The organism is Cupriavidus sp. GW821-FHT02F09, assembly GCF_059421605.1.
The window spans coordinates 56,051-111,095 of record NZ_JBWKVH010000013.1 but is presented as its reverse complement, the minus strand read 5'-3'; the positions used below and the strand labels follow the sequence as shown (position 1 = coordinate 111,095).

At 67.6% G+C, this 55,045-nt stretch carries 56 protein-coding genes (2 of these 56 cut by a window edge); 30 read left to right on the top strand and 26 right to left on the bottom strand.

What is annotated here, in order from left to right; genetic code table 11:
- Positions 1-317, top strand: partial view of a GlxA family transcriptional regulator gene (locus AC07XB_RS17025; protein WP_492828670.1) — the 3' portion only. Its footprint begins 724 nt before the window's first position; the window shows 317 of its 1,041 coding nt (coding positions 725-1,041); its start codon lies beyond the left edge, outside the window; it ends in the stop codon at positions 315-317.
- Here the strand turns inward: AC07XB_RS17025 and htpX are convergent.
- The 4 genes from htpX to AC07XB_RS17005 form a co-directional block, all read right to left on the bottom strand.
- Positions 307-1,185 carry a protease HtpX gene (gene htpX, locus AC07XB_RS17020; protein ID WP_492828672.1) on the bottom strand — a complete coding sequence of 293 codons (879 nt, stop codon included), beginning with the start codon at positions 1,183-1,185 and terminating at the stop codon, positions 307-309. The genes AC07XB_RS17025 and htpX overlap by 11 nt on opposite strands.
- 163 nt (positions 1,186-1,348) lie before the next feature.
- Complete coding sequence (locus tag AC07XB_RS17015) at positions 1,349-1,765, bottom strand: hypothetical protein (protein WP_492828674.1); 417 nt, start codon at positions 1,763-1,765, stop codon at positions 1,349-1,351.
- Between the two features lie 92 nt (positions 1,766-1,857).
- Positions 1,858-3,576, bottom strand: coding sequence for an FAD-dependent oxidoreductase (locus AC07XB_RS17010; protein ID WP_492828676.1), 1,719 nt, complete (start codon positions 3,574-3,576; stop codon positions 1,858-1,860).
- A gap of 27 nt (positions 3,577-3,603) precedes the next feature.
- On the bottom strand, positions 3,604-5,115 hold the full coding sequence (locus AC07XB_RS17005) for a polyamine aminopropyltransferase (RefSeq protein WP_492373500.1): 1,512 nt from the start codon (positions 5,113-5,115) through the stop codon (positions 3,604-3,606).
- Between the two features lie 262 nt (positions 5,116-5,377).
- Here AC07XB_RS17005 and AC07XB_RS17000 point away from each other — a divergent pair, with 262 nt between their 5' ends.
- The 8 genes from AC07XB_RS17000 (at position 5,378) to AC07XB_RS16965 (ending at position 11,269) form a co-directional block, all read left to right on the top strand.
- Positions 5,378-5,764 carry a DUF350 domain-containing protein gene (locus AC07XB_RS17000; RefSeq protein WP_043350632.1) on the top strand — a complete coding sequence of 129 codons (387 nt, stop codon included), beginning with the start codon at positions 5,378-5,380 and terminating at the stop codon, positions 5,762-5,764.
- Between the two features lie 44 nt (positions 5,765-5,808).
- Complete coding sequence (locus AC07XB_RS16995; protein WP_492828678.1) at positions 5,809-6,843, top strand: SPFH domain-containing protein; 1,035 nt, start codon at positions 5,809-5,811, stop codon at positions 6,841-6,843.
- Between the two features lie 23 nt (positions 6,844-6,866).
- Positions 6,867-8,387 carry a DUF4178 domain-containing protein gene (locus AC07XB_RS16990; protein WP_492811458.1) on the top strand — a complete coding sequence of 507 codons (1,521 nt, stop codon included), beginning with the start codon at positions 6,867-6,869 and terminating at the stop codon, positions 8,385-8,387.
- 6 nt (positions 8,388-8,393) lie between these two features.
- Positions 8,394-8,561, top strand: coding sequence for a hypothetical protein (locus AC07XB_RS16985; protein ID WP_158001334.1), 168 nt, complete (start codon positions 8,394-8,396; stop codon positions 8,559-8,561).
- 10 nt (positions 8,562-8,571) lie between these two features.
- On the top strand, positions 8,572-8,949 hold the full coding sequence (gene speD, locus AC07XB_RS16980; protein ID WP_492373497.1) for an adenosylmethionine decarboxylase: 378 nt from the start codon (positions 8,572-8,574) through the stop codon (positions 8,947-8,949).
- Between the two features lie 100 nt (positions 8,950-9,049).
- Positions 9,050-9,490 (top strand): Cd(II)/Pb(II)-responsive transcriptional regulator, encoded by a 441-nt coding sequence (locus AC07XB_RS16975; RefSeq protein ID WP_492373496.1) that lies wholly within the window; start codon positions 9,050-9,052, stop codon positions 9,488-9,490.
- Between the two features lie 533 nt (positions 9,491-10,023).
- A complete protein-coding gene (rnk, locus tag AC07XB_RS16970) occupies positions 10,024-10,443 on the top strand; it encodes a nucleoside diphosphate kinase regulator (RefSeq protein ID WP_492373495.1) in 420 nt (139 codons plus the stop codon).
- 436 nt (positions 10,444-10,879) lie between these two features.
- Entirely contained in the window at positions 10,880-11,269 is a 390-nt protein-coding gene (locus tag AC07XB_RS16965; protein WP_492828680.1) for a hypothetical protein, read from the top strand.
- A 230-nt stretch (positions 11,270-11,499) separates the two neighbouring features.
- Here AC07XB_RS16965 and AC07XB_RS16960 read toward each other — a convergent pair whose 3' ends face one another.
- From AC07XB_RS16960 to gcl, 8 genes are all read right to left on the bottom strand, one after another.
- The gene (locus AC07XB_RS16960; RefSeq protein ID WP_492373493.1) at positions 11,500-14,598 is read right to left on the bottom strand and encodes a multidrug efflux RND transporter permease subunit; all 3,099 of its coding nucleotides are present in this window, start codon (positions 14,596-14,598) and stop codon (positions 11,500-11,502) included.
- 154 nt (positions 14,599-14,752) lie between these two features.
- Entirely contained in the window at positions 14,753-15,481 is a 729-nt protein-coding gene (locus AC07XB_RS16955; protein ID WP_492373492.1) for a TetR/AcrR family transcriptional regulator, read from the bottom strand.
- Positions 15,482-15,611: 130 nt separating this feature from the next.
- Positions 15,612-16,505 (bottom strand): KPN_02809 family neutral zinc metallopeptidase, encoded by an 894-nt coding sequence (ypfJ, locus tag AC07XB_RS16950; protein ID WP_174425813.1) that lies wholly within the window; start codon positions 16,503-16,505, stop codon positions 15,612-15,614.
- A gap of 101 nt (positions 16,506-16,606) precedes the next feature.
- A complete protein-coding gene (pyk, locus tag AC07XB_RS16945; protein WP_416049927.1) occupies positions 16,607-18,085 on the bottom strand; it encodes a pyruvate kinase in 1,479 nt (492 codons plus the stop codon).
- Between the two features lie 65 nt (positions 18,086-18,150).
- Positions 18,151-19,464, bottom strand: coding sequence for a glycerate kinase type-2 family protein (locus AC07XB_RS16940; protein ID WP_492373491.1), 1,314 nt, complete (start codon positions 19,462-19,464; stop codon positions 18,151-18,153).
- 88 nt (positions 19,465-19,552) lie between these two features.
- Complete coding sequence (gene glxR / locus AC07XB_RS16935; protein WP_492828683.1) at positions 19,553-20,629, bottom strand: 2-hydroxy-3-oxopropionate reductase; 1,077 nt, start codon at positions 20,627-20,629, stop codon at positions 19,553-19,555.
- A complete protein-coding gene (gene hyi / locus AC07XB_RS16930) occupies positions 20,532-21,314 on the bottom strand; it encodes a hydroxypyruvate isomerase (RefSeq protein WP_492828685.1) in 783 nt (260 codons plus the stop codon). The genes glxR and hyi overlap by 98 nt, the downstream gene beginning before the upstream one ends.
- Before the next feature lie 130 nt (positions 21,315-21,444).
- A complete protein-coding gene (gene gcl / locus AC07XB_RS16925; RefSeq protein ID WP_043350593.1) occupies positions 21,445-23,220 on the bottom strand; it encodes a glyoxylate carboligase in 1,776 nt (591 codons plus the stop codon).
- 364 nt (positions 23,221-23,584) lie between these two features.
- Here gcl and AC07XB_RS16920 point away from each other — a divergent pair, with 364 nt between their 5' ends.
- Positions 23,585-24,532, top strand: a complete 948-nt coding sequence (locus tag AC07XB_RS16920) for a hypothetical protein (RefSeq protein WP_492828687.1) — start codon at positions 23,585-23,587, stop codon at positions 24,530-24,532.
- Here AC07XB_RS16920 and AC07XB_RS16915 read toward each other — a convergent pair.
- Positions 24,517-25,728, bottom strand: a complete 1,212-nt coding sequence (locus AC07XB_RS16915) for a M20 aminoacylase family protein (protein ID WP_492811470.1) — start codon at positions 25,726-25,728, stop codon at positions 24,517-24,519. The genes AC07XB_RS16920 and AC07XB_RS16915 overlap by 16 nt on opposite strands.
- Positions 25,729-25,783: 55 nt before the next feature.
- Positions 25,784-27,097 carry an MFS transporter gene (locus AC07XB_RS16910; protein WP_492373486.1) on the bottom strand — a complete coding sequence of 438 codons (1,314 nt, stop codon included), beginning with the start codon at positions 27,095-27,097 and terminating at the stop codon, positions 25,784-25,786.
- A gap of 349 nt (positions 27,098-27,446) precedes the next feature.
- Between AC07XB_RS16910 and AC07XB_RS16905 the strand changes: the two genes are divergently transcribed.
- The 3 genes from AC07XB_RS16905 to AC07XB_RS16895 all read left to right on the top strand — a co-directional run bounded on the left by AC07XB_RS16905 (position 27,447) and on the right by AC07XB_RS16895 (position 29,877).
- Positions 27,447-28,385: a LysR family transcriptional regulator gene (locus AC07XB_RS16905; protein WP_416049920.1), complete on the top strand. Its 939-nt coding sequence runs from the start codon at positions 27,447-27,449 to the stop codon at positions 28,383-28,385.
- Positions 28,386-28,579: 194 nt separating this feature from the next.
- Positions 28,580-29,497, top strand: a complete 918-nt coding sequence (locus tag AC07XB_RS16900) for a LysR family transcriptional regulator (protein ID WP_416049919.1) — start codon at positions 28,580-28,582, stop codon at positions 29,495-29,497.
- Positions 29,494-29,877, top strand: a complete 384-nt coding sequence (locus tag AC07XB_RS16895) for a DUF2784 domain-containing protein (RefSeq protein ID WP_492374134.1) — start codon at positions 29,494-29,496, stop codon at positions 29,875-29,877. Before AC07XB_RS16900 ends, AC07XB_RS16895 begins: the two co-directional genes overlap by 4 nt.
- A gap of 83 nt (positions 29,878-29,960) precedes the next feature.
- Here AC07XB_RS16895 and AC07XB_RS16890 read toward each other — a convergent pair whose 3' ends face one another.
- From AC07XB_RS16890 to AC07XB_RS16860, 7 genes are all read right to left on the bottom strand, one after another.
- Positions 29,961-30,779 carry a crotonase/enoyl-CoA hydratase family protein gene (locus AC07XB_RS16890; protein ID WP_492828689.1) on the bottom strand — a complete coding sequence of 273 codons (819 nt, stop codon included), beginning with the start codon at positions 30,777-30,779 and terminating at the stop codon, positions 29,961-29,963.
- Complete coding sequence (locus tag AC07XB_RS16885) at positions 30,776-32,455, bottom strand: long-chain-fatty-acid--CoA ligase (protein ID WP_492828691.1); 1,680 nt, start codon at positions 32,453-32,455, stop codon at positions 30,776-30,778. Before AC07XB_RS16885 ends, AC07XB_RS16890 begins: the two co-directional genes overlap by 4 nt.
- A gap of 52 nt (positions 32,456-32,507) precedes the next feature.
- Positions 32,508-33,284, bottom strand: a complete 777-nt coding sequence (locus AC07XB_RS16880) for an enoyl-CoA hydratase-related protein (RefSeq protein ID WP_492828693.1) — start codon at positions 33,282-33,284, stop codon at positions 32,508-32,510.
- An 88-nt stretch (positions 33,285-33,372) separates the two neighbouring features.
- Positions 33,373-34,194, bottom strand: coding sequence for an SDR family oxidoreductase (locus AC07XB_RS16875; protein WP_416049915.1), 822 nt, complete (start codon positions 34,192-34,194; stop codon positions 33,373-33,375).
- A gap of 70 nt (positions 34,195-34,264) precedes the next feature.
- On the bottom strand, positions 34,265-34,393 hold the full coding sequence (locus tag AC07XB_RS16870) for a hypothetical protein (protein WP_492828695.1): 129 nt from the start codon (positions 34,391-34,393) through the stop codon (positions 34,265-34,267).
- A 294-nt stretch (positions 34,394-34,687) separates the two neighbouring features.
- Positions 34,688-35,377 carry a GntR family transcriptional regulator gene (locus AC07XB_RS16865; RefSeq protein WP_043350559.1) on the bottom strand — a complete coding sequence of 230 codons (690 nt, stop codon included), beginning with the start codon at positions 35,375-35,377 and terminating at the stop codon, positions 34,688-34,690.
- 45 nt (positions 35,378-35,422) lie between these two features.
- Positions 35,423-36,835, bottom strand: coding sequence for a C4-dicarboxylate transporter DctA (locus AC07XB_RS16860; RefSeq protein ID WP_492811481.1), 1,413 nt, complete (start codon positions 36,833-36,835; stop codon positions 35,423-35,425).
- A gap of 425 nt (positions 36,836-37,260) precedes the next feature.
- Between AC07XB_RS16860 and AC07XB_RS16855 the strand changes: the two genes are divergently transcribed.
- Together AC07XB_RS16855 and AC07XB_RS16850 are read left to right on the top strand one after the other, a co-directional pair.
- Positions 37,261-38,526 carry an allantoate amidohydrolase gene (locus tag AC07XB_RS16855; protein WP_492828697.1) on the top strand — a complete coding sequence of 422 codons (1,266 nt, stop codon included), beginning with the start codon at positions 37,261-37,263 and terminating at the stop codon, positions 38,524-38,526.
- Positions 38,527-38,569: 43 nt separating this feature from the next.
- Positions 38,570-39,838: a M20/M25/M40 family metallo-hydrolase gene (locus AC07XB_RS16850; RefSeq protein ID WP_492828699.1), complete on the top strand. Its 1,269-nt coding sequence runs from the start codon at positions 38,570-38,572 to the stop codon at positions 39,836-39,838.
- Between the two features lie 194 nt (positions 39,839-40,032).
- Here the strand turns inward: AC07XB_RS16850 and AC07XB_RS16845 are convergent, their stop codons facing one another.
- Positions 40,033-40,623: a GNAT family N-acetyltransferase gene (locus AC07XB_RS16845; protein ID WP_492828738.1), complete on the bottom strand. Its 591-nt coding sequence runs from the start codon at positions 40,621-40,623 to the stop codon at positions 40,033-40,035.
- A 248-nt stretch (positions 40,624-40,871) separates the two neighbouring features.
- On the opposite strand from AC07XB_RS16845, the gene AC07XB_RS16840 reads away from it, so the two are divergent.
- Together AC07XB_RS16840 and arsC are read left to right on the top strand one after the other, a co-directional pair.
- Positions 40,872-41,777: a LysR family transcriptional regulator gene (locus AC07XB_RS16840; protein ID WP_492811487.1), complete on the top strand. Its 906-nt coding sequence runs from the start codon at positions 40,872-40,874 to the stop codon at positions 41,775-41,777.
- Positions 41,778-41,880: 103 nt separating this feature from the next.
- Complete coding sequence (gene arsC, locus AC07XB_RS16835; RefSeq protein ID WP_492374141.1) at positions 41,881-42,240, top strand: arsenate reductase (glutaredoxin); 360 nt, start codon at positions 41,881-41,883, stop codon at positions 42,238-42,240.
- Between the two features lie 97 nt (positions 42,241-42,337).
- On the opposite strand, the gene AC07XB_RS16830 is transcribed toward arsC, so the two are convergent.
- The 3 genes from AC07XB_RS16830 to AC07XB_RS16820 form a co-directional block, all read right to left on the bottom strand.
- On the bottom strand, positions 42,338-42,565 hold the full coding sequence (locus AC07XB_RS16830; RefSeq protein ID WP_492374142.1) for a hypothetical protein: 228 nt from the start codon (positions 42,563-42,565) through the stop codon (positions 42,338-42,340).
- A gap of 172 nt (positions 42,566-42,737) precedes the next feature.
- The gene (locus tag AC07XB_RS16825; protein WP_492374143.1) at positions 42,738-43,385 is read right to left on the bottom strand and encodes a 3'-5' exonuclease family protein; all 648 of its coding nucleotides are present in this window, start codon (positions 43,383-43,385) and stop codon (positions 42,738-42,740) included.
- Between the two features lie 74 nt (positions 43,386-43,459).
- Positions 43,460-44,110 carry an MBL fold metallo-hydrolase gene (locus tag AC07XB_RS16820; RefSeq protein ID WP_477133553.1) on the bottom strand — a complete coding sequence of 217 codons (651 nt, stop codon included), beginning with the start codon at positions 44,108-44,110 and terminating at the stop codon, positions 43,460-43,462.
- A gap of 335 nt (positions 44,111-44,445) precedes the next feature.
- Here AC07XB_RS16820 and AC07XB_RS16815 point away from each other — a divergent pair, with 335 nt between their 5' ends.
- Positions 44,446-45,270, top strand: coding sequence for a septal ring lytic transglycosylase RlpA family protein (locus tag AC07XB_RS16815; RefSeq protein WP_492811491.1), 825 nt, complete (start codon positions 44,446-44,448; stop codon positions 45,268-45,270).
- Positions 45,271-45,342: 72 nt separating this feature from the next.
- On the opposite strand, the gene rsmI is transcribed toward AC07XB_RS16815, so the two are convergent.
- On the bottom strand, positions 45,343-46,266 hold the full coding sequence (rsmI, locus tag AC07XB_RS16810) for a 16S rRNA (cytidine(1402)-2'-O)-methyltransferase (RefSeq protein WP_492374146.1): 924 nt from the start codon (positions 46,264-46,266) through the stop codon (positions 45,343-45,345).
- Between the two features lie 39 nt (positions 46,267-46,305).
- Between rsmI and AC07XB_RS16805 the strand changes: the two genes are divergently transcribed.
- From AC07XB_RS16805 to AC07XB_RS16750, 12 genes are all read left to right on the top strand, one after another.
- Positions 46,306-46,674, top strand: coding sequence for a YraN family protein (locus AC07XB_RS16805; protein ID WP_492374177.1), 369 nt, complete (start codon positions 46,306-46,308; stop codon positions 46,672-46,674).
- 99 nt (positions 46,675-46,773) lie between these two features.
- A complete protein-coding gene (locus AC07XB_RS16800) occupies positions 46,774-47,361 on the top strand; it encodes a phosphoheptose isomerase (RefSeq protein ID WP_043350515.1) in 588 nt (195 codons plus the stop codon).
- A gap of 90 nt (positions 47,362-47,451) precedes the next feature.
- A complete protein-coding gene (locus AC07XB_RS16795) occupies positions 47,452-48,291 on the top strand; it encodes a BON domain-containing protein (RefSeq protein WP_492374147.1) in 840 nt (279 codons plus the stop codon).
- Positions 48,292-48,487: 196 nt separating this feature from the next.
- Positions 48,488-48,832, top strand: coding sequence for a c-type cytochrome (locus AC07XB_RS16790; protein WP_492374148.1), 345 nt, complete (start codon positions 48,488-48,490; stop codon positions 48,830-48,832).
- A 28-nt stretch (positions 48,833-48,860) separates the two neighbouring features.
- On the top strand, positions 48,861-50,123 hold the full coding sequence (locus AC07XB_RS16785) for an FCSD flavin-binding domain-containing protein (protein ID WP_492374149.1): 1,263 nt from the start codon (positions 48,861-48,863) through the stop codon (positions 50,121-50,123).
- Between the two features lie 182 nt (positions 50,124-50,305).
- Entirely contained in the window at positions 50,306-50,713 is a 408-nt protein-coding gene (locus AC07XB_RS16780) for an ArsR/SmtB family transcription factor (protein ID WP_043350505.1), read from the top strand.
- Between the two features lie 135 nt (positions 50,714-50,848).
- Positions 50,849-52,213 carry a sulfite dehydrogenase gene (soxC, locus tag AC07XB_RS16775; protein WP_492374150.1) on the top strand — a complete coding sequence of 455 codons (1,365 nt, stop codon included), beginning with the start codon at positions 50,849-50,851 and terminating at the stop codon, positions 52,211-52,213.
- Complete coding sequence (locus AC07XB_RS16770; RefSeq protein ID WP_492811499.1) at positions 52,197-53,255, top strand: c-type cytochrome; 1,059 nt, start codon at positions 52,197-52,199, stop codon at positions 53,253-53,255. Before soxC ends, AC07XB_RS16770 begins: the two co-directional genes overlap by 17 nt.
- 120 nt (positions 53,256-53,375) lie before the next feature.
- A complete protein-coding gene (locus tag AC07XB_RS16765; RefSeq protein WP_150991213.1) occupies positions 53,376-53,705 on the top strand; it encodes a c-type cytochrome in 330 nt (109 codons plus the stop codon).
- A 170-nt stretch (positions 53,706-53,875) separates the two neighbouring features.
- Positions 53,876-54,331, top strand: coding sequence for a thiosulfate oxidation carrier protein SoxY (gene soxY, locus AC07XB_RS16760; RefSeq protein ID WP_492828702.1), 456 nt, complete (start codon positions 53,876-53,878; stop codon positions 54,329-54,331).
- A gap of 63 nt (positions 54,332-54,394) precedes the next feature.
- Positions 54,395-54,706 carry a thiosulfate oxidation carrier complex protein SoxZ gene (soxZ, locus tag AC07XB_RS16755; protein WP_150991211.1) on the top strand — a complete coding sequence of 104 codons (312 nt, stop codon included), beginning with the start codon at positions 54,395-54,397 and terminating at the stop codon, positions 54,704-54,706.
- 130 nt (positions 54,707-54,836) lie between these two features.
- Positions 54,837-55,045: the beginning of a DsrE family protein gene (locus AC07XB_RS16750; protein ID WP_492828704.1), read on the top strand. It continues 247 nt past the right edge of the window; the window shows 209 of its 456 coding nt (coding positions 1-209); its start codon is at positions 54,837-54,839; its stop codon lies beyond the right edge, outside the window.

Below are 55,045 nucleotides of genomic sequence, written 5' to 3'. Positions count from 1 at the left end.
AGCACCTGGCGCGCGACCTGTCGGTGCAGGTGCTGGCCGAGCGCGTGGCGATGAGCCCGCGCAACTTCGCGCGCGTGTTCGCGCGGCAGGTCGGCGAGACGCCGGCGCGCTACGTGGAACGGCTACGTGTGGAAGCGGTGCGCAGGATGCTGGAGGAAGATGGGCGACGCCTCGATGGCATCGCCCGTGCGACTGGATTTGCCAACGCCGACGTGATGCGGCAGGCGTTCCAGCGGCATGTGCAGAGCACGCCGGAACGCTATCGGGCAGCGTTCCGGGCGAGGCCAGAGGAGCCCGGCAAGGGCCTCAGGCCTTAGCTTGCAACGCGGCAATGCGCTGCTCGATCGGCGGGTGGCTGGAGAACAGCGACAGCCACGACTTGCCACCGGCAATGCCCATCGCCTGCATGTTCTGCGGCAGGCCTTCGGAGTCCAGGCCGCCCAGCCGGCGCAGCGCCGCCACCATCGGCGTGGGGCTGCCCATGAGCTTGGCCGCGCCGGCATCGGCACGGTATTCGCGATGGCGCGAGAAGGTGGCCACGATGATGCTGGCCAGGATGCCGAACACGATCTCGCAAACCACTACCGTGATCATGTAGCCGATGCCGGGGCCGCTCGATTCCTCATCGTTCTTGCGCAGCATCGAATCCACGAAGTAGCCCACCACGCGCGCCAGGAAGATCACGAAGGTGTTGACCACCCCCTGGATCAGCGTGAGCGTGACCATGTCGCCATTTGCGATGTGGGCGACTTCGTGCGCGAGCACGGCCTCCACTTCGTCGTGCGACATGGTTTGCAGCAAGCCGGTGGAAACGGCCACCAGCGAGCTTTTCTTGGTGGCGCCGGTGGCAAACGCATTGGCTTCGCCTTCATAGATGGCGACTTCAGGCATCGGCAGGCCGGCGCGCTCGGCCAGCTTCTGCACGGTCTGCACCAGCCAGACTTCGGTGCCGTTGCTGGGCTGGGTGATGACTTGCGCGCCGGTCGACCACTTGGCGATGGTCTTGGACATCAGCAGCGAGATGAAGGAACCACCGAAGCCCATCAGCGCGGCGAATGCCAGCAGCATGCCGAGGTTGAGGCCGTTGCCGGTGAGGAAGCGGTTCACGCCCAGCAAGCTGGCGGTGAAACTGAGGACAAGCATGACGGCGAGGTTGGTCGCCAGGAAGAGCAGGACGCGTTTCATTTTTTGTGTGAGGAAGTGATCAATGCCATGGTGAAAACAGGGGCGCGCATCGCAAGCACGCGCAGCGCCAAGGCCAGGCGCGCCGCGTGCAGGAGACTAACGACAGGAAAACCGGGAACCTGACTACGAACGCAAGCAAGGCCAGCGCACGCGCGGGGGAGACTCAGGCGCTGGGAGGGCGCTGCTGAAGGGGGAGGTCGGGGTCGGGCATGACGCCCGCGCGGTGCACGGGCGCTGCGCTGCGGGCAAGCCCTGCGGTAAAGCGCGGGGGCGAGGCCGGCAACAGGGATTCGGCGAGGTCGGCGCCGGGCTGCGACGGATCCTTGGCGTCGCCGGCACTGCCAACGTCAACGTCAGCGGGGCCCGGGGCTCCGCTGGCATCGATGGCGGCAGCATGGGCCGCATCGTCTGCCGTGGCGACAGCGGCGTCTTGTGCCAAGGTGCTGCACGAATCCGCCTGCACCGTGTTGCCCACTGCGCACGTGCGCGCGCCTGCCCAGCTTTGGAAGGGCATGACGGCAAGCATCAGGAGCAGCAGCAGGAAGCGGATTGCGCGCACAAAAATTGGGGTTGGGATCACGTGTCAGGGGGTTCGACACGAAATCGAGCAAAGAATTCTACAGGATGCGGCGCCGCGGCATGTTATGGCGAAAGCATCACTTAGAGCGACGCTCAGCCCAGGATATTCCGTGCGGCGCGCGTACCCCACCAAGCCGCCTCCTCGAACACAGACACGCCGGACAGGTCCGCATGGGCAAACAGGATGCGGCCATCGGCCGCGCGCAGGGCCGCGGCCCCGGCATTGCCCAGAAAGCCCGTGCGCGGCGAGGCCATGGCGTGCCCGCGCACCGTGATTTCCACCGCATCCGCGTGGCGCCAGAAGGCGCGCCCGTAGACCGTGCGCAGATCGGTGGTGGCATAGTCCATCAGCTCGGCGGCGCTGGCCTCGGCCAGCCAGCGGCGGGTGTCGGCGAGCGAGCGCGGCGCCGCGCCGGGGCTGGCCGCAAAGTCCAGCGGACAGTACGCGGTAAAGACCGTGGCTGCCGGCTTTGCCTGCCGGATCAGTTGATGGGTACTCACCACATAGCCCAGCCCGCGTCCGCCATGCACCACGTTGTCCCACGCCAGCGGCACGCCCGGCGCTTCCGGCGGGAAGCCCTGCAGGCGGAAGCTGGACACCATCCAGGACGCGGTGGGCGGCAGGTGGCGCGCCGGGTCGAAGCCGAATTCGCGCAGCGGCGCCACGCGGGCGGCCACATGCAGGGGCATGGCGCAGATCACGCGGCGCGCGCGGATGCGGTAGAGGCGCGGTGGCCGGGCGCCAACGCCATCCGGCCACCAGGCGCACAGCACCGACACCCCACGGCCCTGCTCCTGCACTTGCAGCGCCATGCCGGGACGGCGCCAGGGCTGGTCGCCAGGTTTGACGCCGCGGTGCGCATCGGTGCGCGCCGAGAGCCGCGTCACCAGCGCGTGCAATCCATCCGGCCAGGTCAGCACGGCGCCGTCGGCCGCATCGCTTGCATGGCCCGCGCGGCTGGCGAAGTAGTACAGGCCGGCCCAGGCCGAGATCAGCTCGTGCCCCGCGCCGTAGTCGTCGCGGCAGCAGTAGTCCACATAGGTGTGCAGGGTGGGCGCGGTAAAGCCTTCGGCCAGCATCCACTGCCGCATGCTTTGCTGGTCAAGCCGGGTCCAGGCCGGGTCTTGCGAGGCCAGCGCCAGCGGGATGGCAAAGGCCTTGCGGCCGTCGCTGCCGCGCGCGCTCTTGAGCTGCTCGACGCGCGCGAGAAAGCGCGCGTGCTGCGCCGCTTCCTCGTCCGGCGCAGCGTCGCCAGGCAGCAGGCCGTCGTGCCACTTGCCATCGAAGAACAGGCGCTCGTCCGGCGCATGCACCAGCGCACGCTCGTCGAACTCGGGCCGCGCGGCGAACGGGTCGCGCTGGATTACGCCGGTGTCGGCCAGCATCTCGCGGATATGCGTGGATTCGGGCGAGGGCAGCGGCAGATAGTGCGCGCCGCGCGGGAAGGCCAGGTCGCCGCCGAAACTCCCGGCTGCCGCGTTGCCGCCGAACTCCGGGCCATCCACCAGCAGGAAATCCTTCAGGCCGCCGCGCGCCAGCTGCCACGCGGCGCTGAGCCCGGCCACGCCACCGCCGAGAATGGCAACGTCGGTCACGATCTCATCCTGCGCGGAAACGGTCGACGGCCAGCTGGCGGCATCGCGCAGCGCGTGGCCCTCGGCCATGCCGGGGCGCAGCACCACGGGCACGGGCTCGCGCAGGCCGACGCCGGCCAGGAAGCGGCTGGCATCGTCGCCCAGGCGATCGCAGCCGGATAGCAAGCCCAGGCCGCTCGCGCCAGCGCCGGCGATCAGGAAGCGGCGGCGGTCCATGCCAGCTCCGATTGCGGGGGATGCAGATCAGCGAATGACATTGCGCCAGTCCTGCTCAAAGTCATGCACCAGCGACTGCTCGTTGAGCCGGTTGGCACGCGCCTCGCGCGGCGCCATGTCGGCGGGGAAGCGGAACATCAGCGCAGTGCTGTCAGCGTCGAGGAATTTGAGCGGCACGGTGTAGCGTGTGGGCGGCGTGTAGTCGCCGCGCTTGCCCGCAACGATGAAGCCCCACTCGCCGAATGACGGCACATAGGCGTGGTAGGGCCAGGTATGCAGGCCCGCCTCGCGCAGCGTGGCGTCGATATCCCAGAACGAGCGCGGCGCAAAGTACGGCGAGGTGGACTGCACCACGGCATAGCCCTTCTGCGCGAGGTGGTGCGACATCAGCTTGTACATCGGCACCGAGTACAGCTTGCCCAGGCCGAAGTTGGACGGGTCGGGCAGGTCGACGATGATGGCGTCGAACATCTCGTTGTGCTGCTCCATCCATTGCGCGGCATCCGCATTGACCACCTGCACGCGCGCGTCCTTGAGCGAGCCCTGGTTCAGCGCCACCAGCGGCTCGCTGCGCGAGAACAGCGTGGTCATGGCGGGGTCGAGGTCGACCAGCGTCACGTGCTCGATGTTCTTGTGCTTGAGGATCTCGCGCACGGCCAGCCCGTCGCCGCCGCCGATCACCAGCACGCGGCGCGCCCACGGCAGCGCCTGCAGCACGGGATGCACCAGCGCCTCGTGGTAGCGGTGCTCGTCGCGCGAGGAGAACTGCAGGTTGCCGTTGATATAGAGGCGCATGTCGTCCTTCCAGCGCGTGATCACCAGGCGCTGGTACGGCGTGCTTTCGCTATGGATGATCTCGTCGCCGAACATGCCGCGCTCGGCCCAGTGGGTCAGCCGCCCCGAGGCCAGAAAGCCACCCGCCAGCAGCACCAGCACCAGCGAGGCGCGCAGCATGCGCGACATCACCGGCTTGAGCTCGTCGCGGAAGATATGGATGGTGACAAGCGCCACGCCCGCATTGAGCATGCCAAACAGAAAGCCGGTGCGCGACAGCCCCAGGCGCGGCGCCAGCACCAGCGGGAACACCAGCGAGACAGCCAGCGCGCCAAGGTAGTCGAACGTCAGCACGCGGCTGACCAGCTCGCCAAAGGCGGTGCGGCGCGTGTTGAGCACCCGCATGACCAGCGGGATCTCCATGCCCACCAGCACGCCAAGCACGAACACCATGGCGTAGAGCGCGGTGCGAAAGGGCGCGGACAGCCAGGCGAACACCACGAACAGGAGCGCCGCGGAGATGCCGCCGAGCAGGCCGATCAGGATCTCGATATCGATGAAGCGCGCCAGCACGTCTTCGTCCTTCACATAGCGCGACAGCCAGGAACCCACGCCCATGGCGAACAGGTAGCAGCCGATGATGGAAGAAAACTGGAGAATGGAGTCGCCCAGCAGGTAGCTGGACAGGGCGCCGGCGATCAGCTCGTAGCCGAGCCCGCAGGACGCCACGATCAACACCGAAAGAACAAGGGTACGGTCGCGCATCGGGGCTAGGGAATCGGGGGTCGGAGAGGAAGCCGGGAAGGAAGCCGGGAGGGCAGGCGTGACGCTCAGGCGAGCCGCCGCGCGATGCGCGCACGCCTGGCAAACCGCAAAAAGTTGTAATGAACCGAAATGGACAACGGATATACTTGGGCGCGAACTGCCAACGATGCTGATATCGCCAATATGGCTTCACGATTCACGGCTCGCTTACTGTTGCGGCAGCCCGGAACACCGTCGTAGAACCAGCCGGAGAACAATCAAGATGCAAGCCATCTACGCCTATGTGCTGCACCTGCTGGCCGGCCTTGCCCTGCTGGCGGTGTTCGTCGGAGTCTACACCAGGATCACGCCGTTTCGCGAGTTCGCGCTGATCCGCCAGGGCAACCTCGCGGCGGCGCTTTCGCTGTCGGGGGCGATGATCGGTTTTTGCTTTACGCTGTCGTCCAGCATCCAGCACAACGACACCTTCCTGATGTTCCTGGTGTGGTCGGTGGGGGCGATGCTGGTACAGGCGCTGGCCTACGCGGGCCTGGCGCGCGCGCTGCCCGACATGGATGCAGCGATCGAATCGAACAACATCGGCATGGGCGGCCTGATGGGCGCTATTTCAGTGACGGTCGGCTTGATCAATGCCGCCTGCCTGTCCTGACTTCCTGAACATGCTGGAACAACGCTGAGAACCTGGGGATTGCCATGAGCATCGGATCGTTCATCAAGAAGCAGTTTATCGACATCCTCCAGTGGACGGAGGACACGGACGGCGTACTGGCCTGGCGCTATCCGATGGAGGATATGGAAATCCAGTACGGTGGCAGCCTGACCGTGCGCGAGTCGCAGATGGCGGTGTTCGTCAACGAAGGCAAGATCGCCGACGTGTTCGGGCCCGGCATGCACAAGCTCACCACGCAAACGCTGCCGGTGCTGACCTACCTGAAGAACTGGGACAAGCTGTTCGAGTCGCCCTTCAAGTCGGATGTGTACTTCTTCAGCACGCGCCTGCAGATCGGCCGCAAGTGGGGCACCGCCCAGCCGATTACCATCCGCGACGCCGATTTCGGCATGGTGCGGCTGCGCGCCTTCGGCCTGTACTCGTACAAGATGGCCGACGCCGCCAGGTTCTATACCGAGATCAGCGGCACGCGCGCCGAGTACACCCGCGACGAGGTGGAAGAGCAACTGCGCAACCTGCTGATCGCCACCATGACCGCCACGCTGGGCAGCGCCTCGGTGCCCTTCCTGGACATGGCCGCCAACCAGGCGCTGATGTCGCAGACCATCCGCGACAAGCTGGCGCCGGAGTTCGAGCGCTATGGCGTGGCGCTGGATAACTTCGCGGTGACCAATGTGTCGCTGCCGGAAGAACTGCAAAAGGCCATTGACACCCGTATCTCCATGGGCATGATGGGCGATATGGCGAAGTTCACGCAGTATCAGGTCGCCACCTCGATCCCGCTGGCCGCGCAGAACGAGGGCGGCGTGGCCGGCCTTGGCGCCAGCCTGGCGGCCGGCGCGGTGATGGGCCAGGCGATGGCGGGCGGGCTTGGCGCCGCCGCCGGCGTCCAGCCTGCCGCACCCGCTGCGGCAGCGGCGCCGGCCGCAGTGGCCGCACCTGCCGACGATCCCGCCGCACGCCTGCAAAAGCTCAAGGACCTGCTCGACAAGAGCCTGATCTCCCAGGCGGAGTTCGACACCGCCAAGGCCGAGATCCTCAAGAAACTGATCGGCTGAGCGCGCGCCCTTATCCCTTAAGCATGCAAGAAATCAACTGCCCAAGCTGCGGCGCGCCGGCGGCCTTCCGCTCGTCTGCCGCGGTGATGGTGGTGTGCGAGTTTTGCCACAGCACGCTGCTCAAGGACGCCGACACGGTCAAGGACGTCGGCAAGATGTCCACCGTGCTGGAGGACTACACGCCGCTGCAGATCCACACCTCGGGCCAGTGGGACGGGCAGGGCTTCACCCTGGTCGGCCGCATCCAGCTGCGCTACGACTCCGGCCTGTGGAACGAGTGGTACCTGCTGTTCGACGACGGCAGCGACGGCTGGCTGGCGGATGCCTCCGGCCAGTACATGCTGACGCGGCGCGTCACGGCCGAGCAATCCGCCGCCCAGCTCAACGGCGTGGCGCTGCCGCGCTATGACCAGCTCACGCCCGGCACGCCCCTGTACTTCGACAAGCATCGCTACCTGGCCAGCGACGTGCGCAGCGCGCGCTGCACCGGTGGGCAGGGGGAGCTGCCGTTCGCGGTAGGCGCCGGCTGGACCGCGCAGGTTGCGGACTTCCGCGACGAAGGCCGTTTCCTCACGCTCGACTACGCCGATGGCGATCCGCCCGCCATCTATACCGGCCAGGCGGTCACGCTCGACCAGCTCAAATGCCAGCTGCTGCGCGAAGCCGACCAGATCGCCGGCACCGCCGACCGCTACCGCGGCAAGGCCGTGCCGCTGGCCTGCCCGGGCTGCGGCGGCCCGATCGCCTACCGCGCGGGTGTGGCCAGCTTCGTGGTCTGCCCGAGCTGCCACAGCGAAATCGACTGCTCCACCTCCACGGCGCTCGTGCTGGAAAAGCAGCGTGAGCTCGACGCGCTCAAGACCAGCCTGGCGCCGGGCGACATCGGCAACATCGACGGCAAGCCGTACACGGTGCTGGGCCTGATGCAGTGCACCGACAACGACGAGGAAGAAGCCTCCACCTGGGTCGAGTATCTGCTGTTCAACGAGCAGCGTGGCCTGATGTGGCTGGTGGAGCAGGACAGCGGCTGGGACCGGGTCGAGGTACTGGATACCTGGCCGCGCATGGTCTCCGGCACGGCCGCAAGCTACCAGGGCCAGACGTTCCAGCAGGGCTACGACTACGAGAGCGAGGTGCTGTACGCAGCCGGCACCTTCAACTGGCGCGTCAAGGTGGGCGACACCACGCGCCTGACCGAATTCGGCAAGCCGGCGCGCCGGCTCACGCGCGAGACCTCCGGCACGGAGATCGTCTGGACTTTGTCCACCACCGTGGCGCGCGCGCAGCTGGCGCAGTGGTTCAAGTCCAGCCCGGGGCTGGCCGAGGCCGCCCGCGCGCCGCAGGCAGCGCGCGCATCGGCTGCGGGCAATAGCGCCGACCTCGCCTTTTGCCGCAAGAGCGCCAAGGTCTACGCCATCCTCCTCGCCATCCTCAATGTCCCGGTGGCGCTCGTCACCGATCGGGGCTGGTTCACTATCGTCATCGGTTTCCTGCTGCTTTGGGTGCCGATCTGGCTGGTCCAGCGCTGGGCCGGAAAGGATTGAGTCAGCGTGCGCCTGCTTTATCTTGTCTACGGCATCATCGTGCTGTTCGGCACGACCTTCTTCAACATCGGCGAATCCACCGGTTCCGGCTCGTCCGGATACGCGAGCTCGCGTGGCTGGAGCGGCGGTTCCTCCGGCTCCAGCGGCTGGTCCTCCGGCGGCGGCCACAAATGAGCCCGCGGCCATGAACGCGCCAGCCCTGCCTTGCCCGGCCGTGCTCGGCCACCACCTGCTTGCCGACATGCAAGGCGTGGCGAGCGATCTGCTGGCCGATGCCGCACTGGTCGAGCGCGTGCTTTACCAGGCGGCGCAGGCCGCCGGCGCCACCGTGGTGGATGCGCGCTTCCGGCACTTCGGGCCGGGGCTGGGCGTGACCGGGGTGCTGCTGCTCAAGGAGTCGCACATCAGCATCCATACCTGGCCCGAGTACGGCTTTGCCGCCGTGGATGTGTTCATGTGCGGCGCCGCCCGGCCAGAGCTGGCGGTGGAGGTGGTGCGCGCGGCCTTCGTGCCGCGCACGCTTACGCTGCGCGATCAGGCGCGGGGCCCGGCGCCTGGCTGAGCGCGAAGCTGGCAAGGCTTGCCGCGATGGTCTACACTGCTGGGTAACCCCGTAATTACTACAGGGTATTTGTTGCGGTCGGGAGTGACCTGGAGTCGGCATGCGTATCGGTGAGCTTGCAAAGCACAGCAGTTGCGACGTGGAGACCATCCGCTATTACGAGCGCGAAGGCCTGCTCGACGCGCCCCAGCGCGAGGACAACGGCTATCGCCGCTACGGCGACGGCCATTTGCTGCAGCTGAACTTCGTGCGGCACTGCCGCTCCCTCGGCATGAGCCTGTCCGATGTGCGCAGGCTGCGCGACTTCGAGCGCGATCCGGCCCTGGCCTGCGACGATATCAACAGCCTGCTGGATCGCCAGATCGAGCAGATCCACGCCCAGCGCGTGGCGCTGGAGGCGCTGGAAGGGCAGTTGCGGGCACTTCGCCATACTTGCGACCAGCCCCATCCGGTCAGCGAATGCGGCATCCTGCAGAACCTGCAGCAAGCTGCCGCCGGCGCCGCCTGCGAGTGCCATCCGCATCCGGAGCGCCACGCGTAAGGGTTGCGCCCCGGTGCCTGAAAGGTGCCGGCTATGCTACGATCCCTTTACCTGCCGCGCACCAAGCTGGTGAAAAAGCGGCGGGCCGAGCCCGCGACGAAGCCTTTGAGTGAGCCATTGCTCTCGTCAGTTTCGCCGCATGGCGCGCTTTCCGGATTTTCCATTCCAATTGCTGCCGCACCCAATGACGCCTTGCTGCCTGTCGCCGATTGCTGTCGAGCTTGCCCCTGTCGGGCAGGCTGGCGCGACCGTGCGCGCAGTCCAGGCGCCGCGCGCACAAGCCAAACAGGCGATTGCCTGCCGCCGGATCAGCGCACCGCTTGATCCTGCCCGGTTCCCAGCCTGACGTTCCCCCCAACGCAGGCAGACGCTGAACCGGGCCGAGTCACTCCCTGTTCGCGGTTTTCCCGCCGGTACTGACCGCCGGTAACGGCCCACCTTGTTTCATGACCTGGCAACGCCAGGAGCCGATCCCCGACGGATCGCTCCAGCCTGTTCCGGGTCGCCGCATCGCCACTTAGCGAGGATTCATCATGACGGCATCGTCCAAACAACAACCGACCCTTTACCTGACCGAGCTCGACGTGACCCGTCTGGAGCGCATCGCGGGCCGCGCCGGCGCCGCGCCGCTGGCTGAAATGCTCGACAGCATCCTCGAGCGCGCGGCCATCGTGCCGGCCGAGGCGATTCCCAAGGATGTGGTCACCATGAACTCCAGCCTGCTGTGCGCGCTGGAGGGCGAGGCCACACCGCGCCGCTGGACGCTGGTCTACCCGGACACCGCCGATTTCGATGAAGGCCGCCTGTCGGTACTGTCGCCGATCGGCCGTGTGCTGCTGGGCGCGCGCGCCGGGCAGACCGTGAGCTACCGCCTGCCGGACGGACGTGAGCAAAGCGTCACCGTGGTGGAGCTGTCTTTCCAGCCTGAGGCCAACGGCCAGTACACCGTATAAGGCCTGGTCAAAAACTTATCCGGCACTTTTTGGGTACTTTCAGGCCGATTCAAGGCTGATTCCGGGCGCCGGTCGTGGCGCCCTGGCGCGCGCGCATCGGCGCCGCCCATCCCGCAAAACGCTAGCCCGCCAGCAAGCTGTTCGCCCGCAGACCGGCCTGAGGCCTGGGCTGGCGGGCCATCAGGCATCGCTTCGGCCACCCGCCGCGCCCCCTCGCAAGCCCTCCCGTCACGCCATTGGGCGGCCAATCCGCGCCGTTCGTCCGACTTTCCAGCGTTTCACGACTCGCAACGCACCATTCGTCGCAGTGGTATTTCTCCTTGCCCGCCAAGCCACTAATCTTCAGTCCGTGCCTGCAGCGCAACATAGATTTGCCGGGGCAGCTAGTACAGCAAATTAAAAGCAAGAACGACACAATCAGTTGAAGGAGTCCCAAATGAATGCCAAACGCATCCTTGGCGGCGTTCTCGCCGTGCTGATGGTGGCCTCGTCGGCCGCGGCACTGGCAGCGCCCGCCAACAGCAAGGTCGGCAAGTTCGACGTGTACGCCGACGCGTTGCGCACCGGCAAGTTTGATACGTTCACCGATGGCGCCAAGGCCGGCAAGTTCGACACGTTCACCGATGGCGCCAAGGCTGGCAAGTTCGACACGTTCACCGACGGCGCCAAGGCTGGCAAGTTCGACACGTTCACCGACGGCGCCAAGGCTGGCAAGTTCGACACGTTCACCGATGGTGCCCGCGGCGCTTTCCGCGGCGAGATCGCAGCCAGCTCGCTGGACAACTCGCGCGGCGGCGACGGTTCGCTGTACGGCTACCGGGTCTGAAACCGACCCCCGTGGTACCTGGAGGCCACTTTGGTGGCCGCCAAGTACTACTTTTGCTCCCCGTTTTATCTCCCACCTGCCCGGCTGACCTCCTCCTCCTTTTCTCTCCCGCCGGGTGGGTGATTTTTACCCGCCGCTCCCCGCACTAGCTGCCTTTCGTATTTCCTCCGGCAGCCTTGCAAGACCCCCACCCCGACTATCCCGAACGCCGCAGGCCGGCACGCGCCTTGTCATTCCCGTTCGCGCCCGGCACGCCTGCGCCCGATCAAGACATAGAGCAACGGCACCGCCAGCGAGCCGATCACGGTGGCGCCCAGCATGCCGCCCAGCACCCCGGTGCCGACCGCGCGCTGCGCGGCCGCACCCGGGCCGGTGCTGATCGCCAGCGGCACCACGCCCAGGATAAAGGCCAGCGAGGTCATCACCACCGGGCGCAACCGCTGGCGGGCGGCCTGGCCGGCGGCTTCCAGCAGGTCCATGCCGCCGCGGCGCAACTGCTCGGCGTATTCCACCACCAGGATGGCGTTCTTGGCCGCCAGCCCCATGATCACCACGCCGCCCACCTTGAAGTAGACGTCGTTCGGCATGCCGCGCAGCCAGATCGCCACCAGCGCGCCAACGAGGCCCGCCGGCACGATCAGCAGCACTGCCAGCGGCAAGGTCCAGTTTTCATAGAGCGCCACCAGGCACAAGAAGATGAACAACATCGACAAGGCGAACAGCCACGGCGCCTGCGTGCCGCTTTGCTGCTGCTCGAAGGCGCGTCCGGTCCAGCGCACGTCGTAGGCGCCGCCCAGCTCGCGCACCCTGGCCGTGAGGCGTTCCATGGCTGTGCCGGTGCTGTTGCCCGGCGCCACTTCGGCGTTGATGCGCACCGAGGTGAGCCCGTTGAACCGCTCCAGCGTCGCTTCGCCCTTGCCCCAGGCCAGTTCGGCGAAGGCACCCAGCGACACCATGCCACCGCTGGCATTGCGCACATGCACGCGGGACAGCTTGGCCGGGTCCATGCGGTAAGGCGCATCCGCTTGCAGGATCACCCGGCGGATACGGCCTTCGCGCGCGACTTCGTCGATATAGCGCGAGCCCAGGGTGGCCGACAGCGCATGGTGGATGGCCTGCGGCTCCACGCCAAAGCTGCGCGCGCGCTCGTAGTCGATGTGCAGGTCCAGCGCCGGCGCCGGCTGGCCAGTGGTGGCGCGCACCTCGCCCAGCGACGGCTCATCCTTGACGGCGGCAAGCAGCTTGTCGCGCGCGGCAAACAGCGCTTCGCGCCCGGAGCCGGCCTGCGCCACCAGCCGCATGTCGAGCCCGCCGGTGCTGCCCAGCTCGGGCAGGGCCGCGCCGTTATACGCGTACAGCTGCGCCTGTCCCCGCCCAGGCCACGCTTCCAGCCCGGCCTGGAGCCTGGCCAGCACTGCGTCCGCGCGTTCGTCGGCGCCGCGCTCCGACCAATCCCGCAGCGCCAGGTACATGCTGGCGCGCTGCTCGCCGTTGCCGGAATTGCTCCAGCCCAGCACGGCGAAGGTCGAGCGCACGGGATACTTGCCGGCTTTCAGCCACGCCTCCAGCGCCGCCACGGTGGCGCGCGTCTGCTCCTGCGTGGCACCCGCGGGCAGTTCCATATCGATCACCAGCTCGCCGGTGTCCTCCTCGGGCAGGAAGCCGGCGGGGATCTGCCACATCAGCACGCCACCGGCCACCGCCAGCGCCAGGTAGATGCCCAGCCAGCGCAGGCGGCGCCGCTGCAGCGCCAGTACCCAGCCGGCATAGCGCGCGGTGAGCGCCGTGAAGCCGCGCTCGAACCAGGCCAGCGGGCCGCGCTGCGGGTGCGGGGCATGGCGCAGCAGGCTGGCGCACATGGCCGGCGCCAGCGAAAGCGCGAAGAACAGCGAGAAGGCAATGGAGATCGCCAGCGTGATGGCGAAGTGCCGATAGATCACGCCCACCGCACTGCCCAGGAACGCCATCGGCACGAACACCGCGCACAGCACCAGCGTGACACCTACCAGCGCGCCGGACACTTCGCGCATCGAGCGGGCCGCCGCCTCCATGGCGTCCACACCATCTTCGCGCATGATCCGCTCGACGTTCTCCACCACCACGATGGCGTCGTCGACCAGGATGCCGATCGCCAGCACCACGCCAAACAGCGTGATCACGTTGAGAGACAGGCCAAACGCGTACAGGCAGGCCACAGTGCCAAGCAGCGAGACCGGCACCACGATCACCGGGATCAGCGTGGCGCGCAGGTTGCCGAGGAACAGGTAGAGGATCAGGAAGACCAGCGCCGTGGCTTCGCCCAGCGTGGTCAGCACGCGCCAGATCGAGCGTTCGACGAACTGCGCGCTGTCGGATGAGATCTCGTAACGCATGCCCGCGGGGAAGCCGCGCGCGGCTTCGTCAAGCGCGGCGCGCACCGCGCGCGAGGTGGCCAGTACGTTAGCGCCGTCTGCCAGCTTGAGGCCGATCGAGGCTGCCACCTGGCCGTCGTGGCGCGAGCTGTAGCGGTAGTCGCTGGCGCCCAGCTCCACCCGCGCCACGTCGCGCAGCCGTACCAGCGAGGCGTCGCCGCCGGCGCGCACCACGATCTGGCCGAAGGCCTCCGGCTCGGCGAGCGGCCGGGGCGGGCGCACCAGCGCCTGGTAGGGCTGGCCCGGCACCGCCGGCGCACCGCCGAGCTGGCCCGGGGTGACGTCGCCGTTGCGCGCCTTGATGGCCTGCTCGACGTCCGCGGCTGTCAGGCCGTAGGCGTTGAGCTTGTCGGGGTCGAACCAGATGCGCAGTGCGTACTCGGCACCATAGGGTTCCGCCTTGCCGATGCCGGGCAGGCGGCGCAGCATCGGCAGCACCGAAGCGGCGGCAAAATCGCCGAGCGCGGTTTCGTCGAGCTGGCTGTTCTGCGACACCAGCGAGACATACATGAAGGGGCTGCTGCCGGCTTGGTCCACGAAGATGCCGCCGCGGCGCACCGCCTCCGGCAACAGCGGCTCGGCTTGCATGACGCGGTTGCGCACGTTGACCTGCGCCAGCTGCGCATCGGTGCCCTGGCGGAAGCCCAGCGTGATGGTAGCGGCGCCGCCCTCGCTGCTGGCATCCAGGTAGAGCAGCCCGGGAATGCCGTGCATCTGCTGCTCCAGCACTGCGGTCACCGCATCTTCCACGGTACGCGCCGACGCGCCGGCATAGTCCGCGTAGACGATCACGGTGGGCGGCGCCACCGCCGGATACTGGGCGATGGGAATGCGGGTGAGGGCGATCAGGCCCGCCACCATGGTGAGAATGGCAATAACCCACGCGAACGCGGGCCGGCGAAGAAAAAAGGACGCCATGGCACATTGGATTGTTTTGCGCCGGCGCGGCAGCTAGCCGCCGCGCTGGCGCGGTGGAACGGATCCGGCGCGCGGGCACCGCGAGATGCGAGCGGTGAAACGCGCCGGGCAGCGTGGCACAAACGCTGTGAGGGAAGTGTGTCTGGCCGTCGCTCTAGCGGGACGGTCGGGAGAAGCCGCGCAGCAGCGCCGTGAGCAGCACCTGCTGCCGATGCACCAGCGGCTGCCAGTCCTCGCGGGGCAGGTGCTCGAACGTGATATCGAGCGCGGCCAGCCCGTGCACGGCAGTCCACAGCGCGTTGGTGACATCGCCGGGGTCGTACATGGAATCGATCAGCGCGGTGGCTTGCTGGTCATGCACGCAGGCCATCAGCACCGCGTTCACCGGGTCTTCCGGGAAACGCTCGCCCCAGCGCAGGTCGATCGCGCGCTCGGCGTCGGCCGGCAGGCCCATCATCATCATCAGGTGATAGCTGTGGCGGTTGGCCAGGGCCCACGCCACATAGGCATCGAGCACGGCCGGCAACGCCAGGGCAGGCGTACCCGCGGCGGCGCGCGCGGCGGCCAGTGCCGCCGCGAGGCGTACCCAGTCCTGCGCGCACAGCTCGAACAGCAGTGCGGTCTTGTCGTCGAAATGCCGGTAGATGGCGGCCGCGCTATAGCCGCAGCGCTCGCCGATGCGGCGCAACGTGACGCCGCTGAAGCCCGCCTCGGCAAACAACGCGCGGGCAGCATTGAAAAAGGCTTCGCGCACACTTTCGCGCCGCAGCTCGGCACCGCTGACCCGCGCAACGGGCGCGCCGGCGCGTGCGGCAACCGGCGTGGCGGGTGCACTCACGGGCGGGGCCGACAGGCTGGATTGCGTTGGGCGGGTGGCGGACATGGCCGCGATTATAAACACCGCTCACTTTGTGAACAACGTTTACATGGCGAATTCAGCACAAATAAGTGCCCCACCAGCGAGGGGGCGCTGCCCGGAGCGCCGGCGCAGCGCGGTCATCCAGCGGCGTGGCTCAGAGTTGCTTGGCCGCGAAGGTGTCGCACTTGCGGATGTCGCCGCTGGTCAGGCCCTGGCGCAGCCAGCGCGTGCGCTGCTCGCTGGTGCCGTGGGTGAACGCCTCTGGCACGACATAGCCCTGGGCCTGCTTTTGCAGGCGGTCGTCGCCGATGGCGGCGGCGGCCTTGAGGCCTTCCTCGATATCGCCGGGCTCCAGCAACTGCTGGTTCATGCGCTCTGCGGTAGCGGCCCATACGCCGGCCAGGCAATCGGCCTGCAGTTCCACGCGCACCGACAACTGGTTGGCCTGCGCCTCGCCCATGCGGCGGCGCGCGGCGTCGACCTTGCCCGACACGCCGAGCAGGTTCTGCACATGATGGCCAATCTCGTGGGCAATCACGTAGGCCTGGGCAAAATCGCCGCCAGCCCCGAAGCGCTGGCGCAATTCATCGTAAAAGGCCAGGTCGATATAGACCTTCTGGTCGCCCGGGCAATAGAACGGCCCCATGGCCGACTGGCCCGTGCCGCAGGCGGTAGGCGTGGCGCCCGAGAAGATCACCAGCGTGGGCGGCGCATAGCGGCGGTTGAGATCGGTCTCGAAGATATGCGACCAGGTGCGCTCGGTGTTACCGAGCACCTTGCGCACGAAGACCGTCATCTGGTCCTTGGCGGGGGGATGGCTGGGCACATGCTGCTGTTGCGGCGCTTGCTGCTGCGAGCCCTGCAGCACCGAGGCGCCCTGCATGATCACGGAAGGGTCGATGCCAAAGAAATAAGACGCCGCCAGCGCCACCAGGATGGTGCCGATGCCGAGCGTCTTGGGCCCCGCGCCAAAGCCGCCGAAACCGCCGGAGCCTTCACCCCGGCGGTCTTCTACATTCTGGCTTTCGGCTTCGTCGTCGAGACGCATGGTGGCTCCGCATTACTGGTTGATCGCCGCGGCAAAAAGGTGGCCGCAGCGTGTCGATCAGTATAGCAACGGCAATGCCGCCAACGCATGCGTGTGGTGTATCAGGCGGTAACCGCCGGTGCCGTGCTGGCAGTGGCTTGCCCCTGCGCCTTGCCCGGCTCCGCGCCGCCGATTTCGGCCACGCGCAGCAGGTTGGTGGTGCCGCCCTGGCCAAACGGCATGCCTGCCGCGATGGTGATCTGGTCGCCGGGTTCGGCATAGCCTTCCGCCAGCGCCGCGCGGGTTGCCGCATTCACCATCTCGTCCACGCTTTGCACGTCCGGGCTGACGGTGGAATGCACGCCCCACGCAATCGCCAGCCGCCGTGCGATTTCCAGGTTCGGCGTGATGCTGACGATGGGCGCGCACGGCCGCTCGCGTGCGGCGCGCAGCGCGGTGGAGCCCGACGAGGTGTAGGTGACGGTAGCCACCGCGCCGATGATCTGCGTGACCTCGCGCAGCGCCGCGCAGATCGCATCCTGGCGGGTGGACAGCGGCGCCTCATGCCCCGCGTCCAGCAGGTTGCGGTACAGCGGATCGCGCTCCACCTCGGTGATGATGCGGTTCATGATGGCCACCGCCGGCACCGGGTGGCGGCCGTTGGCCGACTCGGCCGACAGCATCACCGCATCGGCGCCGTCATAGATGGCGCTGGCCACATCGGACGCCTCGGCGCGCGTGGGCACCGGCGAATCGATCATCGATTCCAGCATCTGCGTGGCGATCACGATGGGTTTGCCGTGCTGGCGGCAGATGCGCAAGATGCGCTTCTGCACACCCGGCACACGCTCCGGCGGCAGTTCCACGCCCAGGTCTCCGCGCGCCACCATCACCGCATCGGACACGCGCACGATTTCCTCGAGCTGCTGCAGCGCGGCGGGCTTTTCGATCTTGGACAGCACGCCGGCACGGGTGCCGATGATCTCGCGCGCTTCCACGATGTCGGCCGGGCGCTGCACGAACGACAGCGCGATCCAGTCGGCGCCCAGCGCCAGCGCGAAGTCGAGGTCCTTGCGGTCCTTCTCGGTCAGGGCGGGGATCGGGATCACGGCGTCGGGCACGTTCACGCCCTTGCGGTCGGACAGCGTGCCGTGGTTGACCACGCGCGTGGCGATGCTGCCGCTGGCCACCGCCTCGATCTTCAACTGCACCTTGCCGTCGTCGATCAGCAGCGACTGACCCGGCGCGGCCACCCGGAACAGTTCCGGATGTGGCAGGTGCACGCGGGTGGCGTCGCCCGGGCTGGGGTCGCTGTCGAGCACGAAGGCGTCGCCGGCCTTGACCGCCACCTTGCCCGCGGCGAAGGTGCCGATGCGCAGCTTGGGGCCTTGCAGGTCGGCCAGCACGGCGATGGGGCGGCCGGTCTCGGCCTCGACCTGGCGCACGGCGTCGTAGCGGCGCTTGTGGTCGTCGTGCGAGCCGTGGCTGAAGTTCAGGCGGAAGACATCCGCTCCGGCTTCGAACAACTGACGGATCACCTCGATGTCGGTGCTGGCCGGTCCGAGCGTGGCAACGATCTTGGCTTTGCGCTGGCGTCTCATTTTGTCTCCTCTTCCAATCTCGGGCGGCGCGCCGCGATGGGCGCGCCGTTGTTCAAATTCAGGGCTTACACAATCAGGATGGCGCGGAAATCGTTCACATTGGTACGGGTCGGGCCGGTAACGATCAGGTCGTCCAGGCCGGCGAAGAAGCCGTAGCCGTCGTTGTTGCCGAGGTGCGCGCGCGCGGACAGTCCGCGTGCCTCGGCACGGGTCAGCGTATCGGGGGCGAGCAACGCACCGGCGTTGTCTTCGGAACCATCGATGCCGTCGGTGTCGCAGGCAATGGCATGCACGCCCGGCAGGCTGTCCAGTGCGACCGCGAGCGCCAGCAGGAATTCGGCATTGCGCCCGCCGCGGCCGCTGCCGCGCACCGTCACCGTGGTCTCGCCGCCGGACAGGATCACGCAAGGCTTCCTGAACGGCTGGCCATGCCGCGCAACCTGCCGCGCGATGGCGGCATGCACCAGCGCCACATCGCGCGATTCGCCTTCGATGCTGTCGGACAGGATGTGGGCTTCAACGCCCAGCTCGCGCGCGCGCGCCGCCGCGGCTTCCAGCGATTGCTGCGCGGTGGCCAGCGTGACGCTGCGATGGCCGTCGAAGCGCGCATCGCCGGGCTTGGGCGTTTCGCCCGCGCCGCTCTCCAGGTGCGCGCGCACATTGGCGGGCACGTCGATGCCGTACTTGGCGATCACCGCCAGCGCATCGGCGCAGCTGGTGGCGTCGGGCAGGGTCGGGCCGCTGGCGATCAGCGTGGGATCGTCACCGGGAATATCGGAAATCAACAGGGTCTCGACGCGTGCGGGCGCACAGTGCAATGCCAGCCGGCCGCCCTTGAGCGCCGACAGGTGCTTGCGCACGCAGTTCATCTCGCCGATGTTGGCGCCGCTCTTTAGCAGCGCGCGGTTCACGGCTTGCTTGTCGGCAAGCGTGATGCCGTCGGCCGGCGCGGCCAGCAGCGCGGAGCCGCCGCCGGAGATCAGGCACAGCACCAGGTCGTCGGCGGTCAGGCCCTTGACCAGCGCCACCATGCGCTGCGCGGCGCGCTGGCCGGCTTCGTCGGGCACCGGGTGCGCGGCCTCCACCACCTCGATACGCTGGCACGGCGCGCCATGTCCGTAGCGCGTCACAACCAGTCCGGAAATCTCGCCTTGCCAGTGCGCCTCGACGGCTTGCGCCATGGCGGCGGCGGCCTTGCCGGCACCGATCACCACCGTGCGGCCCTTGGGCGGCGTGGGCAGTTGCGGCGGCAGGCAATGGCTGGCGCTGACGGCGGCAACCGCGGTATCGAACAGGTCGCGCAGCAGGGCGCGCGGATCGGTGAGTCCGGCAGGGCGCTGGGGCGCCAGCAAGGTAGGGTAGGAATCGGTGGCGAGCATGACGGGATCCGGAAGTGCTGCGTTCCCGGCCGCGAGCGGCCGGGAGTGATGCTGGCCTGCCGAGGCAGGCCGTGATGGCGCTGCTGGCTTACTTGGCGCCGCCCTTGGCGATCTCATGGTTGGACATGATCTCGATGGCGCGGCACAGTGCCGAGTGGTCCTGTTTGCCCAGACCGTTGGCGGCGCAGGTGTTGAACAGCTCTTGCGCGGTGGCGGTGTTGGGCAGTGCCACGCCCAGCGCCTTCGCGCCTTGCAGCGCGAGGTTCAGGTCCTTCTGGTGCAGCTCGATGCGGAAGCCCGGATCGAAGGTGCGCTTGACCATGCGCTCACCATGCACTTCCAGGATGCGCGAAGCCGCGAAGCCGCCCATCAGCGCCTGGCGCACGCGCGCCGGATCGGCGCCCGCCTTGGAGGCGAACAGCAGCGCTTCGGACACGGCCTGGATGTTCAGCGCCACGATGATCTGGTTGGCCACCTTGGTGGTCTGGCCGTCGCCGTTGCCGCCGACCAGCGTCACGTTCTTGCCCAACAGGTCGAACAGCGGCTTGACCTCGTCGAACGATTCTTGCGGACCACCGACCATGATGGTCAACGATGCGGCCTTCGCGCCCACTTCGCCGCCGGACACCGGTGCATCCAGGTAGGCAGCGCCGAGCTTGTTGACGCGCGCGGCGAAATCCTTGGTGGCGATCGGCGAGATCGAGCTCATGTCGACCACGATCTTGCCGTGCGCGGCTTCCTTGCCGGCGCCCTTGAGTGCGGCGGCCACGCCCTTCTCGGCGAACAGCACGGCTTCCACGTGCGGGGTGTCCGGCACCATGATCACGATGATGTCCGCGCGCTTGGCCACTTCCTCGGCGCTGGTGCAGACCGTGACGCCGGCATCGACCAGCGCTTGCGGTGCGGGGTTCACGTCATGCACGAACAGCGTGTGGCCGGCCGCGCGCAGGTGGCCCGCCATCGGTGCGCCCATGATGCCCAGGCCGATAAAGCCGATGTTGCGTTGGTTTGCCATGTGATGTCTCCTTGATGGGATCGTTGAATGTTTGTGGATTTGCTTGTTCCGCTTACTGCACGCCGTGTTCCGCGCGCCAGCCCAGGCCTTCCACCGTGGTCGTGCGCGGCTTGTACTCGCAGCCGACCCAGCCGCCGTAGCCGATCTCATCGAGCCACTTGAACAGGAAGTGGTAGTTCAGCTCGCCGGTGCCCGGCTCATTGCGCCCCGGGTTGTCGGCCAGCTGCACGTGCTTGATCTTCGGCAGGTTGGCTTTGAGCGTGGCGGCGATTTCGCCTTCCATGCGCTGCATGTGATAGATGTCGTACTGCACGTAGAGGTTGGGCGCGTTGACCTGTGCGATCAGGTCCAGCGCCTGCTGCATGCGCGACAGGAAGAAGCCGGGGATGTCGAAGGTGTTGATCGGCTCGACCAGCAGGTCGATCTGCTCGGCGCCGAGCGCCTGCGACGCGAAGCGCAGGTTTTCCACCAGCGTTTCCTGGGCCTGCTCGCGCTTGACGTTCTGCGGCTGGATGCCGACCAGGCAATTCAGCTGGCGCACGCCCAACACCTTGGCGTACTTGATCGCCTCGCCCACGCCGTCCTGGAACTCGCTCACGCGGTCCGGGTGGCAGGCAATGCCGCGCTCGCCCGCTTCCCACTTGCCCGCGGGCAGGTTGTGCAGCACCAGGTCGAGCTGGAAGCGGTTGAGCCGGTCGGCGATCTGGTCGGCGTGAAAGGCGTAGGGGAAGAGGAACTCCACGCCGCGGAAGCCCGCGCGCGCGGCGGCTTCAAAGCGGTCGAGGAAAGCCACTTCGTTGAACAGCATGGTCAGGTTGGCGGCAAGTTTTGGCATGGATGTCTCCGGATGACTTGTCTTGTGATTCCGCTCGCGCGGAGGCGGTGATTGGGGGGCGCATCAAGGGTACAGCGGGGATGCAGCGCTGCGCGCGGGCTCGTGGCCCGCGCTTGTCAGCCTGCTGTGCTTACGCCGTTTCCACTTCTTCCTTGAGGATGGCTTCCTCGATGTCTTCGATCGGCTCGAACTCGTTGATGTTGTCGATCTCGGTGCCCATCGCGATATTGGTCACGCGCTCCAGGATCACTTCCACCACCACGGGCACCGAGAACTCGGCCATCAGGTCGCGCGCTTCGGCAAAGGCCGGCGCGATGTCTTCCGGCTTGAACACGCGGATCGCCTTGCAGCCCAGGCCTTCCACCACCTTCACGTGGTCCACGCCGTAGCCGTTGAGCTCAGGCGAGTTCACGTTGTCGAAGGCCAGCTGCACGCAGTAGTCCATCTCGAAATTGCGCTGCGCCTGGCGGATCAGGCCGAGGTAGGAGTTGTTCACCACCAGGTGGATGTACGGCACCTTGAACTGCGCGGCCACGGCCAGTTCTTCGATCATGAACTGGAAGTCGTAGTCGCCCGAGATGGCCACCACATCCGATTCCGGCGAGGCCACCTTCACGCCGATCGCGGCGGGGATGGTCCAGCCTAGCGGGCCGGCCTGGCCGCAGTTGATCCAGTGGCGCGGCTCGTTGACCGACAGGAACTGCGCGGCGGCGATCTGCGACAGGCCGATGGTGGACACGTAACGCACATCGCGCGGGAAGTACTGGTTCATCTCGCGGTACACGCGTTGCGGCTTGACCGGCACGTTGTCGAAATCGCTCTTGCGCTGCATGGTGCGGCGGCGCTTTTGCACGTCCGCCACCCAGCTCTTGCGGCACGGCAGGCGGCCGGCCATCTTCATCTCGCGCGCCACTTCCACGAACTGCTCCAGCGCGGCCTTGGCATCGGAGACGATGCCCAGGTCCGGGCCAAACACGCGGCCGATCTGGGTAGGCTCGATATCCACGTGCACGAACTTGCGGCCCTTGGTGTAGACCTCGACGCTGCCGGTGTGGCGGTTGGCCCAGCGATTGCCGATGCCGAGCACGAAGTCCGATGCCAGCATCGTGGCGTTGCCGTAGCGGTGCGACGTCTGCAGGCCAACCATGCCGGCTTGCAGCGGGTGGTCGTCGGCCAGCACGCCCCAGCCCATCAGCGTGGGGACCACCGGCACGTTGACCAGCTCGGCGAATTCCACCAGGAGCTCGGCCGCGTCGGCGTTGATCACGCCGCCACCGCACACGATCAGCGGGCGCTCAGCCGCGTTGAGCATGGCGATGGCCTTCTCGATCTGCGCTCGTGAGGCAACCGGCTTGTACGGGGCGAGCGGCTGATAGGTTTCCGGATCGAACTCGATCTCGGCAACCTGCACGTCGAACGGCAGGTCGATCAGCACCGGGCCCGGGCGGCCCGAGCGCATCAGGTGGAAAGCTTGCTGGAACACTTGCGGCACCAGCGCCGGCTCGCGCACGGTCACCGCCCACTTGGTCACCGGCTTGGCGATCGACTCGATGTCGACGGCCTGGAAGTCTTCCTTGTACAAACGGGCGCGCGGCGCCTGGCCGGTGATGCAGAGAATGGGGATGGAGTCAGCCCAGGCCGAGTACAGGCCGGTGATCATGTCGGTGCCGGCCGGGCCCGAGGTGCCGATGCACACGCCGATATTGCCGGCTTCGGCGCGGGTGTAGCCTTCGGCCATGTGCGAGGCGCCTTCCACGTGGCGGGCCAGGAAATGGTCGATGGTGCCGGCCCGGCGCATGGCCGAGTAGAACGGGTTGATGGCGGCGCCGGGCACGCCGAACGCGGTGGTGATACCTTCTTTTTCCAGCACGGCGATGGCCGCGTCAACTGCTCTCATCTTCGGCATGTCTGTCTCCAATCGTTGATGCGATGTTTTGTGAATGGCTATGAATGGCTGCGAATCACTGTTGGAGTCCATGCTATTCCCGCAAGCGGGTTGGGATAAAGGGAAGGGAGATCAGTTGATTCGATACCCGTGATATCGAATGAGGGCGCCCGAGGCAGAAAACACGATCGCCCGACGCGGTCTGGCGCGTGTCATGGAACTACGTTGTGTGACGGCAACGATACGTAGGAAATTGCGGGAAAAGCCCGCCCGACGGTCCCGGTGCGCACCCTGCGGCCCGCTAAATGGCGACAATGTGCGGGTATCGCGCCAGTACCTGTGCCAAGGCACGGCGCAGGAACCACCTATTGCCAACCCAACCGCCATGCATACCAGGCTCCCTCCCACCCGCGAGCTGCTTGACGCGCTCAAGCGCAAGCCGCCCGCCGCATCCGATACCGCCGGTTCGCCCGCGGCCGCCATGAACCTGATGCGGCTGCAAAGGGGCCTGCTGGTGCTGTTCTGGGCTTGTTCGGTGGCTGCGCTGCTAGTGACCGGCGCTGTGCTGTACACCAAGTACCAAATCAGGCAGACGCCGGCGCCATGGCTGGCGCGGCTGGTCTATAGCTTGCTGGGCGGCAGCGTGGCGGGGCTGGCAGCGCTGCTGCTCACGCACCTGCCGGCGCTGGCGCGCAAGTTGCGCGATCCGCTCGGGGCATTGGCCGACCAGGTCGACCGGCACGATGAGACGGAAAGCGCGCTGCTGCGCTCGCTGGCGCGCGTCCCCGCCCAGGCGCTGCGCGCCAGGGCACGGCGGGTGGAGATGCAGTTACGGATGTGGGAGGGCATGGCGAGGACGATCGGTTTGCTGATCGCGGTCAGCCCGGCCGCGCTGGTGCTGGTCACGGGCCTGTTCGAGTTGCCGCGCAAAGGCGGCAGCCTGCTGCCGCTGCTGTCGCTCTACGGCCTTGTCTTCGTGTCGGGCGCGGCGCTGGCGGTCTTCCTGCAATTGCAGGTCAGCCGGCCGTTGCGCCGGCTTGCCTACGTGCTCGGCGAAGCGGCGCAGATCAGCGCGCAGCTGGAAAAGGCGCCAACGCCGCCCGCGGCGGCATCGGCAGTGGTCGCCGCCGTACCCGTTGCAGCGCCCATTGCAGCGCCCGCATCCGCGGTCCCATCTCCGGCGCCGGTACCGCCCGAAGTCCTCCATGCAAGCGCGCCCGGGGATGCAGCCGCGACCTCGCCAGAAGAGGATGCCGCGGCGCAAGTGGACCACGCGGACCACGCAGCAGCGGGTCCGCCCACGCTGCCTGCGCTGCCTCAACCCGCCAGGTAGGTCTGGGCCAGCCGGACCCAGCAAGCCGCGCCCAGCGGCAGCACCTGGTCGTTGAAGTCGTAGCCCGGGTTGTGCACCATGCAGCCGCCAAACTCGCCTTCGCCGTTGCCGAGGATCAGGTAGCAGCCCGGCACCTCGTTGAGCATCCACGCAAAGTCCTCGCTGCCGTTCAGGCCCTTGGGGGCTTGCGTCACGACTTTGTCGGTGCCGACCAGATCGGCGCAAACCTGCTGCGCCAGCGTTGTTTCGGCCTGCGTGTTGACCATCGGCGGCGTTAGCTGGCGATAGTCGATGTGCGCCTCCACGCCGTGCGCCTGCGCGGTCAGGCTGACGATCTCGCGGATGCGCTGCTCCACCAGCGCGCGCGTCTCCGGGCGCGCCGCGCGCACGTTCAGGCCCAGCGTGACTGATTCCGGAATCACGTTGTGCGTGGCGCCGCCACGGATAAAGCCCACCGACAGCACGGCCGTATCGTCCGGCGCCACATTGCGCGCCACCACCGTCTGCAGCGCGGTGACGATGGCCGCGGATGCTGCGATCGGATCGCGCGCGCGGTGCGGCATGGCGCCATGCCCGCCCACGCCCTTGATGGTCACGTCGGCCACGTCGGACGACAAGCTCACCGGGCCGGGCAGCACGCGGAAGGTGCCGGCGGGCACGCCCGGCATATTGTGCAAGGCGAACACGGCATCGCACGGGAAACGCGTGAACAGGCCATCCTCGATCATCGCGCGCGCGCCGCAAAGGTTTTCCTCGTCGGGCTGGAAGATCAGGTTGAGGGTGCCATCGAAATCGCGGCTATCTGCCAGCGCCTTGGCGGCGGCCAGCAGGATGGCGGTGTGGCCGTCGTGGCCGCACGCGTGCATCTTGCCCGGGATCTTGCTGGCATACGGCAGGCCCGTGGCCTCGACGACCGGCAACGCATCCATGTCGGCGCGAATGCCCAGGCGGCGCTTGCCGTTACCCAGCTTCAACTGCCCCACCACGCCGCTCTTGCCGATGCCCGTGTGCACCTCGTAGCCCCAGCTCTCCAGCAAGGTGGCCACCAGCTTGCTGGTGGCGCCAACCTCGAAGCCGAGCTCAGGCTGGGCGTGGATCTGGCGGCGGATGCCGATAAAGGTCTCGGCATCGATCTGGATCGCCGGCAGCAGATGCGGCAGCAACTGGAAGGGCGTCAGGGTCGGTTCGCGGGTCATGTGTTTATCCTTTGCTGCAAGTCGGCCAGCCTGGCCGGGTAGAGGAGGAGAGCGCTCAATGCGCTTGGGCGTTTTCGCGGATCGTCAGCACCGCGAGGATGGTCACCGTGCCGCAGGCCATCATGTAGAAGGCGGGCGCCATCGGGTTGCCGGTCTTGGCCAGCATCCAGGTGACGATGAACTGGCAGGAACCGCCGAACACCGTCACGCCAACCGCGTAGATCACCGACAGGCCGCTGGCGCGCACATGGGCCGGCAGGAGTTCCATCATCATCAGCAGCATCGGCGTGGAGCCCAGGTAGACGCTGGCGGTCAGCAACGCGGACAGCGACAGCACCAGCGGCACGCTCGGGTAATGGGTCATCAGCCAGAACGCGGGATAGAGGCACACCAGCGTGAAGGCCATCGAGCCCAGCACCAGCGGCTTGCGGTGCGGCAAGCGGTCGGCCAGCGTGCCGGCCACCAGCGACATCACCAGGCACACCACACCCGTCACGCAGCCCGACAGCAGCGACAGCGATGGCGGCAGATGCAGTTCGCGGATCATGTAGGTGGGCATGAAGTACACCACCAGGTAGGTGGCGACCGTGCCGCCGATGATGGTCAGGATGCCCTTGACCACAGTGCCGCCATGCTCGCGGAACAGCGTGCCGAGCGGGCTGGGCGCGTGCGCCTCGGCCGTGTGCGTCTCGTCCAGGTGAGCGCGGATATACAGGCCCACAGGTGCAATCAGCAGGCCCAGCACGAAGGGCACGCGCCAGCCCCAGCTTTCCAGCGAAGCCTGCGGCAGCACGCCATAAAGAATGGCGGCCGTGAGCGCGCCCAGCGTCGCCGCGATGCCCTGGCTGCCGAGTTGCCAGCTGACGCGAAAGCCGCGGCCCTTGACGCCGCCGGACTCCATCAGCATGGCGGTGGAAGCGCCAATCTCGCCGCCCAGCGAAAAGCCCTGCAGCAGGCGTCCGGCCACGATCATCACCGGCCCGAACAAGCCAGCGACCGCGTAGGTCGGGGCAAAGGCCAGGCACATCGTGCCAATCACCATCAGGCCGATGGTCAGCGTCATTGCCGCCTTGCGGCCATGGCGGTCCGCGTAGTTGCCGATCACAAAGCCGCCCAGCGGCCGCATCACGAAGCCGATGCCGAAGGTCGCCACCGCCAGCAGCAGCGAGCCGTATGCGCTGTCGGACGGAAAGAACAGCTTGCCGATCAGCAACGCGAAGAAGCTGTAGACGGTGAAGTCGTACATCTCGAGCGCATTGCCGATCGAGCAGGCGGCGATCAGGCGGGACTGGCTCTGGCGCGGCGGGCTCGCGGGCTTGGCCTGAGAAGGGGCCAGCGAGGGCGCCGCGGGCAGGGTGGCATCGTTCATGTCGGATCTCCACGAACTGGTTGAGGGGGTGAGGGGGTGGGGGCCGTGGAGGCCGGCGCTTGCCGGGCATCCATCGCGGGAAAGTGGGGACTCCCTGGCGATGAAGTATTGAGGCAAACACGGCAAGCCAAAAATCATATATTTTCATCCTGATAACCAAATGGCATCGCCGTCATAACCACCGTCGCGCCGCTATCGGTACAAGTACCGAGAAGCCTTGTGCCATGGGCATTCGCGGCGCAGCACCGGGTGCGCGCAGTAGTGCCGCCAACGGCGCTTGGGCACGGCTCCGGGGCGGCGCGCACCGTTGCGGGGCGCCTGGAAGAACATAAAAAGAGGAAAAGCCAAGATGAAGCTGCAGCAACTACGCATCCTGCTGGCGGTGGCCCAGCACGGCAGCATCCACGAAGCCTCGCGCAGCCTCCATGTGTCGCAGCCGGCGCTGTCCAAAGCCATCGCCGAACTGGAACGCGAACTCGGCGTCACCCTGATGTCGCGCTCCGTGCGCGGCGTCAGCCTGACCGCCTATGGCGTGGCGCTGGTCAAGCGCGCCAGCCTGGTGGAGCAGGAACTGCGGCATGCGCTGGAAGACATCGAAGCCATCCGCGGCCACGCCGACGCGCAGCTCAACATCGGCTTCACCGCGGTGGCCTCCAGCGGCCCGCTGCCCGACGCCATGGCCGCGTTCCGCAAGCGCTTTCCCAATGTCGCCCTGCGCGGCTTCGAGCTGCGCCCGCAACAGATCCTCGAAGGCCTGCGCGAAGGCCGGCTCGACCTCGGCCTGATCTCCACCAACAGCGGCCCCGGCACCGGCACCTTCCAGTGGGAACCGCTGTTTTCCACCGGAATGTCGCTGGCCGTGCGCGCCGGCCATCCGCTGCGGCGGGTACGCCGGCTGAGGCCGCTGCTCGACGCCGACTGGCTCGTCCTCGACCCGCTCGACGACCCCGGCAGCCCGCTCGCCAGCGTGATGCGGCTGCACCGGCTCGACATGCCCAAGCGCGTGGTGCAGAGCGCCTCCAACCTGCTCGGCCTGCAGTTGGCCACGCGCACCGACCTGATCAGCATGTGGTCCGACTTCGTCTTCGACGGCACCGGCCCGCTGCGGCTCGATCCTTCGTCATTGATCCGACTGCCGATCAGCGACGAACTACCCGAGTTCCGCGTGTTCCTCGTCTACCGCTCGGAAGACCTGATGACCCACGCCTGCGCCGAGTTCAGCAAGGAGGTACGGCATTGCGCGCAAACGATGCCGCGAGGGCGGCCCGCGGTGCGTGCGGGCAGGTGAGTGCAGTGATGCATTGTCGGAGCGCTTGATCGGGCACGAATGGCCCGATGGCGGACGCCAGGTCCGGGCCTCCCGCCTGATATCTCATTCCTCATTCCTCATTCCTCATGCCCCCACCCAAATCGCCTCCATAGCCCCCAGCACATGCCCGCCGCCTTCAAATGCGCCACAATGACGCCCAGGAGACACACAGCATGGACAAGCTAAAACAGATCGAAGCCTTTATCGCTGTCGTCGAACACGGCAGCATGGCTGCGGCCGCGCTGACGCAGGGGGTGACGCCGGTGATGATCGGGCGCCGCATCAATGCGCTGGAGGCGCGCATCGGCGTGAAGCTGCTGCACCGCTCAACGCGGCGCATCGTGGTGACGGAGCAAGGCGCGGCGTTCATGGAGCAGTGCAAGAAGGCCCTGGCGGACCTGGACCGGGCCGAGATGCTGATCGCCGAAGGCAAGCACAAGGCGACCGGCCACCTGATCGTGTCGGCCCCGGCGGCGTTCGGGCGCAAGCATGTGGCGCCGCATGCGCCGGCGTTCCTGGCGGCGAACCCCGAGGTGCAGATTTCCTTCAACCTGACCGACCGCGTGGTGGACCTCGTGCGCGAGGGCTATGACGTGGGCATCCGCATTGGCGGGGCCATCGATCCAAACTTTGTCGCGATCAAGCTGGCGACCAACAAGCGCGTGGTCTGCGGCACGCCGGCTTACTTCGCACGCTACGGCGTGCCGCAGACACTGGACGACCTGGCGCAGCACAACTGCCTGGCGTTCAACCTGCAGGGAGGCCAGCAGCGCGGCTGGTATTTCCAGCAAGACGGCAAGACGGTGACGGTGCGCGTCAATGGCAACCTGGATTGCAACGACGGCGAGTTGCTGCATCGCTGGACGGGCGAGAGCCTGGGGCTGGGCTGGCGCTCCACCTGGGAAATCCTGCCGCAGCTGGAGAGCGGGGAGCTGATCACGGTGCTGGATGAGTATGCGCTGCCCGATTACGACATCCTTGCGGTGTACCCGCAGCAGCGTCCGGTGCCGGCAAAGATCCGCTTTTTTATCGAGCACCTGAAGGCAGCGTTCGCGGTGCCGGGCTACTGGACCGGGCGGCAAGGACGATGATGGCGGCGTGGCTCGCGGACGCGGTCGTCCTTTTTCACCTCGCCTTTATCGTCTTCGTCATGCTGGGCGGTTTGCTGGTGTTGCGCTGGCCGCGCATGGCCTGGCTGCATCTGCCGGCAGCGGCCTGGGGCGTGGTGGTGGAGTGGAGCGGATGGATCTGCCCGCTCACGCCGCTGGAAAATGCGCTGCGCCAGCGCGCGGGGCAGCAAGCCTATGGCGGGGATTTTGTGCAGCACTACGTGCTGGCGCTGATCTATCCCGATGGCCTCACGCGCGAGATCCAGATGGTGCTTGGCGCCGTGGTACTGGCGCTCAACCTGGCGGTCTACGTGGCGCTCTATTGCCGGATGCGGCGCCAGCGAACGCGTCGGCACGCCTGAGCGCGCAAGACGCAAAACGCAAAACGCAAGGCGCAAGGCGCAGATCGCAGATCGCCAGGCACCTCAGCCCGCACCACGCAACACTACGACGCCGGCTTGAACGCTGCTGCCCGCTTTTCCATATTGGCGATCACTGCTTCGCGCTGGTTGGCGCCGCCGATCAGCCGGTCCTGCTCGACCGATTCGGCCAGCAGAATGGCGGCACCGTCGCCGTCTTCGCTCACCTGCATCAAGCGCTTGGCGGCGCGGATTGCGTCCGGGCTGCGGTTGGCGATGTCGCGCGCGGTGGCTAGCGCGGCGGCGCGCGGGTCGTCCACCACGGCGGTGGCCAGGCCCAGCGCGCAGGCTTCTTCGCCAGTGACGATGCGGCCGCTGTAGATCAGCTCGCGCAGGCGGTCGGGGCGCACCAGGCCGCGCATCAGCAGCATGCCGGCCATGTCGGGCACCAGCCCCCACTTGATCTCCATCACCGACATGCGCGTGTCCGCGGTGACATAGCGCAGGTCCGCGCCGAGCGCGACCTGCAAGCCGCCGCCGAACGCCACGCCGTGCACAGCGGCGATCACCGGCACCGGCAGTTCGCGCCACACCATGCAGGCGAACTGCGGGCGATTGGCGATGCCGTGGCTGCGCGCCGCGAGGCGGCCCGCGGCGATGGCGTCGCCCTGGCCATTGCCCAGCCCGGCCATGCTCTGCATATCGAGCCCGGCGCAAAATGCGCGGCCTGCACCCGACAGCACAACGGCGCGCAAGTCCGGTTCGCGCGCGAGACGCTGGCCGGTCTCGATCAGCGCGTCGAACATGGCGGGGTCGAGCGCGTTCATCTTGTCGGGCCGGTTGAGCCTGACCTCGGCCACGCCATCTTCGATGGTCAGGATGATGCGTTCGCTGCTGGTGCTCATCTTGCATTGCTCCTTGCTGGAATCGGGTCCTGCGCCGTGGGCAGGACATAGTCTTTGAATTGCTCGCGCAGCTTCACCTTGAGCAGCTTGCCCGTGGCGGTGTGGGGCAGCGAGTCGACAAAGGCGACGTCGTCGGGCACCCACCATTTGGCGACGCGCGCGGCGAGAAACGCGAGCAGTTCGGCGGCGCTCACGTCCTTGCCCGCGCGGCGCACCACCACCAGCAGCGGGCGCTCTTGCCACTTGGGATGTGGCACGCCCACGACGGCGGCTTCGGCCACGGCGGGATGGCCCATGGTGGCATTCTCCAGGTCGATGGAAGAAATCCACTCGCCGCCGGACTTGATCACGTCCTTGGCGCGATCCACCAGCTGCACATAGCCGTCGGCATCGATATTGGCGACGTCGCCGGTGTCGAACCAGCCGTCGGCGTCGAGCGCGTCGTGCTCTGCCTTGAAGTACGCCGAGGCGATCCACGGCCCGCGCACCTTGAGCCGGCCAAAGGCCTGGCCATCGTGCGGCAGCGCGTTGCCCTGGTCGTCCTCGATGCGCAGGTCCACGCCCCACAGCGCGCGGCCTTGCTTGAGCTTGATCTTCAATTGCTCCTGCGTGCCCAGCGCTTGATGCTTGGGCAAGAGCGTGCTGATCACGCCGATCGGGCTGGTCTCCGTCATGCCCCAGCCCTGGACGAAGCGCGCGCCGAACTGCTGCTCGAAGCGCTCGATCATCGCCGCCGGCGCGGCGGAGCCGCCTACGCCGGCCAGCTTCAGCCCGAGCGAGCGCGGATCGATCTCTGGATGCGCATCCAGGTACTGGAACAGCATCAGCCACACCGTGGGCACCGCGGTGGAAAAGGTCACGCGTTCGTCGCGCAGCATGCGGTAGACGTTTTCGCCGTCCAGGTGCTGGGCGGGCAGCACCATCTTGGCGCCCGTCATGGCGCATGCGTAGGGCATGCCCCAGGCGTTGGCGTGGAACAGCGGCACGACCAGCAGGATCGCGCTGTCCGCGCTCACGCCAAAGGTGTCGAACGCACAAGCCTTGAGGCTGTGCAGCACGGTGGAGCGATGCGAATACAGCACGCCTTTAGGGTTGCCGGTGGTGCCCGATGTGTAGCAAAGCGACGACGCGGTGCGCTCGTCGAACTGCGGCCATGCATAGTCCTCGCTGCCGGCCTCGACCAGGTCTTCGTAGCACAGCAGGCTGGGCAGCTTGCCGGCGAGGCCAAGCGCGTCGGTGCCGGCGCGGTCGGTCATTGCCACGTAGTGCGTGACGCTGGACAGGCGCGGCGCGAGTTGCGCCACCAGCGGCGCGAAGCACGGATCGAAGAAGAGCACGCGGTCTTCCGCGTGATTGATGATGTAGTCGATCTGCTCGGGGAACAGGCGGGGATTGACGGTATGCAGCACCACACCCGCGCCCGACACGCCGAAGTACAGCTCCAGGTGGCGGTGCGTGTTCCACGCCAGCGTGCCGACGCGGTCGCCTTGCTGAATGCCAAGCCCGGCGAGCGCGCTGGCCACCCGCTTTGCGCGGAGGTGCACCTGCGCGTAATTGGAGCGCACCGTGCCGCCATCGATCGTGCGCGACACGATCTCCTGCAGCGGGTGGTACTGCGCGGCGTACTCGATCAGTGAGGAAATCAGCAACGGACGGTCTTGCATGAGGCCTAGCATGGTGCGCGTCTCCTGGTTTCGAATTGGTGGTGCGATGCGTAGCCAGCGGTGGTCAGCGGCCCTTGAATGCGGGCTTGCGCTTTTCCAGGAATGCCGCCACGCCTTCCTTGAAGTCCTCGCTCTTCGAGGCGCGCGACTGCAGCGTGGCTTCTCGTTCGAGCTGTGCCGGCAGGTCGCTCTCCAGGCTGGCGTTGAGTGCTTCCTTGATCAGGCCGTAGGCAAAGGTGGGCATCTGCGCCAGGTGGGCGGCCAGCTTGGCGGTCTCGGCCGGCAGGGCTTCGTCTTCATGCACCTTCCACACCAGGCCGATGCGATGGGCTTCTTCGGCGTCGATTTTCTCGGCCAGGATGGCCAGCGCGCGGGCGCGCATCTCGCCCGCGTAGCGCGGCAGGAAGTAGGTGCTTCCCGCATCGGGCACCAGGCCGATTTTCGAGAACGCCTGCAGGAACGACGCGGAGCGGCCAGCCAGCACCACGTCGCCGGCCAGCGCCAGGCTCATGCCGGCGCCGGCCGCTACGCCGTTGACCGAGGTGATGACGGGCTTGGGCATATTGCGCAGCGCCAGGACGATCGGGTGGTAGCGCTCGCGCAGCAGCGTGCCCGAATCCTGCAGCCCGGGCTCACGCCCGGCCAGGTCGGCGCCCGCGCAAAAGCCGCGGCCATTGGCGGTCAGCACCACCGCGCGCACGGCCTCGTCCTGCGCGGCGCGCTCGACGGCGGCGCGCAGCTCGAGCATCAGCGCGCTGTTGAGCGCATTGAGCACGTCGGGGCGGTTCAGGGTGATGGTGGCCACGCCCTCGGCGGCGTGATAGAGCACGGGTGATGTCATGGCTGTCTCCTTGTCGTAGGTGTTCTGATGCGCAAATGCACAAATGCACAAATGCACGAAGGCTTGAGTGTGTGTAGCGCCGCGCGGCTCAGGCCGCCTTGCCGGGCGCCTTGGGCGGATGCAGTGCGTCGGCCGACGCGTCGCCCAGCTTGCTGCCCCCATCGCAGTCGACGATGGTGCCGGTGATATAGCGGGCGTTGTCGGTGGACAGGAACAGCGCCGTATTGGCGATATCGTCCTTGTCGCCGTAGTCGCGCAGCGCCAGGCGCGCCTTGAAGCGCGCCTCCATTTCCGGCGTGGGCGCGAGCCGCGCCATGCCCTCGGTGCCGGCGATGGGGCCGGGCGAGATGGCGTTGACGCGCACGCCGGCCGGGCCCCATTCCATGGCCAGGCATTTCACCAGCATGTTGATGCCGGCCTTGGCGGCGCATACGTGGGCCTGGAACATCATGGCGTTGACCGCCTGCGGCGCGGTGATGGCGATCAGCGAGGCGCCCGGCGCATTGAGAAAGGCAAAGCAGGCGCGCAAGACATTGAAGGTGCCGATCAGGTCGATATCCACCACGGTCTTGAAGCCGTTGGCGGACATGCCTAGCGCCGGTGCGACAAAATTGCCGGCCGCGCCCGAGATCACGATATCGATCGGGCCAAGCTCGTCGCGCGTGCGCGCAAGCGCCGCCTCCACCGCGCCATAGTCGCGCACATCGGCTGCCATGCCGATGGCGCTGCCGCCGGCGTCGTTGATGCTAGCCGCCGCCGCGGCGATGCGCTCGGGGTCGCGGCTGACCAGCGCCAGCCTGGCGCCCGCCTTGGCAAAATGCCGGGCGATGCCCAGGTTGATGCCGGACGAGGCGCCGGCGATAAACACGACCTTGCCGGCCAGGACGTCATCTTTGAACGCGTTGGACATGGATTTCCCTCACCAGGATGGGTTGGATGATGAAAGCGGATGGCCCGGCACGGTGGGTCGGGCGGGAAGATCAGCCGCGCCCGCGGCGCGGGCGCACGGATGGCGGGGCCGCCAGGGGTGGCAAATAGGGGAGCAGGATGGCGCGGGCTGGTGCTGGCGATGCCTCGAACATCGCCACTGGACGGCTGGAACGGGTCATGTCTGTCTCCTGGCTTTTATCTTTTGCCATTGATCTTTTAAGCGGCCTCTGACTTGGGCCTCCGACATCCTACTCCGAAGCCGTGATTCGATCACGCGCGGATCTGGCAATGACGGCACGCGCGGCGCGCAAAAGAAAAAGCCCGCACCCAAGCCGGCGTGCGGGCTGCCGTCCGCGATGGACGGGCCAGGGTGTCATGAAGCGCGCCCCCGCAGCTTCATGACGAGGTCGATGATGGTGCAAAGGCGCGTGGCGCGCATTGACCTGGGTCAAGCGCGCAGCAGCATGCCGGGATCAGGCCAGCAGCGCCGTCACCAGGTCCTTGCTGCGGGCGGCGGGCACCTGCTCGAAATGCAGCGCCGCCTCGACGTGGTTCAGGTGCTCCACCATCAGGGTCACCGCGCGCTCGGTGTCGCCGGCGCGGGCGGCCTCGATGAAGTCGCGATGCTCGTCCGAGGAGCAGGCGGCGTCGCGGCGGGACTGGTAGAGCATGGTGATCACCGCGCTGCGCAACGACAACTCCTGCAGCATGCCCGTCAGCACACCATTGCCCACCACGTCCGCCAGCATGATGTGGAAATCGCTGAGCAGGCGGGTGCGCACATGCGCATCGCTGCCGCCCAGCGCTTTCTTCTCGGCGACGAGGTGCCGGTCGATGCGCTTGTAGTCGGCGGCGGTGGCGCGCGCCACGAATTCACGCGCCAGGGCTGCCTCCAGGATGCGGCGCACCGCGAACACTTCGCGTGCCTCCTCGGCACTGGGCTTGGCCACGAAGGCGCCCTTGTCCGGCACGATCTGGATGAGCTTGTCCTTGGACAGCATCAGCAGCGCGGCGCGCACCTTGGTGCGGCTGACGCGGTAGACGCTCGCCAGGGCCTCTTCGCGCAGCTTGGTGCCGGGCGGCAGGCGGTGCGAGACGATCGCCGCGACGATGTCTTCGGCGATCGCTTCGGCGGTCATGGCAGGGTCGATATGCTCAGGCATGGTTGCGCACTTGCGCAGCGTCTCGGTAGGAGGAATCCCGAGATTCTAGCGCCCCGCGGCCGTGCCGGGCAGCGGGGATGCCCCGGGGGTAGCCAGGGCGGCCTCGTGCGGCGCCGGGCCAAAGCCCGCTTCAAGGTCGCTGGCGTCGATCCTGCCGTTGAGCACGTCGTGGGCGCGTGCCCGGTCGATATCCTTTTCCCAGGCGGCGACCACGACCGTGGCTACGCAGTTGCCGATCAGGTTGCCGACCGCGCGGGCAATGCCGATGAACCAGTCCACCGACAGCACCAGCACCAGCCCGATGGCGGGAATGGCCGGGTGTGCCGACAGCGTGGCCGCCAGGATCACGATGGCCGAGCCGGGGATGCCGTGCGCGCCCTTGGAGGTGACCAGCGCCACCGCCAGGATGCCGAGCAGGTCGCCCAGCGCCAGCGGCGTATTGGTGGCCTGGGCGATAAACACCGCGGCCAGCGTCAGGTAGATCGAAAAGGCATCCAGGTTGAAGGAGTAGCCCGTGGGGATCACCAGGCCCACCACCGATTTCTTGATGCCGAGGAACTCCAGCTTCTTCATCACCTGCGGCAGCACGCTGTCGGACGATGCGGTGCCCAGCACCACCAGCAGCTCGGCGCGCAGGTAGCGGATCAGCTTGAAGACGGAGAAGCCGCACAGGCGCATCACCGTGCCCAGCACCACCATCACGAACAAGGCCACCGCGCCGTAGAACACCAGCACCAGGTAGCCCAGCTGCTTGAGCGAGCCGATGCCGTACTTGCCCACGGTGAACGCCACCGCGCCCAGCACGCCCAGCGGCGCCAGCTTGATGATGAAGCCCATCATCTTGAACAGCGTATGCGAGAAGTTGTCGATGATCGTCACCAGCGGCTGGCCGCGCTCACCCACCAGCGACAGCGCGCAGCCGAACAGGATCGAAACGAGCAGCACCTGCAGCACGTCGCCGCTGGCGAACGCGCCCGTGATGGTGCTGGGAATCAGCTTGAGCAGGAAATCCACCATGCCCGCGCTCTTGACCTTCTCGGCGGTGTCCACATAGGCAGACATGGCCGAGGCGTCGAGCGAGGCCGGGTTCACGTTCATGCCGGTGCCGGGGTGGAAGATGTAAGCCAGCGCGATGCCCAGCGCCAGCGCGATGGTGGTGACCACCTCAAAGTAGAGCACGGCCTTGACGCCGACCCGGCCCACCTTCTTGAGCTCGCCGGCGCCGCAGATGCCGGCCACCACCACGCAGAACACGATCGGGCCGATCAGCATCTTGATCAGCTTGATAAAGGCATCGCCGAGCGGCTTGAGCTTGGCGGCAAATTCAGGGAAAAACAGCCCGAGCGCAGTCCCGAGCACCAGGGCGACGAGGACCTGGCCAAACAGGGATCGGAAGAAGCGGGAAAAGGCGGCTTGCGGGCGGCCGGAAGCCGGCCGTTGCTGGACTGCTGGGTGCATCGTTGTCTCCATGCGGACGCGTCCTAGACTTTGGCTGGCGCATCCTGTCATTGCTGCAGGAATTGCCGGTTGCCCGCGTGGCGGGACAGCCGGCCTGACGTGCCGGGCGCGTGGCCGGGTGAGGGCTGCGGCGCTTCGCGGATTGGCCCGCTTGTTGGAGCGGAATCCACGCAACTCGCTGTCCGGATCAGATTGTCCGCAGCGAATTGTCGGAACGTGGAAGCCAATATAGTGCATATCATTTTTGTATGCAATTTTTGAATTCACTGTGCTACCATGAATCGCACAAAATAGAGCTCTCGCACGAGAGTCAGGGCGCACCGGGATGGTCCGGCGGCGCCGGCCCGGCACCCGAGGCACCGCTGGCGCGGGGCTTGCATGATCCGGCGCCACCCGCATTCGCGCACTTCCAGCAGGAGACACGCATGGCAGCAACCCTCACGCCCGCTACCGAAACCGGGGCGCGCATCATGGCCTGGGCCGATACCCTGGCCGTCCACACCGAGCAGCCAGGCATGCTCACCCGCACCTATCTCACCGAGGCCCACCATGGCGCCGCCGCACAGCTCACCGAGTGGATGCAGGCTGCCGGCATGACGGTGCGCCGCGACGCGGCCGGCAACGTGATCGGCCGCTACGAGGGCACCGCGCCCGATGCGCCCGCGCTGCTCACCGGCTCGCACTTCGACACCGTGCGCGATGGTGGCCGCTATGACGGCAACCTCGGCGTGATCCTCCCGGTTGCCTGCGTGGCGCAGTGGAACCGCCAGGGCAAGCGCTTCCCGTTCGCCATCGAGGTGGTTGGCTTTGCCGAGGAAGAGGGCGTGCGCTTCAAGGCCACGCTGCTGGGCAGCCGCGCCATCGCCGGCACCTTCGACACCAATGTGCTCGACAACGTGGACGACTCGGGCAAGACCATGCGCGAAGTGATGCGCGCGGCAGGTTTCGATCCCGCCGGCCTGCCCGCCGCCGCGCATGCGCGCGAGCAGGTGCTGGCGTTCGTGGAAGTCCATATCGAGCAAGGCCCGGTGCTGCTCAACGAAGGGCTGTCACTGGGTGTCGTGACCGCGATCTCCGGCGCCACCCGCTTTATCGTGGAACTTGAAGGGCTGGCCGGCCACGCCGGCACCGTGCCGATGGACATGCGCCGCGACGCCGCCATGGCCGGCGCAGAGATCGGCCTGTTTATCGAGCGCCGTTGCAGTGGCCTGCCGGGCCTGGTCGGCACGATCGGCCAGTTCAACGTGCCTAACGGCGCTGCCAATGTGGTGCCGGGCCGCGCGGTCTTCTCCATCGACATCCGTGCCGGCGAAGACGCCGTGCGCCAGGCTGCCGTGAATGACGTGCTGGCGGAGATCGAGCGCGTGTGTGCCCGGCGCAATGTGCGCGTGCAGATCCGCAAGACCCATGAGGCCGTCAGCGTGCCGTGCGCGCCCTGGCTGCAACAGCAATGGGCGGATGCCATCGCCCGCCAGGGGCTGCCGGTGCGGCACCTGCCTTCCGGCGCCGGCCACGACGCCATGGCCATCGCGGCCATTGCCGATGTCGCGATGCTGTTTGTGCGCTGCGGCAACGGCGGCATCAGCCATCACCCCACCGAGATCATGACCGCGGAGGATGCCGCCAGCGCGGCTGCCGTGTTCAGCGATTTCGTCGAGCATTTCGACAAGCATTCCGCGCCGCAGCAGTAAAGCGCCCGCATCCGCCATCCTGAAAGACTTTTCGAGAATCAACATGACCGCAAGAGACAACGTGAACCCGCTGCAGACCACGCTCACCAACTACATCGACGCCCAGCGTCCCGCGCAGGAAGCCTTCCTCGCCGAACTGGTCAAGGTGCCGTCGGATAACCCGCCGGGCGATTGCGACGCGCACGGCGCGCGCGCCAAGGCGCTGCTCGAAGGCCTGGGCTTCAAGGTCGAAGCGCACAAAGTGCCGGACGAGCTGGTCAAGGCCGCTGGCATGATCAGCGCCACCAACCTGCTGGTGCGCAAGACCTTCGGCACGGGCGGCCCCACCATCGCCATGAACGCCCACGGCGACGTGGTGCCTCCGGGCCTGGGCTGGACCAAGGACCCGTACGGCGGCGAAATCGCCGACAGCGAACACGGCCCGGTCATGTACGGCCGTGGCGTGGCGGTGTCCAAGTCGGACTTCGCCACCTACACGTACGCTGTGCTGGCGCTGATGGAAGCCGAAAAGCAAGGCGCCAAGCTCAACGGCACCCTGGAACTGCAATTCACGTACGACGAGGAAACCGGCGGCGACATCGGTCCCAAGTTCCTGCTCGACCAGGGCCTGAGCAAGCCGGACTACGCCATCTCGGCCGGCTTCTCCTACGGCATCACCTCGGCCCACAACGGCTGCCTGCACGTGGAAGTGACGGTCAAGGGCAAGCAAGGCCACGCCGCCATGCCCCACACCGGCGTGGACGCGATCGAAGCCGCCACCCATATCCTGCAAGCCATCTACGGCCTGCGTGCCGAGCTGGCCACGCGCAAGTCGAAGACGCTGGGCATCGATACCGCCACGCTGAACGTCGGCCTGATCAAGGGCGGCATCAACACCAACGTAGTGCCGGACCTGGTGACCTTCCGCGTCGACCGCCGCATGATCCCCGAGGAAATCGGCTTCGACGCCGAGGGTGAGCTGCGCGCCGTGGTCGAGAAGGCCGCCAAGGACCGTCCGGGCATCGAGGTCAAGGTCGAGCGCATCATCCTGGCCGAGCCGCTGTCGGAACTGCCGGGCGTGGAAAAGCTGATCGGCGCCCTGAAGGGCCGTGCCGAGGAAGTGTTCGGCGTGGAGATCCCGGTGCAAGGCGTGCCGCTCTACACCGATGCCCGCCACTACACCAAGTACGGCATCCCCACCGTGCTGTACGGCGCCGGCCCGCGCACGCTGATGGAAGCGCGCGGCCACAACTCGGACGAGAACCTGCGCCTGAACGACCTGAACCGTGCCACCAAGGTGGTGGCGCTGGCGCTGTCGGATCTGATCGGTTGATCCGTCATGGTCCCGGGGCTGATATCAGCCCCGGGACTAGAAGAGAGGGCAGGCGCTCGCCGCGCCCTCTCGTCAGCCTTGATCGCAAGATCATGCACATGACAAATATATCTACCTAGTTATATCCACTTATAATTCCTAATTGGAATTAATTCAGGTGGATCGGCTGTCTGCCGGCTTGGGGCCGGCCAGGCTTACGGCCTGGCCGCGCGCTCCACCGGCGGCGTTTCGTCCCCATCTCCCAGCGACCGCTGCATCAGCACCGTATCGATCCACTGCCCGTGCTTGAACCCGACGGACTGCAGCCGGCCGATGGTGCGAAAGCCCACCCGCTCGTGCAAGGCCAGCGAGCCAGCGCCTTCGCCGCTGGCGGTGCAGGCCACTACCGCCACCATTTGCCGCCACGGGCCGCTCTCGCAGCGCGACACCAGCGCGGCAAGCAGCGCCAGGCCAAGGCCCTGGCCCCGGTAGCGCTCGTCGATGTAGACCGAATCCTCAATGGCAAAACGGTAAGCACTGCGCGTGCGGTAGGCGCTGGCGTAGGCATAGCCCAGCACCTCGCCGCCGCGCTCGGCCACCAGGTAGGGCAGGCCCTGGCGCTTCACCTCGGCGTGACGCAGGCGGATGTCGTCCACGCCCGGCTCGACCTCCTCGAACGACGCGCGGCCGTGACGCACGTGGTGCGCGTAGATGGCCTGGATGGCGGGGATGTCGGCAGCGGTGGCGTCGCGGATCGACGGGCTGGCGCAGGCCTGGACGGCGGCGGTGGCATTGGCCACGGCCATCGGCGTGGCGGAGGCGGCGCTGAGTGTGGCGAGAGGGGCTTTCATGATGCTGGCGCGGCGAGCGGTCTGGGCGGGTAAGCCGGTTCGAGCGTAGTCGAGGCCGGGGGAAAAACGATACGTGGAGGAAAGCCGTGTTGCGGCAAGCTGCCCCGCGATGGCAAGGGCCGGGGCACGCCGCTACCTTAACGTGCGCCGATGCTATAAAGGAAGCTTCGCTGACTTATGCGGCGCATAAGAAATTCTTTGGTATGCGGCATCTCAATCCCGACTTCCTGCAGGCCTTTTCGCTGGTTTGCGATCTTGGTAGCTTCTCGGCGGCGGCCGAGCGCCTCGGCTTGAGCCAGCCGGCCGTCAGCCTGCAGGTGCGCCAGCTGGAGCAGCGTTATGGCCTGCGCCTGCTCGAACGGGTAGGGCGCCACGTGCTGCCCACCCCTGCCGGCGAAGACTTGCTGGCGCACGCGCGCGGCGTGGCCGGGGCGCTGGCCGCCGCCGATGACAGCATGGCGCGCCACGCCGGTGGTGTGATCGGCCGGGTGCGGCTGGGCACGGGCGCCACCGCCTGCATTTACCTGCTGCCTGCGGTGCTGCGCGACCTGCGCCGCGCCATGCCTGCGCTGGAGATCGTGGTCAGCACGGAAAACACCGGCGAAGCGCTCAAGGCGGTGGAAGACAACGCCCTGGACCTGGCCTTCGTGACGCTGCCAGCCTCTGGCCGGATGTTCGACATCACGCCTGTGCTGGAAGACCCGTTCGTGGCCATTGGCCCCGCCGACGATGAGCCGTTGCCCGCTACCGTGACGCCCGCCGACCTGGCTGGCCGGCCGCTGGTGCTGTTCTCGCCCGGCGGCAATACGCGCCGGCTGGTGGACGAATGGTTCCTGCGCGCCGGCATCAGCGCGCGCCCGGTGATGGAGCTCGACAGCGTCGAGGCGATCAAGGAGCTGGTGGGTGCCGGGCTGGGCTATTCGGTGCTGCCGGGCATGGCGCTGCCGCCAGGCCAGCCGCGCGCGCGGATCGCCGTGCGCCCGCTGGCCCCGCCGCTGGCGCGCACGCTGGCGCTGGTGCTGCGCCACGACAAGCCGCTGCGCGCCGGGCTGCGTGCCACCGTGGCGGCCCTGCTGCGGCTGGCGCCGGAAAGGCAAAGCCCGGCCTGAGCCGATATGCCACCTCTCGGGGGCATGCGGGCGGGCAACGCCGCTTGTATAGTGCGGGTTTCAGCCCCGATGCCGGGGCATCGGTCGAACCAGGAGTGCCGCCATGATCACCATCTATCACAACCCCCGTTGCTCGAAGTCGCGTGAAACCCTCGCGCTGGTCGAGGCAGCCGCTGGCCGGCTGGGCGAGCCCGTGGAGATCGTGGAATACCTGAAGACGCCGCCCACGTTGTCCACGCTCAAGCAGCTCCACACCATGCTGGGCGTGCCGGTGCGCGAGATGGTGCGCGACAACGAAGCGCCCTACAAGGAGCTGGGCCTGGCCGATCCGGGCCTGACCGATGCCGAGGTGCTGGGCGCGGTAGCCGACCACCCCATCCTGCTGCAACGCCCGCTGGTGGTGCGCAACCGCCGCGCCGCCATCGGCCGCCCGCCCGAGAACGTCTCCCCCTTGCTGGCCTGAGCCGGCGCCGGCATACCTTGGTCCCGGAATAAAACCGGCCCCCACCTAGGTGGGGGCCGGCCCGGTCAGGGAGGCTGAACTGCTTCAGGCGGGTCGTCTAATGAACACCCAGCCAGTGCATGGCCTCCTGGCCGAAAGCGATTGCCGCCAGGACCACCAGCAGGATCACCAGCGTCACCGCGCTCACGTAGACCGTGGCCTTGGCGACGTCGGCGTCGTCCTCCAGGGAATGCGAGCGTGTGGACTCTCGCGAGGATGCGCTCACGTGCGGCCAGTGCAACCGGCCGGCCATATGGCGCAAGTGCAGGTCGGGATGGAAACGCATGGGCGACACCTCCTGGGCGTGGCTCGCGAGGCCGTGTAAGCGTATATGGCGTGGCGCCGCGGCAGCCCTGTGACGGGGTGGGTTCGGATGCCATATACGTCTTAACTATAGCTGGCGCGGCCCAGGATGCGAGGCCGGCGCACGGCCCGCGGCAATCCGCAGGCAAACCTGCTCAGGCCGTGGGAGCCGGTGGCGCACCATCGCTTTCGGCCAAAGCTTGCGCGGCGGCCAGCGTGGCCTCCCGCGCGCGCAGCTCGGCGAGCATGTTGCAGAACAGCGCACCTTGCTCCAGCGCATCGTCAAGCGCCACATGGGTGTGCGGCAGCGGGTCCTTCCACTCGGCCGGCAGTGCCGGCTTGACGGTCTTGCGGTAGGGCAGCCCGGTCATGGCGAACCCCAGCGTCTTGATGTCGAGCGCGGCCCAGCCAAACGGCGAGCGGCCGGCAAAACGCATCATGTACCAGAACATCCAGGTGAAGTCGAAGCCAGCCGGAAAGGCCACGAAGACCGGCTTGCCGGGCAGGCTTTCCACCCACTCCACGTAGCGCACCATGGCCCGCTCGGGCGGCTCCAGGTCCTGCCGGCAGGCGGCCCAGGCTTCCGGCTGGGTTTGCCACCACTGCATCTGCGCCGGATGCCCGGCCGCGCCCGGCAGCGTTTCCAGGTTGGCCGAGAAGGTGCTCACCACGGTCTTGTCCGCCAGCATCGCGGCGGAAGCGAACGACAGCATGGAGTGCGGCCCGGGGATGGGGCCGTCGGCCTCCACGTCGGTGCTGACATAGATTTCGGGACGGGTGTCAGGTGCCTGTCGCTTGGCCATGGCCTGCCTTGGAAATGAGGTTCGAGAAAAGCGGCGGCGGGTTTAGCCCACTAGCCCACTAGCCTGCCAGGCCACTAGGCCACATCGATCAGGTGGTCCGCCACGTACGGGTTGTTCTTGCGCTCCTCGCCAAAGGTGGAGACGGGCCCGTGGCCGGGCACGAAGGTGACGTCCTCGCCCAGCGGCCACAGATGGGTGCGGATCGAGCGGATCAGGTCGGCGTGGTTGCCGCGCGGAAAGTCGGTGCGGCCGATCGAGCCGGCGAACAACACATCGCCCACGATGGCAAGCCGGTTGGCGCGCGAGAAAAACACCACGTGGCCGGGCGTGTGGCCCGGGCAGTGGTAGACCTCCAGCGTCTCGCTGCCGAACTGCACGGTGTCGCCCGTGTCGAGCCAGCGCTGCGGCTCGAAGATCTCGGCGTGGCCAAAGCCGAAGCGGCGCGTCTGCTCGGGCAGTTGCTCGATCCAGAAACGCTCGTCCTCGTGCGGCCCCTCGATCGGGATTCCAAGCTCGCGCGCGAGCGACGCGGCGCCCGCGCAATGGTCCACATGGCCGTGGGTGAGAAAGATCTTCTCCAGCGTCACGCCGTGTTCTTTGACCGCGGCATGGATGCGGTCAAGGTCGCCGCCGGGATCGGTCACCGCGGCGCGGCCGGTGGTCTCGTCGATCAGCAGCGCGCAGTTCTGCTGGAAAGGCGTCACGGGAATCAATAGGACTTGCATGGGGCGGAATTCAGGAGGGGGAACGCGGGATATCGCGAAAGCCGCGGAAGCCGTGGAAGCCGCGGGCGCCTGATGCGCCACAACGGGCGCAACCGCCGGGACGGCCCGCGATTGGAATCGTCCTCGCATTGTAGCGTCGGGCACACTGGAACGTGCTGCGCCCGGCAGCACGGCCAAGCCATGAAGCCATGCGGGCAGCACACCGTGAAAGCCTTGCCAGGACTGGCATTGCGCCCGACCGCCGCCGAATCGGGTACGGTTTTTGCCGCGCGGTACAGACAATTCGTAACATAATCAAGACCATAGGTGTAACTGCGTGATGCTAGACTCCCGCGATGTCTTGGTTACCCCCCCATTTTCCCCGCCCCGGGCGGATCGTCCGCCTGTGCCTGCACGCCACGTGCGCGCTGGCGCTGGCCGCCTGTGCGATCCCGCCGGCGGATGAAGCGCAGGAGGGCATGCCCACTGCCGCCACGCCGGGAAGTGCCAAGGCTGCCAAGCCGGGCAAGACGGCCAAGGGCGACAAAAACGGCGGCAAGCATGGCAAGGCCGATGACGCCACCAGGGGCGAGGCGACCGATCATGCCCAGAAAGACAACGGTAACGGCTGGGGCCTGTTCCGCTGGGGCGGCGGCAACGATGCGCTGGGCGAGGGCGCCGGCCAGGGCTCGCTGGAAGGCTTGCGGCCCGACTTGGGCTCCTTTGAGCAGCGCGGCACGGCGTCCTGGTATGGCAAGGGCTTCCATGGCCGCAAGACCGCCAATGGCGAGCGCTTCGACATGCGCGCGATGACCGCCGCGCATCCCTCGCTGCCGCTCGACAGCTGGGTGCTGGTGCGCAACCTGCGCAACGGCAAGGTCGCGGTGGTTCGCATCAACGATCGCGGGCCGTATCACAGCAACCGCGTCCTCGATGTCTCCTATGGCGCCGCCAAGCGCCTCGGCTTCACCGACCACGGCTCGACCCAGGTGGAAATCCGGCGCCTGTCGCGCTCCGAGGTCGCGGCGCTGGGGCCACAGATCGCGCCGGGCGATGACGATGCGGGCGATGGCGGCGACGATGCCTCCACCGGTTCCGAGATGGCAGACAATCCCGCCAAGCCGGCGCGCACGGCCCGCAAGGCGCGCAAGCCTGCCACCACGAAGCGCAAGAGCCGTTGAGCCGGGGCGCGGACCATGCAGCCCTGCCAGGTCCGCGAGGCCGACGGCGCCAGCCTCGCGCTTGTCTCCGGCTTACTCCGTGGCTTCGTCCTCCGCGCCACCCTCGGCGCGCTGGGCCAGCGCCAGCCGGTACAGCGCATCCGTTGGCGCACCGGTAATGGCGGCGGCAAGCTTGGCAGCCCGCTTGGCCGGCAACTCGGCCAGCAGCAGGCCCAGCACCTGCTGGGCGCGGGCGTCGGGCAGGCCGGCATCCGCCGCCGCCGGTGCTGCCCCTTCCACCACCAGCACGAACTCGCCCTTGGCGCGCGACGGATCGGCGGCGAGCCAGGCCGGCGCCTCGCTCACGGGCAGCACCTTGATTTCCTCGAACAGCTTGGTCAGCTCACGGCCGATCAACAGCCGCCGGCCGGCCGGCAGCGCGGCAGCCAGCGCCGCCAGCGTGTCGGCGATGCGGTGCGGCGCCTCATACACCACCCAGGCATGGTCCAGTGTGGCCAGCCCGGCGATGGCATCGGCGCGCGCACGCGCCTTGGGCGGCAGGAAACCGGCAAAGGTGAAGCGGCCGTCACCGCTGTCGAGCATCGCGCCCGCCACCGACAACGCTGCCACCGTCGCGCTCGGGCCGGGCAGCGGTACCACCGCGTGGCCCGCGGCGCGCGCCGCTTCCACCAGCCGCGCGCCCGGATCCGAGATGCCGGGCGTGCCCGCATCGGACACATAGGCGATGCGCTCGCCGGCCGCCAGCCGCGCGTTGATGCGCTCGGCCGCTTCGCGCTCGTTGTGCTCGTGCACCGCCAGCAAAGGGCGGTGCAGGCCCACGCGCGTGAGCAGTTGCCCGGTGTTGCGGGTGTCCTCGCAGGCCACGGCGTCGACCAGGCCGAGCACATGCAGCGCCCGCAGCGAGAGATCGGCCAGGTTGCCGATCGGGGTGGCCACCACATACAGGGTGCCGGACGGGTAGGACTGGCCGGCCGCCAGGGAGATCCAGTCAGTCATGCTTGAGAACTTCCGTTGAAACCATCATTCAAATCCACGATGTCGCCGACGCAGGCGCGGGGAGCCCGGGCCGAGTCGCGCGCGCTGGACTACCTGGAAAGGCAGGGCCTGGCGCTCGTGGTTCGCAATTATCGCTGCAAAGGCGGCGAGATCGACCTGATCATGCGCGCGGCCGACGGCACGCTGGTGTTTGTCGAGGTGCGCCAGCGCGCCAGCCGTGCTTATGGCGGTGCAGCGGCCAGCGTCACGCCCGCCAAGCAGCGGCGCATCCTGCTGGCGGCGGCGCATTACCTGGCGGCGCAGGCAGGACAGGGCTTCGAGCCGCGCTGCCGGCTGGATGTGGTCGCGCTGGAGCCGGGCCGCCTCGAATGGATCCGCGACGCGTTCGATGCTGGCGCGGCGCAATGAAGCGGCAGGCAGCCCAGGCGCCTGCGTCATAATGCAGCGGTATCTTGCGGCGCATGCCGTATTTGAAAAGCGTTTGAAAACAAGAAGGCCGATCGAGCCATGCATATCGATAGCATCCAGCAGCATTTCTTCGACAGCGCGGAGACCAAGCGCCAGGCCGCCACGGTGATGGCGCCGCACATCGCCGCGGCGATCGAGCGCCTGGTTGGCGCGCTCACCAGCGGCAACAAGATCCTGGCCTGCGGCAACGGTGGTTCCGCCGCCGATGCCCAGCATTTCGCGGCCGACCTGATCGGCCGCTTCGAGCGCGAGCGCCCGGGCCTGGCGGCCATCGCGCTGACCACCGACAGCTCCATCCTCACCGCCATCGGCAATGACTACGATTTCAGCGTGGTGTTCTCCAAGCAGGTGGAAGCGCTCGGCCAGCCGGGCGACGTGCTGCTCGCCATGTCCGCCTCCGGCAACGCCGCCAACGTGATCGCCGCGGTGCTGGCCGCCAAGCAGCGGGACATGAGCGTGGTGGCGCTGACCGGCCAGGGCGGGGGCGAGCTCGCCGGCCTGCTCGACGAATTCGACGTCCACCTGTGCGTGCCCAGCGAGCGCGCGGCGCGCATCCAGGAAGTGCACCTGTTGACCCTGCATTGCCTGTGCGACGGCATCGACGAAGCGTTGCTGGGCGAGGGGTAAGGCCTGCGCCCACCCAAGCTCGCCGCGCGGCGCTGCCGCCTTTTGCCACCACAGCCCTTTTTTTGCCTCACCGCTTTCAGCAAGGACCGCATGACGACTCTGCCCAACCCGCGTGAATCCCGCGCCGCCCGGCTGACCGGGCACCTGCCGCGCCTGGCCCGCACCGCCGCCATGATGGCGGCCCTGACCGTCGCGGCCACGCAGCTCGCCGGCTGCTTTCCGGTCATCGCTGCCGGCATGGCCAGCGGCGTGACCATGGCCACCGACCGCCGGCCCACCGCCACCCAGACCATCGACCGCGGCCTGCAGCTCGAAGCCGAGAACACGCTGAACTCGCGCTACAACGGCCAGGCCCGCGTGAGCGTGTCGGTCTTCAACCGCAAGGTGCTGCTGACAGGCGAGGCCAAGGACAACACGGTCAAGCAGCAGATCGAGCAATACGTAAAGGGCCTGCCCAATGCGCGCGAAGTGGTCAACGAGCTCGAGATCGTCTCGTCGCCGTCGTTCGTCACCCAGAGCCAGGACACCTTTATCACCAGCAAGGTCAAGACCATGCTGGTCACCGCCGATGGCGTGCCCTCGAACTCGATCAAGATCGTCACCGAGAAGGGCGTCGTCTACCTGCTCGGCGTGGTCACGCCGCCCGAGGGCGAGCGCGCCACCGATGTGGCGCGCAATGCCAGCGGCGTGGTCAAGGTGGTCAAGGCATTCGACTATGTGACCGAAGCCGAGGCGGCCAGGCTCGACGCTGCCTCCACCGGGCGGACCACGCCGCCAGACGCAGCGCCCGCCACACCTGGTACGCCAGCACCGGTGCAGTCGGCGCCCGCGCAAACCGCACCCGACGCCGCCAGCGGCGCCACGACCAGCCCGGTGGCATCGCCCGTTGCCTCGCCGGTGGCATTGCCGCCCGGCCGTAACCTGCCCTGAACGGCCGCGCGCGAAAGGCGGCCCGCCAGGCTCCCGCCTTTCGCGCAGCGCCCGCCGACTCTGCCGGCTGCTGCCGGCCGCCGCCCGCGCCTGAGAGCAGCCGGCGCAGTTCGATCTGCGGATTTCGCATCACATGCGCGCGCTGCGCTGTGCTAGGGTTGGCACGCCCTCGCGGCGCGACCCCGGAGCGAACACCATGAACCAGACCCTCACACCAGCTGCCCTGCCTACGCTAATAGCGTTAATAGCGCTGACGCTGCTGGCCCTGCCTGCCTGCGCGCGCGCGCAGGCGACCGACGCCACCGCGCTGCAGGCGCGCAACTGGGCCGCCGCCTGCGCCGGCTGCCACGGCCCGGCCGGCCGCGCGCCTGCGGGCAGCGTGGTGCCGGCACTCGCCGGGCGCAGCCAGTCCGAGCTGGTCCGCCAGCTGCAGGACTTCAAGCAAGGCAAGCGCGAGGCCACCGTGATGCAGCAGATCGCCAAGGGCTACAGCGACCAGCAGATCGAGGCCATCGCGGGCTGGTTCGCCGCCGTGCGCTAACCCTGCAACCCGGCAAGGAGATTTCCAGATGCAACGACGTGAGTTTCTCGGCACGCTGGCCGGCGCGGCCATGTTCGGCACGCTCGGCGCGCAGGCCGCGACCCGCAGGGCAAAGGTGGTGGTGGTGGGCGGCGGCTATGGCGGCGCCACTGCCGCGCGCTACCTGCGCGAATGGAGCACGCAGGGCATCGAGGTCACGCTGGTCGAGCCCAACGCCAGCTTTGTGTCCTGCCCGCTATCCAACCTGGTGCTCGCCGGCAGCAAGCGCATCGACGACATCACCTTGTCCTACGATGCGCTGGCAAAGCGCCACGGCGTCAAGGTCGTGCGCGACCACGTCAGCGCCATCGACGCCGCGCGCCGCGAGGTACGCCTGGCAGGTGGCGGCACGCTCGCCTACGACAAGCTGGTGCTCTCACCTGGCGTGGACGTGCTCTCCGGCGAGATCCCGGGCCTTGCCCAGCCCGGCGGCGACCAGATCCTGCACGCCTGGAAGGCCGGCCCGCAAACGGTGGGCCTGCGCCGCCAGTTGGAGGCCATGCGCGACGGCGGCACCTTCGCCATCAGCATTCCGCTGGCGCCGTATCGCTGCCCGCCTGGCCCCTATGAGCGCGCCTGCCTGGTCGCGGACTATTTCACCCGGGCCAAGCCGCGCAGCAAGGTGCTGATCCTTGACGCCAATCCCGACGTCACCTCCAAGGCAGCGCTGTTCAAGCAGGTCTGGGCCACGCGCTACCAGGGCATGGTCGAGTACCGGCCGCAGTACAACGCCGTCGATGTGGACCCTGTCACCCGCACGCTCAAGTTCGAGGTGCAGGACGACGAGCGCGCCGAAGTGCTCAACCTGCTGCCGCCGCAGCGGGCCGGGGCCATCGCCGTTGCAAGCGGGCTGGCCACCGCCAACGGCCGCTGGTGCGAGGTCGATTTCCTCACCTTCGAATCCAAGGCCGCGCCCAATATCCACGTGCTCGGCGATGCCATCCAGATTGCGCCGCTGATGCCCAAATCGGGCCATATGGCCAACCAGCATGGCAAGGTGGCGGCCGCTGCTATCGTGTCGCTGCTAGCCGGCCACGCGCCCAACCCCGAGCCGCTGTACAACAACACCTGCTATAGCTTCACCTCAGAGCGCGAAGCCATCCATATCGCCAGCGTGCATCGCTACGATGCCGCGCAGAAGACCATGGTCACGGTGCCCGGGTCAGGCGGGCTGTCGGCGGCGCCGAACGCGCTGGAAGGCACCTATGCGCAGGCGTGGGCGGATGCCATCTGGGCCGACATGCTGGGCTGAGGGCAGTCCGCGGCAGTCACGATCTGCGTTGTCGTGCTGGAGAACACCACGGGCTTCGCTTCAAGTAGTTCCTGGCTAAGCCACCCCTCTCCCCCTGAGGGGAGAGGGAGAGACAGCCTTCGTCATGGCGCGCGGCTATGACCCGTTCGGCGGCTTCGGCTATGCGAAGGGGTAAACACTATATGCGCAATTACGCATATACGAATATATTGAATGGCATGGATGAGATGGATCGCGTGTTCGAGAAAGTGTCGGGGTATTTCAGCCTGCTGGCAGAGCCCACCAGGCTGAAGATCCTGCACGCCCTGTGCGATGGCGAGAAGCCGGTGGGCACCGTGGTGGAGACGGTGGGATCGTCGCAGACCAATGTGTCGCGCCATCTCACCGCGATGTACCGCGCGGGCGTGCTGTCGCGCCGCAAGGAGGCCAACCTCGTGTTCTACGCCATCGAGGACGAGAGCGTGATCGAGCTGTGCCGCACGGTCTGCGTGCAGGTCGCCAGCCGGCTGGAAGACAACGCTTTGCCAGCCAGCATGGTCGATCGCTTCATGCCGCAGGCCACCCCGGCACCGCGCCGGCGCAGCCGCTGAGCAACGCGCCGGGCGCCAGGCAGCAACGCTCGCACCAAGGTTCGACGGCAGCCGTCCGCTTGCGCGGGCGCTGACCCACAACAGGTTCGCCGACGGTGCCTCTGGCGCCGCACGCGCGAGCCGGAGGAGACCGCAGTGCCGCAACAGAGCCGCCCCGGGCGCATCGTGCGTGCGCCGGAGCATTTCGTCAGCGCCTCGCTGCAGCAGGACATCACGCAGCATGGCGTAGGCGCGTCCGACAGCCCTCGCCGCGACTTCCTGCGCAAGAGCTTCCTGGGCGCCGCAGCCGCGCTGGCCGCTGGCGTCGCCAGCCGGGCCCGCGCAGCGGATGGCGTTGCCGGCGACGACGCCATCCTCACCCCGCAACCCTGGGCCACCACGCTCGGCCAGCCGGTTGCCGCGCATCCCTACGGCCAGCCGTCGCCGTTCGAGAAAAACCTGGTGCGCCGCGAGTCGCCAGGCCTGACGCGGGTATCGGCGGCCTCGGTCTCCTTTGCCCCGCTGCAAGGCTTCTTCGGCATCATCACGCCCAACGGCCTGCACTTCGAGCGCCATCATCAAGGCTGGCAGGACATCGATCCGGCCCGCCACCGCCTGATGATCAACGGCCTGGTGAAGGCGCCACGCGTCTACACCATGGACGACCTGATGCGCCTGCCCGCGGTGTCGCGCATGCACTTCATCGAGTGCGGGGCCAATACCGGCATGGAATGGGGCAACGTGGCGGTGCCCACGGTGCAATACACCCACGGCATGCTGTCGTGCTGCGAGTTCACCGGCGTGCCGCTCAAGGTCCTGCTCGACGATGCCGGCGCGGACTTCAAGCGCGGGCGCTATCTGCTGGCCGAGGGCGGCGACGGTTCAGGCATGACCCGCACCATCCCGATGGCGCTGGCCGACGAGATCATCGTCGCCTGGGGCATGAACGGCGAGATGCTGCGCCCCGAAAACGGCTACCCGCTGCGGCTGGTGGTGCCCGGCGTGCAGGGCGTGTCGTGGGTCAAGTGGCTGCGCAGGCTGGAGCTCGGCGACCAGCCGTGGAACACCAAGGACGAGACCGTGCACTACGTGGACATGATGCCCGACGGCATGCTGCGCCAGTACACCTCGATCCAGGAGTGCAAGTCCGTCATCACCACGCCCTCCGGCGGGCAGCAGCTGGTGGGGCGCGGCTTCTACAACATCAGCGGCCTGGCGTGGTCCGGGCGCGGGCGCGTGAAGCGCGTCGATGTCTCGGTCGACGGCGGGCGCAACTGGCGCACCGCAAGGCTGGAAACGCCCGTGCTGTCCAAATGCCTGACGCGCTTCAACCTGGACTGGGTGTGGGACGGCTCCCCGGCCATCCTGCAGAGCCGCGCCATCGACGAGACCGGCTACGTGCAGCCCCGCCTGGCGCAGCTGCGCGCGGTGCGGGGGGCGCGCTCGATCTATCACAACAACGCCATCCAGAGCTGGCAGGTGGCCGATGGCGGCGAGGTCTCCAATGTCCACGTTGACTAGCGCCGGGCGCGCGGCACTCCTGGCCATCGCCGCCGCGCTGTGCGGGCCAGCGGCGATGGCCGCCGCGCCGGACGGCAGCGCGCGTGCGGCGCTCGGCCGCACTGCCACGCCGGCCGAGGTCAAGGCCTGGGATATCGATGTGCGCCCCGACTTCCAGGGCCTGCCCAAGGGCAGCGGCACGGTGTCGCAGGGACAAACAATCTGGGACGGCAAATGCGCCTCGTGCCATGGCGACTTCGGTGAGTCCAACGAGGTGTTCTCGCCCATCGTCGGCGGCACCAGCGCCGAGGATATCCAGCGTGGCCGGGTGGCCTCGCTGACCGGCAACCAGCCGTACCGCACCACGCTGATGAAGGTCAGCACGGTCAGCACCCTGTGGGACTACATCCACCGTGCGATGCCGTGGAACGCGCCCCGGAGCCTGTCCGCCGACGACGTCTACGCAGTCACGGCCTACCTGCTCAACCTGGGCGATATCGTGCCGGCGGACTTCACGCTGTCGGACGGCAATATCGCCGAAGTGCAGCAAAAAATGCCGAACCGCAATGGCATGACCCTGCAGCACGGCCTGTGGCCCGGGCGGGGCCAGGCGGATACGCGCAATACGGCGTGCATGAAGGATTGCGCGCCCACGGTCAAGATCGTGTCGACCATGCCGGCCTATGCCCGCGATGCCCACGGCGACCTGGCGGCGCAACAGCGCACCGTAGGGCCCACGCGCGGCTGGGCTGCCGGCGGCGGCGCCAGCGCACCCGCGGCCGCCATCCCGGCCACCTCGGCCACACCCGGCGAGACGGCGGGTGCGAAGCTGGCCAGCCAGTACCAGTGCATGGCCTGCCATGCCACCGATCGCAAGCTGGTCGGTCCGAGCTTTGCCGAGGTCGCGCGCAAGTACAAGGGGCAGGATGCACAGGACGCGCTCGTCCACAAGATCCGGGCAGGCGGGCAGGGCGCCTGGGGCAGCATGCCGATGCCGCCTCAGGCGCAGATTCCCGATTCCGACCTGCGCACCGTGGTGGGGTGGATTCTTGAGGCAAAATAGCGGACTGGCCGCCCCGTGGCGCGGCCAGCGCGCCGCCGCGCCGGCCGTGCCGACAGGCAACACTGGCAGCGAGCGGGCTTTTCGCCGTCCCCACGGCTCTTCAAAGTTCGGAGCATATCCATGAAGCAGTTTGTCATCGCAACGCTGATGCTGGCCTGCGCCGCCTCGGCCAACGCTGCAGTCGATGCCGCCAAGGCCCAGGAAATCGCCAACAAGAACGCCTGCATGGGCTGCCACCAGGTCGACAAGAAGCTGGTTGGCCCGGCCTACAAGGACGTGGCGGCCAAGTACAAGGGCGACAAGAACGCGCTGGCAACGCTGACCAAGAAGGTCAAGAGTGGTGGTGCTGGCGTCTGGGGCCCCGTGCCGATGCCCGCCAATGCCGCATTGAGCGACGCCGACCTGAAGACGGTCGTGGAGTGGGTGCTGGCAGGCGCCCCGGCCAAGTAAGCACAGCCAGGGCAAGCCCTGCCCGGACCGGTTACGGCTTCGGGACCAAAGGGGCGCCGCTGGCGCCCCTGTGCGAGGGCGGCGATGCACCGCCCGCTGCGGCGCGAAAAAGGCGCGGCAGGCCAACAGAAAACCAAGCCGGAACGGAAAACGCAGGAGAAGAGGAAACAATGCATTCAAAACGACGAGACGTATTGCGGGTCACCTCCGTGCTCGCACTGATGGCCGCCACCGGCCTGATCAGCAAGGCGCAGGCGGCGGAGTGGAACAAGACCGCCTTCGACGGCAAGAGCGTGGCCGACGTCATCAAGGCATTTGGCGGCAGCGGCACCGAGAAGAGCACCGCCATTGTCTTTACCGCCCCCGACATCGCCGAGAACGGCGCCGTGGTGCCGGTCGCCGTGACCAGCAACATCCCTGGCACCGAGCAGATCGCCATCCTGGTGGAAAAGAATCCCAACACGCTGGCAGCGGATTTCGTCATCCCGGCCGGCACCGAGCCCTTCGTCTCCACGCGGGTGAAGATGGGCCAGACCTCGATGGTGTACGCCGCCGTCAAGGCCGGCGGCAAATGGTACGTGGCGTCCAAGGAAATCAAGGTGACGCTGGGTGGCTGCGGCGGCTGAGGCCACGCTCCCATCCACCCAAGCGGATTTCCCGCCCCACCATTACCTGAAAGAGGAAAGAACATGGCAGACCCGATGCGCGTACGTGCCGCCGAGAGCGGCGGTGTGGTCGACGTCAAGATCCTGATGAAGCACGACATGGAAACCGGCCAGCGCAAGGACGCGTCCGGCAAGATCATTCCCGCCTGGCATATCCAGAGCGTGACGGCGCAGTGCAAAGGCAAGGACGTATTCCAGGCCCAGTTCGGCCCGGCGGTATCCAAGGATCCCTTCCTGAACTTCAAGTTCAAGGGCGGCGCCAAGGGCGACAAGGTCACGGTGACCTGGGTCGACAACCGCGGCGACAAGCGGACCGACGAAGCGACCATTTCCTGATCGGACCGGGTACGGGTCGGTGCCGGCCTGGCCGAGCGGGCAGCGGCATCCTCTGCTATGGTTCAGGTCGAATGTCGGGCCCGGGCCGGCGCATGGTGCGCGCGGGGGCGCGACCGGAAGGATAGCAATCATGCGGCGAGCATTTATTCGAGCAACGGCGGCGCTGGCGGCGATCGGCTTGACTGCCAAGGCGGCGGCGCAAGCGGCGCCGGCGGCCGCCGGCAAGGGCGGGCGCGTCAAGGTGGTCTACCAGCTGTCCGAAGGCACGGACCAGGCGGTGCGCGCCATGGCCAACCTGCGCAACCACCTGAACGCCGCGCCGGATACCAAGATCGTGGT

What these genes read in the sequence shown, in the direction of transcription:
- htpX (WP_492828672.1), bottom strand. Translation starts at nt 1,185, where the DNA reads ATGAAACGCGTCCTGCTCTTCCTGGCGACCAACCTCGCCGTCATGCTT.
- AC07XB_RS17010 (WP_492828676.1), bottom strand. Translation starts at nt 3,576, where the DNA reads ATGGACCGCCGCCGCTTCCTGATCGCCGGCGCTGGCGCGAGCGGCCTG.
- AC07XB_RS17005 (WP_492373500.1), bottom strand. Translation starts at nt 5,115, where the DNA reads ATGCGCGACCGTACCCTTGTTCTTTCGGTGTTGATCGTGGCGTCCTGC.
- AC07XB_RS17000 (WP_043350632.1), top strand. Translation starts at nt 5,378, where the DNA reads ATGCAAGCCATCTACGCCTATGTGCTGCACCTGCTGGCCGGCCTTGCC.
- AC07XB_RS16995 (WP_492828678.1), top strand. Translation starts at nt 5,809, where the DNA reads ATGAGCATCGGATCGTTCATCAAGAAGCAGTTTATCGACATCCTCCAG.
- AC07XB_RS16990 (WP_492811458.1), top strand. Translation starts at nt 6,867, where the DNA reads ATGCAAGAAATCAACTGCCCAAGCTGCGGCGCGCCGGCGGCCTTCCGC.
- speD (WP_492373497.1), top strand. Translation starts at nt 8,572, where the DNA reads ATGAACGCGCCAGCCCTGCCTTGCCCGGCCGTGCTCGGCCACCACCTG.
- AC07XB_RS16975 (WP_492373496.1), top strand. Translation starts at nt 9,050, where the DNA reads ATGCGTATCGGTGAGCTTGCAAAGCACAGCAGTTGCGACGTGGAGACC.
- rnk (WP_492373495.1), top strand. Translation starts at nt 10,024, where the DNA reads ATGACGGCATCGTCCAAACAACAACCGACCCTTTACCTGACCGAGCTC.
- AC07XB_RS16965 (WP_492828680.1), top strand. Translation starts at nt 10,880, where the DNA reads ATGAATGCCAAACGCATCCTTGGCGGCGTTCTCGCCGTGCTGATGGTG.
- AC07XB_RS16960 (WP_492373493.1), bottom strand. Translation starts at nt 14,598, where the DNA reads ATGGCGTCCTTTTTTCTTCGCCGGCCCGCGTTCGCGTGGGTTATTGCC.
- AC07XB_RS16955 (WP_492373492.1), bottom strand. Translation starts at nt 15,481, where the DNA reads ATGTCCGCCACCCGCCCAACGCAATCCAGCCTGTCGGCCCCGCCCGTG.
- ypfJ (WP_174425813.1), bottom strand. Translation starts at nt 16,505, where the DNA reads ATGCGTCTCGACGACGAAGCCGAAAGCCAGAATGTAGAAGACCGCCGG.
- pyk (WP_416049927.1), bottom strand. Translation starts at nt 18,085, where the DNA reads ATGAGACGCCAGCGCAAAGCCAAGATCGTTGCCACGCTCGGACCGGCC.
- AC07XB_RS16940 (WP_492373491.1), bottom strand. Translation starts at nt 19,464, where the DNA reads ATGCTCGCCACCGATTCCTACCCTACCTTGCTGGCGCCCCAGCGCCCT.
- glxR (WP_492828683.1), bottom strand. Translation starts at nt 20,629, where the DNA reads ATGAGATCGGCTACGGCGGCTGGGTCGGCTGCGAGTACAAGCCGCGCA.
- hyi (WP_492828685.1), bottom strand. Translation starts at nt 21,314, where the DNA reads ATGCCAAAACTTGCCGCCAACCTGACCATGCTGTTCAACGAAGTGGCT.
- gcl (WP_043350593.1), bottom strand. Translation starts at nt 23,220, where the DNA reads ATGCCGAAGATGAGAGCAGTTGACGCGGCCATCGCCGTGCTGGAAAAA.
- AC07XB_RS16920 (WP_492828687.1), top strand. Translation starts at nt 23,585, where the DNA reads ATGCATACCAGGCTCCCTCCCACCCGCGAGCTGCTTGACGCGCTCAAG.
- AC07XB_RS16915 (WP_492811470.1), bottom strand. Translation starts at nt 25,728, where the DNA reads ATGACCCGCGAACCGACCCTGACGCCCTTCCAGTTGCTGCCGCATCTG.
- AC07XB_RS16910 (WP_492373486.1), bottom strand. Translation starts at nt 27,097, where the DNA reads ATGAACGATGCCACCCTGCCCGCGGCGCCCTCGCTGGCCCCTTCTCAG.
- AC07XB_RS16905 (WP_416049920.1), top strand. Translation starts at nt 27,447, where the DNA reads ATGAAGCTGCAGCAACTACGCATCCTGCTGGCGGTGGCCCAGCACGGC.
- AC07XB_RS16900 (WP_416049919.1), top strand. Translation starts at nt 28,580, where the DNA reads ATGGACAAGCTAAAACAGATCGAAGCCTTTATCGCTGTCGTCGAACAC.
- AC07XB_RS16895 (WP_492374134.1), top strand. Translation starts at nt 29,494, where the DNA reads ATGATGGCGGCGTGGCTCGCGGACGCGGTCGTCCTTTTTCACCTCGCC.
- AC07XB_RS16890 (WP_492828689.1), bottom strand. Translation starts at nt 30,779, where the DNA reads ATGAGCACCAGCAGCGAACGCATCATCCTGACCATCGAAGATGGCGTG.
- AC07XB_RS16885 (WP_492828691.1), bottom strand. Translation starts at nt 32,455, where the DNA reads ATGCTAGGCCTCATGCAAGACCGTCCGTTGCTGATTTCCTCACTGATC.
- AC07XB_RS16880 (WP_492828693.1), bottom strand. Translation starts at nt 33,284, where the DNA reads ATGACATCACCCGTGCTCTATCACGCCGCCGAGGGCGTGGCCACCATC.
- AC07XB_RS16875 (WP_416049915.1), bottom strand. Translation starts at nt 34,194, where the DNA reads ATGTCCAACGCGTTCAAAGATGACGTCCTGGCCGGCAAGGTCGTGTTT.
- AC07XB_RS16870 (WP_492828695.1), bottom strand. Translation starts at nt 34,393, where the DNA reads ATGACCCGTTCCAGCCGTCCAGTGGCGATGTTCGAGGCATCGCCAGCA.
- AC07XB_RS16865 (WP_043350559.1), bottom strand. Translation starts at nt 35,377, where the DNA reads ATGCCTGAGCATATCGACCCTGCCATGACCGCCGAAGCGATCGCCGAA.
- AC07XB_RS16860 (WP_492811481.1), bottom strand. Translation starts at nt 36,835, where the DNA reads ATGCACCCAGCAGTCCAGCAACGGCCGGCTTCCGGCCGCCCGCAAGCC.
- AC07XB_RS16855 (WP_492828697.1), top strand. Translation starts at nt 37,261, where the DNA reads ATGGCAGCAACCCTCACGCCCGCTACCGAAACCGGGGCGCGCATCATG.
- AC07XB_RS16850 (WP_492828699.1), top strand. Translation starts at nt 38,570, where the DNA reads ATGACCGCAAGAGACAACGTGAACCCGCTGCAGACCACGCTCACCAAC.
- AC07XB_RS16845 (WP_492828738.1), bottom strand. Translation starts at nt 40,623, where the DNA reads ATGGCCGTGGCCAATGCCACCGCCGCCGTCCAGGCCTGCGCCAGCCCG.
- AC07XB_RS16840 (WP_492811487.1), top strand. Translation starts at nt 40,872, where the DNA reads ATGCGGCATCTCAATCCCGACTTCCTGCAGGCCTTTTCGCTGGTTTGC.
- arsC (WP_492374141.1), top strand. Translation starts at nt 41,881, where the DNA reads ATGATCACCATCTATCACAACCCCCGTTGCTCGAAGTCGCGTGAAACC.
- AC07XB_RS16830 (WP_492374142.1), bottom strand. Translation starts at nt 42,565, where the DNA reads ATGCGTTTCCATCCCGACCTGCACTTGCGCCATATGGCCGGCCGGTTG.
- AC07XB_RS16825 (WP_492374143.1), bottom strand. Translation starts at nt 43,385, where the DNA reads ATGGCCAAGCGACAGGCACCTGACACCCGTCCCGAAATCTATGTCAGC.
- AC07XB_RS16820 (WP_477133553.1), bottom strand. Translation starts at nt 44,110, where the DNA reads ATGCAAGTCCTATTGATTCCCGTGACGCCTTTCCAGCAGAACTGCGCG.
- AC07XB_RS16815 (WP_492811491.1), top strand. Translation starts at nt 44,446, where the DNA reads ATGTCTTGGTTACCCCCCCATTTTCCCCGCCCCGGGCGGATCGTCCGC.
- rsmI (WP_492374146.1), bottom strand. Translation starts at nt 46,266, where the DNA reads ATGACTGACTGGATCTCCCTGGCGGCCGGCCAGTCCTACCCGTCCGGC.
- AC07XB_RS16805 (WP_492374177.1), top strand. Translation starts at nt 46,306, where the DNA reads ATGTCGCCGACGCAGGCGCGGGGAGCCCGGGCCGAGTCGCGCGCGCTG.
- AC07XB_RS16800 (WP_043350515.1), top strand. Translation starts at nt 46,774, where the DNA reads ATGCATATCGATAGCATCCAGCAGCATTTCTTCGACAGCGCGGAGACC.
- AC07XB_RS16795 (WP_492374147.1), top strand. Translation starts at nt 47,452, where the DNA reads ATGACGACTCTGCCCAACCCGCGTGAATCCCGCGCCGCCCGGCTGACC.
- AC07XB_RS16790 (WP_492374148.1), top strand. Translation starts at nt 48,488, where the DNA reads ATGAACCAGACCCTCACACCAGCTGCCCTGCCTACGCTAATAGCGTTA.
- AC07XB_RS16785 (WP_492374149.1), top strand. Translation starts at nt 48,861, where the DNA reads ATGCAACGACGTGAGTTTCTCGGCACGCTGGCCGGCGCGGCCATGTTC.
- AC07XB_RS16780 (WP_043350505.1), top strand. Translation starts at nt 50,306, where the DNA reads ATGCGCAATTACGCATATACGAATATATTGAATGGCATGGATGAGATG.
- AC07XB_RS16770 (WP_492811499.1), top strand. Translation starts at nt 52,197, where the DNA reads ATGTCCACGTTGACTAGCGCCGGGCGCGCGGCACTCCTGGCCATCGCC.
- AC07XB_RS16765 (WP_150991213.1), top strand. Translation starts at nt 53,376, where the DNA reads ATGAAGCAGTTTGTCATCGCAACGCTGATGCTGGCCTGCGCCGCCTCG.
- soxY (WP_492828702.1), top strand. Translation starts at nt 53,876, where the DNA reads ATGCATTCAAAACGACGAGACGTATTGCGGGTCACCTCCGTGCTCGCA.
- soxZ (WP_150991211.1), top strand. Translation starts at nt 54,395, where the DNA reads ATGGCAGACCCGATGCGCGTACGTGCCGCCGAGAGCGGCGGTGTGGTC.